The 57,671-nt window shown below is 49.0% G+C and carries 44 protein-coding genes, 1 rRNA gene and 2 riboswitches (1 of these 47 running past the window's edge); of the genes, 34 read left to right on the top strand and 11 right to left on the bottom strand.

From position 1 onward, the window contains the following. The 3 genes in view from gcvPB to gcvT are tightly spaced (each overlapping or abutting the next) and all read right to left on the bottom strand, a layout consistent with a single transcriptional unit that may run on beyond the window. Positions 1–790, bottom strand: partial view of an aminomethyl-transferring glycine dehydrogenase subunit GcvPB gene (gene gcvPB, locus C173_RS00220; protein WP_036721152.1) — the 5' portion only. The gene continues 671 nt to the left of window position 1, outside the view; the window shows 790 of its 1,461 coding nt (coding positions 1–790); its start codon is at positions 788–790; the stop codon falls past the left edge of the window. After that, a complete protein-coding gene (gcvPA, locus tag C173_RS00215) occupies positions 787–2,139 on the bottom strand; it encodes an aminomethyl-transferring glycine dehydrogenase subunit GcvPA (protein ID WP_036721151.1) in 1,353 nt (450 codons plus the stop codon). The genes gcvPB and gcvPA overlap by 4 nt, the downstream gene beginning before the upstream one ends. Further along, entirely contained in the window at positions 2,136–3,260 is a 1,125-nt protein-coding gene (gcvT, locus tag C173_RS00210) for a glycine cleavage system aminomethyltransferase GcvT (protein WP_036721150.1), read from the bottom strand. Before gcvT ends, gcvPA begins: the two co-directional genes overlap by 4 nt. Positions 3,261–3,341: 81 nt before the next feature. Continuing rightward, positions 3,342–3,442: riboswitch (glycine riboswitch) on the bottom strand. Between the two features lie 3 nt (positions 3,443–3,445). Continuing rightward, a riboswitch (glycine riboswitch) is annotated at positions 3,446–3,543 on the bottom strand. A gap of 184 nt (positions 3,544–3,727) precedes the next feature. Between gcvT and gcvH the strand changes: the two genes are divergently transcribed. Beyond that, positions 3,728–4,120, top strand: coding sequence for a glycine cleavage system protein GcvH (gene gcvH, locus C173_RS00205; protein ID WP_036721148.1), 393 nt, complete (start codon positions 3,728–3,730; stop codon positions 4,118–4,120). Between the two features lie 100 nt (positions 4,121–4,220). On the opposite strand, the gene C173_RS00200 is transcribed toward gcvH, so the two are convergent. Then, a complete protein-coding gene (locus tag C173_RS00200; protein ID WP_036721145.1) occupies positions 4,221–5,117 on the bottom strand; it encodes an OmpA/MotB family protein in 897 nt (298 codons plus the stop codon). Continuing rightward, positions 5,114–5,905 carry a flagellar motor protein gene (locus C173_RS00195; RefSeq protein ID WP_036721143.1) on the bottom strand — a complete coding sequence of 264 codons (792 nt, stop codon included), beginning with the start codon at positions 5,903–5,905 and terminating at the stop codon, positions 5,114–5,116. Before C173_RS00195 ends, C173_RS00200 begins: the two co-directional genes overlap by 4 nt. Before the next feature lie 181 nt (positions 5,906–6,086). On the opposite strand from C173_RS00195, the gene uvrB reads away from it, so the two are divergent. Together uvrB and uvrA are read left to right on the top strand one after the other, a co-directional pair. After that, positions 6,087–8,078 (top strand): excinuclease ABC subunit UvrB, encoded by a 1,992-nt coding sequence (gene uvrB / locus C173_RS00190; RefSeq protein ID WP_036721141.1) that lies wholly within the window; start codon positions 6,087–6,089, stop codon positions 8,076–8,078. 534 nt (positions 8,079–8,612) lie between these two features. Next, entirely contained in the window at positions 8,613–11,489 is a 2,877-nt protein-coding gene (gene uvrA, locus C173_RS00185) for an excinuclease ABC subunit UvrA (RefSeq protein WP_036721139.1), read from the top strand. A 445-nt stretch (positions 11,490–11,934) separates the two neighbouring features. On the opposite strand, the gene C173_RS00180 is transcribed toward uvrA, so the two are convergent. Then, positions 11,935–12,174 carry a DUF3977 family protein gene (locus tag C173_RS00180; protein ID WP_036721137.1) on the bottom strand — a complete coding sequence of 80 codons (240 nt, stop codon included), beginning with the start codon at positions 12,172–12,174 and terminating at the stop codon, positions 11,935–11,937. A gap of 152 nt (positions 12,175–12,326) precedes the next feature. On the opposite strand from C173_RS00180, the gene gmd reads away from it, so the two are divergent. From gmd to C173_RS00155, 6 genes are all read left to right on the top strand, one after another. Next, positions 12,327–13,316, top strand: a complete 990-nt coding sequence (gene gmd / locus C173_RS00175) for a GDP-mannose 4,6-dehydratase (protein WP_036721134.1) — start codon at positions 12,327–12,329, stop codon at positions 13,314–13,316. Between the two features lie 146 nt (positions 13,317–13,462). Further along, positions 13,463–13,621: a hypothetical protein gene (locus tag C173_RS34085; protein ID WP_155991150.1), complete on the top strand. Its 159-nt coding sequence runs from the start codon at positions 13,463–13,465 to the stop codon at positions 13,619–13,621. Positions 13,622–13,659: 38 nt separating this feature from the next. After that, on the top strand, positions 13,660–13,869 hold the full coding sequence (locus C173_RS00170) for a hypothetical protein (RefSeq protein WP_036721132.1): 210 nt from the start codon (positions 13,660–13,662) through the stop codon (positions 13,867–13,869). A gap of 220 nt (positions 13,870–14,089) precedes the next feature. Then, positions 14,090–15,271: a S1C family serine protease gene (locus C173_RS00165; RefSeq protein WP_235191711.1), complete on the top strand. Its 1,182-nt coding sequence runs from the start codon at positions 14,090–14,092 to the stop codon at positions 15,269–15,271. Further along, the gene (locus C173_RS00160) at positions 15,252–17,216 is read left to right on the top strand and encodes a stalk domain-containing protein (protein WP_051477712.1); all 1,965 of its coding nucleotides are present in this window, start codon (positions 15,252–15,254) and stop codon (positions 17,214–17,216) included. Before C173_RS00165 ends, C173_RS00160 begins: the two co-directional genes overlap by 20 nt. Positions 17,217–17,404: 188 nt before the next feature. Next, a complete protein-coding gene (locus tag C173_RS00155) occupies positions 17,405–19,975 on the top strand; it encodes a DUF3656 domain-containing U32 family peptidase (RefSeq protein WP_036721130.1) in 2,571 nt (856 codons plus the stop codon). Positions 19,976–20,166: 191 nt separating this feature from the next. Here C173_RS00155 and C173_RS00150 read toward each other — a convergent pair whose 3' ends face one another. Next, entirely contained in the window at positions 20,167–21,000 is an 834-nt protein-coding gene (locus C173_RS00150; RefSeq protein ID WP_036721128.1) for a hypothetical protein, read from the bottom strand. Between the two features lie 187 nt (positions 21,001–21,187). Here C173_RS00150 and galU point away from each other — a divergent pair, with 187 nt between their 5' ends. Next, positions 21,188–22,075, top strand: coding sequence for a UTP--glucose-1-phosphate uridylyltransferase GalU (gene galU, locus C173_RS00145; protein ID WP_036721126.1), 888 nt, complete (start codon positions 21,188–21,190; stop codon positions 22,073–22,075). A gap of 121 nt (positions 22,076–22,196) precedes the next feature. On the opposite strand, the gene C173_RS00140 is transcribed toward galU, so the two are convergent. Beyond that, on the bottom strand, positions 22,197–24,656 hold the full coding sequence (locus C173_RS00140) for an O-antigen ligase family protein (protein ID WP_036721124.1): 2,460 nt from the start codon (positions 24,654–24,656) through the stop codon (positions 22,197–22,199). 134 nt (positions 24,657–24,790) lie between these two features. Here C173_RS00140 and rfbA point away from each other — a divergent pair, with 134 nt between their 5' ends. From rfbA to ligA, 19 genes are all read left to right on the top strand, one after another. After that, on the top strand, positions 24,791–25,663 hold the full coding sequence (gene rfbA, locus C173_RS00135; RefSeq protein WP_036721120.1) for a glucose-1-phosphate thymidylyltransferase RfbA: 873 nt from the start codon (positions 24,791–24,793) through the stop codon (positions 25,661–25,663). Positions 25,664–25,715: 52 nt separating this feature from the next. Then, positions 25,716–26,267, top strand: a complete 552-nt coding sequence (gene rfbC / locus C173_RS00130; protein ID WP_036721118.1) for a dTDP-4-dehydrorhamnose 3,5-epimerase — start codon at positions 25,716–25,718, stop codon at positions 26,265–26,267. Between the two features lie 73 nt (positions 26,268–26,340). Beyond that, positions 26,341–27,378 carry a dTDP-glucose 4,6-dehydratase gene (rfbB, locus tag C173_RS00125; protein ID WP_051477723.1) on the top strand — a complete coding sequence of 346 codons (1,038 nt, stop codon included), beginning with the start codon at positions 26,341–26,343 and terminating at the stop codon, positions 27,376–27,378. Between the two features lie 66 nt (positions 27,379–27,444). Beyond that, the gene (gene rfbD, locus C173_RS00120) at positions 27,445–28,305 is read left to right on the top strand and encodes a dTDP-4-dehydrorhamnose reductase (RefSeq protein WP_036721116.1); all 861 of its coding nucleotides are present in this window, start codon (positions 27,445–27,447) and stop codon (positions 28,303–28,305) included. A 25-nt stretch (positions 28,306–28,330) separates the two neighbouring features. Next, entirely contained in the window at positions 28,331–29,104 is a 774-nt protein-coding gene (locus tag C173_RS00115) for an ABC transporter permease (protein WP_036721114.1), read from the top strand. 25 nt (positions 29,105–29,129) lie between these two features. Further along, complete coding sequence (locus C173_RS00110) at positions 29,130–29,858, top strand: ABC transporter ATP-binding protein (protein WP_036721111.1); 729 nt, start codon at positions 29,130–29,132, stop codon at positions 29,856–29,858. A gap of 40 nt (positions 29,859–29,898) precedes the next feature. Then, positions 29,899–30,747 carry an NAD-dependent epimerase/dehydratase family protein gene (locus C173_RS00105; RefSeq protein WP_036721108.1) on the top strand — a complete coding sequence of 283 codons (849 nt, stop codon included), beginning with the start codon at positions 29,899–29,901 and terminating at the stop codon, positions 30,745–30,747. A 43-nt stretch (positions 30,748–30,790) separates the two neighbouring features. Beyond that, on the top strand, positions 30,791–32,674 hold the full coding sequence (locus C173_RS00100) for a rhamnan synthesis F family protein (protein WP_036721106.1): 1,884 nt from the start codon (positions 30,791–30,793) through the stop codon (positions 32,672–32,674). Positions 32,675–32,720: 46 nt separating this feature from the next. After that, on the top strand, positions 32,721–34,136 hold the full coding sequence (locus C173_RS00095) for an MBOAT family O-acyltransferase (RefSeq protein WP_036721104.1): 1,416 nt from the start codon (positions 32,721–32,723) through the stop codon (positions 34,134–34,136). Between the two features lie 13 nt (positions 34,137–34,149). Next, on the top strand, positions 34,150–35,688 hold the full coding sequence (locus C173_RS00090) for a hypothetical protein (protein WP_036721102.1): 1,539 nt from the start codon (positions 34,150–34,152) through the stop codon (positions 35,686–35,688). A 1,605-nt stretch (positions 35,689–37,293) separates the two neighbouring features. Further along, a complete protein-coding gene (gene rfbB, locus C173_RS00080; protein ID WP_036721097.1) occupies positions 37,294–38,316 on the top strand; it encodes a dTDP-glucose 4,6-dehydratase in 1,023 nt (340 codons plus the stop codon). Between the two features lie 8 nt (positions 38,317–38,324). Further along, positions 38,325–39,185: a dTDP-4-dehydrorhamnose reductase gene (gene rfbD / locus C173_RS00075; RefSeq protein ID WP_036721276.1), complete on the top strand. Its 861-nt coding sequence runs from the start codon at positions 38,325–38,327 to the stop codon at positions 39,183–39,185. A 176-nt stretch (positions 39,186–39,361) separates the two neighbouring features. Continuing rightward, entirely contained in the window at positions 39,362–40,381 is a 1,020-nt protein-coding gene (locus tag C173_RS00070; RefSeq protein WP_036721094.1) for a glycosyltransferase family 2 protein, read from the top strand. Between the two features lie 111 nt (positions 40,382–40,492). Then, positions 40,493–41,446: a glycosyltransferase family 2 protein gene (locus C173_RS00065; protein WP_036721091.1), complete on the top strand. Its 954-nt coding sequence runs from the start codon at positions 40,493–40,495 to the stop codon at positions 41,444–41,446. Then, a complete protein-coding gene (locus C173_RS00060; RefSeq protein WP_036721088.1) occupies positions 41,443–42,843 on the top strand; it encodes an undecaprenyl-phosphate glucose phosphotransferase in 1,401 nt (466 codons plus the stop codon). Before C173_RS00065 ends, C173_RS00060 begins: the two co-directional genes overlap by 4 nt. 120 nt (positions 42,844–42,963) lie before the next feature. Next, entirely contained in the window at positions 42,964–43,830 is an 867-nt protein-coding gene (locus C173_RS00055) for a phosphatidylinositol-specific phospholipase C/glycerophosphodiester phosphodiesterase family protein (protein ID WP_036721085.1), read from the top strand. 167 nt (positions 43,831–43,997) lie between these two features. Then, entirely contained in the window at positions 43,998–44,705 is a 708-nt protein-coding gene (locus tag C173_RS00050) for a heptaprenylglyceryl phosphate synthase (protein WP_036721273.1), read from the top strand. Positions 44,706–44,755: 50 nt separating this feature from the next. After that, positions 44,756–47,125 (top strand): DNA helicase PcrA, encoded by a 2,370-nt coding sequence (pcrA, locus tag C173_RS00045; RefSeq protein ID WP_036721081.1) that lies wholly within the window; start codon positions 44,756–44,758, stop codon positions 47,123–47,125. Positions 47,126–47,202: 77 nt separating this feature from the next. After that, positions 47,203–49,215 carry an NAD-dependent DNA ligase LigA gene (gene ligA, locus C173_RS00040; protein ID WP_036721079.1) on the top strand — a complete coding sequence of 671 codons (2,013 nt, stop codon included), beginning with the start codon at positions 47,203–47,205 and terminating at the stop codon, positions 49,213–49,215. A 30-nt stretch (positions 49,216–49,245) separates the two neighbouring features. On the opposite strand, the gene C173_RS34080 is transcribed toward ligA, so the two are convergent. Then, positions 49,246–49,557, bottom strand: coding sequence for a hypothetical protein (locus tag C173_RS34080; protein ID WP_155991148.1), 312 nt, complete (start codon positions 49,555–49,557; stop codon positions 49,246–49,248). A 167-nt stretch (positions 49,558–49,724) separates the two neighbouring features. Between C173_RS34080 and C173_RS00035 the strand changes: the two genes are divergently transcribed. Genes C173_RS00035 through C173_RS33440 form a run of 4 tightly spaced genes read left to right on the top strand, consistent with a single transcriptional unit; the run spans position 49,725 to position 54,389 of the window. After that, positions 49,725–51,446, top strand: a complete 1,722-nt coding sequence (locus tag C173_RS00035; RefSeq protein WP_442792609.1) for an alkaline phosphatase — start codon at positions 49,725–49,727, stop codon at positions 51,444–51,446. A gap of 30 nt (positions 51,447–51,476) precedes the next feature. Next, on the top strand, positions 51,477–52,184 hold the full coding sequence (locus C173_RS00030) for an ABC transporter ATP-binding protein (RefSeq protein WP_235191710.1): 708 nt from the start codon (positions 51,477–51,479) through the stop codon (positions 52,182–52,184). After that, positions 52,181–53,455: an ABC transporter permease gene (locus tag C173_RS00025; RefSeq protein WP_036721073.1), complete on the top strand. Its 1,275-nt coding sequence runs from the start codon at positions 52,181–52,183 to the stop codon at positions 53,453–53,455. Before C173_RS00030 ends, C173_RS00025 begins: the two co-directional genes overlap by 4 nt. Before the next feature lie 13 nt (positions 53,456–53,468). After that, on the top strand, positions 53,469–54,389 hold the full coding sequence (locus C173_RS33440; RefSeq protein ID WP_235191709.1) for a hypothetical protein: 921 nt from the start codon (positions 53,469–53,471) through the stop codon (positions 54,387–54,389). An 81-nt stretch (positions 54,390–54,470) separates the two neighbouring features. Here the strand turns inward: C173_RS33440 and C173_RS00015 are convergent, their stop codons facing one another. Continuing rightward, complete coding sequence (locus C173_RS00015; protein WP_081750949.1) at positions 54,471–55,745, bottom strand: molybdopterin-dependent oxidoreductase; 1,275 nt, start codon at positions 55,743–55,745, stop codon at positions 54,471–54,473. Positions 55,746–55,859: 114 nt separating this feature from the next. After that, complete coding sequence (locus C173_RS00010; RefSeq protein WP_036721068.1) at positions 55,860–57,110, bottom strand: MFS transporter; 1,251 nt, start codon at positions 57,108–57,110, stop codon at positions 55,860–55,862. Positions 57,111–57,590: 480 nt separating this feature from the next. Here C173_RS00010 and C173_RS00005 point away from each other — a divergent pair. Then, a 16S ribosomal RNA gene (locus C173_RS00005) occupies positions 57,591–57,671 on the top strand; the annotation flags it as partial.

Here is a 57,671-nt window from a genome sequence, read left to right as displayed (position 1 = left end):
CGAAGCCCATATCGCCCGGGCGGGTAATGCCCATAATCGCGTTGGAGTTCGCTCCATCATAATAGAGCAGGCCGCCCGCTTCATGGACAATTGCGGCGATCTCGACGATCTGCGTCTCGAAGAGTCCAAGAGTACTCGGGTTCGTGAGCATCAGCGCGGCGGTGTCGCTGCCGACAGCTGCCTTCAGCGCTTCGAGATCGACCATTCCCTTGTCGTTGGAGGGGATGGTCACGGTGTCGAGTCCCGCTGCGGCGGCACTTGCTGGATTGGTGCCGTGCGAGGAATCGGGCACGATGACCTTGGAGCGGACCTCTCCGCGGCTCTCATGGTAGGCGCGGATCATCATCAGGCCGGTCCACTCGCCATGGGCTCCGGCAGCAGGCTGCAGGGATACGGCATCCATGCCGGTCAGGGCGGCGAGATCCTTTTGCAGCGTGTACATCAGTTCAAGCGCACCCTGGATGCTCTCCTCCGGCTGGTACGGATGGATCCTGGAGAGTCCCGGGAAGCGGGCGACATCCTCGTTGATCTTCGGGTTGTATTTCATAGTGCAGGAGCCGAGCGGATAGAAGCCGTTATCGACTCCGAAGTTGCGGCGGGACAGGGCGGTATAGTGGCGGATGACATCCACCTCGGATACCTCCGGCAGTACGACCGGCTCACTGCGCAGCAGCCCTTCGGGAAGGAGGGAGTCAATGCCTTCGTCCTGCGGCACATCACATTGAGGCAGGGAGTAGGCCGAGCGGCCGGGACGGCTTAATTCAAAAATCAGACTTTGTTCCGGTTTCATACACAGCCCTCCAGTGCGCTTGCGAATTCGTCAATTTCGGTCTTGCTTCGTTTCTCCGTTACGGCAACCAGCATATGTCCGGACAGCTCGGGATAATCCCGGCCTAAGTCATAACCGCCCAGATAGCCTTCCTTCAGCAGCTTGGAGTTCACTGCACTCACACTGCTGCCCTCCGGGAGCTTCAAGACAAATTCATTGAAGAACGGGGCCGTGAAGACGCGCTCAGCGCCGGTGATTTCAGCCAGCCGCCCAGCGGCATAGTGACTCTTGCGGATGTTCAGCTCACCCACCTCGCGCATGCCCTCCTTGCCCATCACGGACAGGTAGACGGAAGCGCACAGCGCCAAGAGCGCCTGGTTGGAGCAGATATTTGAGGTCGCCTTCTCCCGGCGGATATGCTGTTCGCGGGCTTGGAGCGTCAGCACGAAGCCGCGCTTGCCATTCCGGTCAACGGTCTGGCCGACGATCCGGCCCGGCATCCGGCGCATGAGCGGTTCGGCCACTGCGAAGAATCCGCAGGTGGGTCCACCCAGTGATGCGGCGATACCCAGCGGCTGCGCGTCGCCGACTACGATGTCTGCGCCAAGCCGTCCGGGGGACTCCAATACGCCAAGTGCAATGGGGTTCGCGCTGACCACGAGCAGTCCCTTGACCGCATGGATCAGCGGCTCGATCTGGCGCAGATCTTCAATACCGCCGAAGAAGTTGGGCGACTGAACCAGAACGGCAGCCGTATCGCTGTCGATGGCTTCAGCCAGCTTGGCGAGATCAGTTACCCCGTCAGCATAATCAATCTCTACAATTTGCAGGCCCCAGGCGTTGGCGGAGGTACGCAGCACCTGACGCGCTTCCGGGTGAACCGTACGGGAGACAATCAGCTTCTTGCGTTTGGTGGCACCTGCGGCCAGCACAGCCGCTTCGGACAGGGCCGTTGCACCGTCATACATACTGGCATTGGCGACCTTCATCCCGGTCAGTTCACAGATATAGGACTGGAATTCGAAGATCGCCTGTAGCTCACCCTGACTGATCTCCGGCTGATAAGGGGTATAGGCGGTATAGAATTCCGAACGGGAAATCACATGGTTGATGACGACCGGAACGTGGTGATCGTATAATCCGGCACCGAGGAAGCTGGCGTGGGTGTCGAAATCGGCATTCTTGTCGGCGAGCCCCTTCATATGGCGAAGCAGTGCGTACTCATCCAGGGCGCCGGACATCGGCAGGGTTCCCTGGTAACGGACAGACTGCGGAATATCGGCGAACAGCTCATCGATGGACTGTATGCCTACGGTCTCCATCATTTCTGCGCGGTCTTGCCCGGTCATAGGCAGATAGCGGTGCTTCATTGCGGCTTCACTCCTTGGCTTCTTTTGTAGAATGGGGCTTTGATGACGGCAGCCTTGAGCTGCTTGCCGCGGATCTCTACGTACACCTCTGTACCGATCTCCGTATAGGCAGTATCCAGCAGGGCGAGTCCGAGATTCCGCTTCAGGGTCGGGGACTGGGTGCCTGTCGTTACTTCACCGATCTTCACTCCATCCGCGTATACGGGATAGTGGGAGCGGGGAATGCCACGGTCGATCATCTCCAGGCCCACAAGACGACGGGGCAGACCGGCTTCCTTCTGCTTCAGCAGGGCGTCACGGCCGATGAAGTCGCCTGCATCCAACTTCACGAAGAACTGGACACCGGCTTCGAGTGGAGTGATATCCGCCGACAGCTCCTGGCCGTACAGCGGCAGTTTGGCCTCGAAGCGCAGCGTGTCGCGTGCGCCGAGTCCGGCAGGAGTCAGGCCATGCGGAGCGCCTGCTTCCAGCAGGCCCTTCCAGAGGGTAGCCGCCGTATCAGCAGGAGCGTACAGCTCGAAGCCATCCTCACCGGTATATCCGGAGCGGGAGAGCAGGACGCTGACGCCGCAGACCTCGGCGTGTTCGATGAAGTGAAAAGGCTTGAGTTCCGTTAGAGGAGCGTCCGTCACTTTGGCAAGGATGGTCTCAGCCAGCGGTCCCTGCAAGGCAAGCAGCAGGGTCTCATCCGAGACATTGTTCAGAGTGACCCCGCTGAACTCAGCGGTGAGATGCTCCTGCAGCCACTGGAAGTCCTTGTCGATATTCGACGCATTGACGACAAGCATGTAACGCTCCTCGCCCAGACGGTATACGAGCAGATCGTCCACCACTCCGCCGCTTGGATAGAGCATCAGCGTATACTGCGCCGCGCCGTCTTCCAAGCGGCTGACATCATTCGTGGTCATTCTCTGGAGGAAGGCTTCTGCGCCCTCTCCGGTAACCATGAATTCTCCCATGTGGGAGACATCGAACAGTCCGGCCTGATTGCGGACGGCTTCATGCTCCTTCACGATCCCTGTGAACTGAACCGGCAGCTCCCAGCCGCCAAAATCAATACATCTGGACTCCGCATACGCGGCATAGAGATCATAAAAAGGCGTTCTTCTCAAAGACTCCATCTCGTCACTCCCTTGGCTTTGATTACATACGAAAAAGGACAGGCGAAAGCCATTATGCACGTATGCATAAATGGACTTTCGCTCTGTCCTTGGTACCTGAGAGTTACCCTGCATTGCAGCGCAGGTTTCCCCGTTGGTGATCCGTGAAGCCTGCGGCGCAGGCATCCGGATGCTCTCCAGAGATGCGTCCGGCAAAGGTCCTTTTGCCTGAGAGATTCACCCATCCCGGGCTTACTCCTTCGGCGCTGTCTTCCTGTGAGACAGTCTCTCCCTATGCCATCATTCGCAAACCATATGTTTTTCTACTGACTCCATTAAACCGGGTAACCCTCCGCCCTGTCAATCAAAAAACGTCAAAAAGTTGACAAATTTAATTTTACTGTCAGTTATATTGACATTAGGCAAGCCGATAACTTAGGCTATAACTAAATTTAGAACTCCAATTACGGAAAAGAGGCGGCTTGGACATGAGTGAAGTGCTTGACAACCTGCTATACAGCGAAGAGCATGAGTGGGCGCAGCAGGGCGAGGGACGCGTAGTACGTGTAGGGATTACGGATCATGCGCAGCATCTGCTCGGCGATATCGTGTTTGTAGAATTCCCGGAAGTCGGCGCGGCAATCTCCGCTGGTGACAGCGTGGGCAGTATTGAGTCCGTGAAGACGGTATCGGAGCTATATTCACCCGTATCCGGTAAGGTGACCAAGATCAACGATGCGCTGGAGGCCAGCCCGGAGCTGATCAACGATCAGCCCTACGGAGACGGTTGGATTTTTGAGCTGGAGCTTGATGCTGAGTTCGCAGAGGCAGTAACCGGCCTGCTGGATGCGGCTGCGTACAAGGAACTGGTTGGGGAATAAAAGTTAGCTTATTTGCGGAAGCGGATGTTAATACGGCAGACCTCTCTTTATTACATTAGATGTTACTAATGTGAGAGGTCTGTCTTTTTGCGTCTGTATATTATTCCGTCTCCTGCAGCTGGCGCAGAACAATGAGTTCGACCCGGCGGTTCTTCTGTCTGCCTTCGGTGGTCGCATTATCATATGCAGGCCGGGTATCGGCATAACCCGCGTACTGGAAGGTATCGGGGCTCAGCCCCTCTTTGTCCAGAAAAAAGCGCAGGACCGACAGCGCCCGGGCGCCCGATAGCTCCCAGTTGTCTTTGTACACTGAGCCTGGCGTCACGGGAACATTGTCGGTGTGGCCTTCGATGCTGATGGTGGCGCCGATGCCGCGGAACAGGCCGGAGAGCTGGCGCAGTGCAGGGAGTGCAGGCGATTTCAGCTCAGCCTTACCCGCATCGAACAGGAAGCGGTCACTGAGCGTGATCGCAATGCCCTGCGGCTTATCGGCAACAAAAATCTGCTCACCCAGGTTATTCTCCTCCACGTATTGGGTGATAACGCCCATAAGCGCAGCCAGCTTCGCCTCCTGTTCACGAAAAGCAAGCTCGCGCGCAGACGGCTGGTGTCCAGCCCCATCTCCTTCTTGTCCGGCTGCAGGTGTATCTGCCCCGTGTCCATTGAGTCCGTTCGCATCCCCAGAGTCTGTGGCCGAAGGCGTGTCAGCGGTGCTGCCGTCTTCATTATGACCCTTCGAAACGTCAGTCCCTGTAATGCCCTGATTGCCCTCCAGAACGTCGCTTCCGCCTTCCAGTACTGTACTTCCGCTCTTGAAGGTATCCGATAAGGAGCCGCTGACAATGGCATATTTCTGCGAATCGAGACTGCTCATGGCATACAGAATCACGAAGAAAATAAGCAGAAGCGTGATCAGATCCGCATAGGTAATCATCCAGCGGTCCCGGCTCTCTTTCCCTGCGGCGGCGCGGTGCTGCCGGCGGTTTCTTTGTCTCATAACGGGTCTCCCGGACTGGTGCTGGTGCTGGCGCTGCGTTTAGGGGCGTCTGCCAGGAAAGGGGCCAGCTTTTGACGGACCAGATGCGGGTGATCCCCGTTCTGCAGGGACAGAATGCCGACGAGCAGCATCTCCATGGTGCCTAGCTCACTTTGGCTGCGGGATTTGATTTTGGAGGCAATGGGTAAAAAGATTAGATTGGCGCTGGCTACGCCATAGAGCGTTGCTGTAAAAGCTACGGCAATGGACGCGCCCAGATTCGAAGGGTCCGTTAAGTTGCTCAGAACCCGGATCAGGCCCATAACGGTACCGATAATGCCCATGGTCGGTGCATAGCCGCCGGCGGCTTCGAATATTTTGGCATAGCCTTCATATTTCAGTTCCTTGGCATCCATCCCAAGCTCCAGAATCTGCCGGACCTGATCCGGGTCATTGCCGTCGACAATCAGAAACAGGCCTTCACGGGTGAAGGGGTCGGGATGTTCCTCCGCTCGTTTCTCCAGGGCGAGAACACCGCCGCGCCGCGTTAGTGCAGCCATAGCAATCAATTCTTCGGCTTGTTCCCGGCTGGTATCCCGTTGTCTGCCAAAAGCCAGGCGGAGCGCCGCCGGAATGCTGCGGAGCTTGGACGCCGGGAAGCTGATGAGTACAGCCGCAAGGGTGCCGCCGAATACGATCAGGGCAGCATTGGGCTGCAGCAGGCCGGACAGGCTGCCGCCCTCCCACAGAAAACCGCCGATCATAGCGGCAATTCCGGCCAGCAGGCCGAGTATTGTAATGAAATCCATAAATTCAGGCTCCTTAAATTTCTATATATTATGGTTTGCAACAGTCTGGGCAACGCTGTATAATAAACGGGAACGTGCATTCCTATCTTCCATATTTTTCAGCTTGGTATGGATGAAGGATGATTAGGGTTAAAATTATAATATATTCATATATTCTAGACGATAGAGGGGAGACGGGCAAATGAGTGATATTGTCGTCAGTACGAAGACTTTTGCACTGGAGTCCGAGTATACACCCCAGGGCGATCAGCCTCATGCCATAGAAGAGTTATTGGACGGCATCCGGCAGGGCAAGAAGCACCAGACGCTGCTGGGAGCGACAGGTACAGGCAAGACCTTTACCATCGCACAAGTGATTTCCAAGTTGAACCGCCCCACGCTGGTTATTGCGCACAACAAGACGCTTGCTGCGCAGCTGGCGAGTGAGTTCAAAGAATTTTTTCCGAGCAATTCCGTGGATTACTTCGTCAGTTACTACGATTACTACCAGCCAGAGGCGTACATCCCTTCCTCCGATACCTACATTGAGAAAGACTCCAGCATAAATGAAGAAATCGACAAGCTCCGCCACTCGGCAACAAGCTCGCTGTTCGAACGCCGTGACGTCATTATCGTGGCGAGTGTGTCCTGTATTTATGGTCTAGGTTCGCCGCAGGAATACGGAAGCCTGCTGCTCTCGCTGCGTGTAGGGATGGAGAAGCCGCGCAATCAGATTCTGAGCCGGCTTGTAGATATCCAGTATCAGCGCAATGATATTAATTTCGTGCGCGGTACGTTCCGTGTGCGCGGAGATGTCGTTGAGATCTTCCCGGCATCCCAGGGCGAGCATGCGATCCGGGTGGAGCTATTCGGAGACGAGATCGAACGGATTACGGAGATTGATGTTCTGACAGGCGAGCTGATCGGCGAACGCGATCATATCGCGATTTTTCCGGCGTCTCACTTTGTTACCCAGGAAGAGACCATGCGTGTAGCGCTGGTCAATATTGAGCGTGAGCTGGAGGAGCGGCTGGCTGTGCTCCGTGAAGCAGGCAAGCTGCTGGAGGCCCAGCGGCTGGAGCAGCGGACCCGTTATGATATCGAGATGATGAAGGAAGTCGGCTTCTGTTCAGGGATCGAGAACTATTCCGGTCCGCTTACCTTCCGGGAGCCGGGAGCGACTCCTTATACATTGATGGACTATTTCCCGGATGACATGCTGATTGTGATTGACGAGTCTCATGTGACGCTGCCGCAGATCCGGGCGATGTATAACGGTGACCGTGCGCGTAAGACAGTCCTTGTAGAACACGGGTTCCGCCTGCCGTCTGCACTGGATAACCGTCCGCTGCAATTCGAGGAATTCGAAGACAAGGTGAGCCAGATTGTATACGTGTCCGCAACACCTGGACCTTATGAGATGGAGCATTGCGATACGATGGTCCAGCAGATTATCCGTCCTACCGGTCTGCTTGATCCGATCATTGAAGTGCGCCCTACCGAAGGGCAGATCGATGATCTGATCAATGAAATCCGTGACCGGGTAGAACGCGATGAGCGTGTTCTCGTCACCACCCTTACGAAGAAGATGTCTGAGGACCTGACGGACTACTTCAAGGAGATTGGCATCAAGGTACGTTATATGCACTCCGATATCAAGACACTGGAGCGGATGGCGATTCTGCGTGATCTCCGTCTAGGCACCTTCCATGTGTTGGTCGGTATTAACCTGCTCAGAGAAGGTCTTGACCTGCCCGAGGTGTCGCTGGTCGCGATTCTGGATGCTGACAAGGAAGGCTTCCTCCGTTCCGAGCGTTCGCTGATCCAGACGATCGGCCGTGCCGCCCGTAACTCGGAGGGCCGGGTTATTATGTACGGGGACCGCATTACGGACTCCATGGAGAAGGCGATGAGCGAGACCCAGCGCCGCCGTGAAATTCAGATCGCCCATAACGAGAAGCACGGGATTACCCCGACGACCATCAACAAGAAGGTGCGCGATATCATCGAGGCGACCAAGGTGGCCGAGTCTAAGGCTGATTACCTCACTGGTGTTGGCGGCAAGCTCAACAAGAAAGACAAGCAGAGCCTGATGCAGCGTCTGGAGGCCGAGATGAAGGATGCCGCCAAGAACCTGCAATTTGAGCGCGCCGCCGAGCTGCGTGATGCCTTGCTTGAGCTACGGGCAGAGTAACCCGGCCGAGAAGTTAACGATCCAGGGAACGGCGCTATTCAGGCCGTTCCTTTTGAAGATAGTATGGTTAAAGTTCTTTGCGCATTCCGCAGGAACAGCCCGCAATTAAGCTTTAGCGCGAATCCCGGAGGGACAGCGTGCACTCAGGGTCTTAGCGCGAATCCCGGAGGGACAGCGTGCACTCAGGGTCTTAGCGCGAATCCCGCAGGGACAGCGTGCACTCAAGCCCTAAGCACGTATCCCGCGGGGAGAGTGTGCAGTTAAGCCCTTAGCGCGTATCCCGAAGGGACAGCGTCTGCGGCAAGCGGAAGCGAGCCGTACCCTGCTCTGTAAGTATAGCGGCCCCGTAGGGGTTAGCGGGCCTAATGCCCCAGTAGTCGTCCATCCACCCGCCTAATTCCTTCCGCCAAGTTTGCGGGTGTCCAGAGGGTGCAACCCTTGGGGCCCTCCCTTGGAAGGGAGGGTTTGGGAGGGATCGAAAATATTTTTCCAAAATGTTTTGAATTTTAATTTTCTCTTAAAGGAGAGGTACCGTTGGCACATGAAAGTATAGTAATCAAGGGCGCGAGGGCCCATAACCTCAAGAACATCGACGTAACGATTCCGCGTGACCGCTTCGTCGTGCTGACGGGACTGAGCGGCTCGGGCAAATCCTCCCTGGCCTTCGATACCATCTACGCCGAGGGTCAACGCCGGTATGTCGAGTCGTTGTCTGCCTATGCGCGCCAGTTCCTGGGCCAGATGGAGAAGCCAGATGTAGATTCCATCGACGGACTCTCCCCGGCCATATCAATTGACCAGAAGACGACTAGCCGTAACCCGCGTTCCACGGTAGGGACGGTTACCGAAATCTATGACTATCTGCGGCTGCTCTTTGCCCGGATCGGCCATCCGCATTGTCCGGATCATGGCATAGAGATCACTTCGCAGACCGTTGAACAGATGGTGGACCGGATCATGCAATACCCGGAGAAGACCCGTCTGCAGATTCTGGCCCCGGTCATTTCCGGCCGTAAGGGTGAGCATAAGGGTCTGTTCACAGATATCTCGAAGCAAGGCTTCGTCCGTGTACGTGTGGATGGTGAGCTGCGCGAAGTGACGGAAGATATTGTACTGGAGAAGAATAAAAAGCATACGATTGAGGTTGTTGTTGACCGGATTGTAATTAAGGATGATATTGAGACCCGGCTTACCGATTCCCTGGAGACTGCGCTGAAGCTGTCCGGTGGTCAGATTCTCGTTGATGTGATGGGCCAGGAAGAGCTGCTGTTCAGTGCAAGCTTTGCTTGTCCGGTCTGCGGATTCAGCATAGAAGAGCTGGCGCCGCGTATGTTCTCCTTCAACAGTCCATTTGGAGCCTGTCCTGAATGTGATGGGCTGGGGATGAATATGGTTGTCGATCCCGATCTGCTGATCCCGGATACAGAGAAATCCATCGAAGAAGGAGCTTTCCTGGCCTGGACAGGCAGTACCTCGAACTACTATCCGCAGTTCCTGAAATCGGTGTGCGAGCATTTCAAGATTCCGCAGAATGTACCGGTAAGCAGCCTGTCGCCGGAGCATATGAACAAGCTGCTGCACGGAACAGGCAGCGAGAAGATCCGTTTCCGGTATGAGAATGACTTCGGCCAGCGCAAAGACGCCCTGGTTGCTTTTGAGGGCATTATTCCGAATCTGGAGCGCCGGTACCGCGATACAGCCTCCGAAGGAATCCGTGAGTTCATTGAAGGCTTCATGAGCGCTAAGCCTTGCCATTCCTGTAAGGGCAAGCGGCTCAAAAAAGAGATTCTGGCGGTGACCATCAATGAGCAGAATGTTGCGGATGTGACGGATCTTTCGATTGGAGATTGTCTGGACTTCTTCGCAGATCTCAAGCTTAGTGAGAAAGAAACAGCGATTGCCAATCTGATCCTCAAGGAAATCAGCAGCCGGCTCGGCTTCCTGGTGAATGTGGGGCTGAACTATCTAACCCTAAGCCGGGCAGCAGGCTCATTATCCGGCGGGGAAGCCCAGCGCATCAGGCTGGCTACCCAGATCGGCTCCAGTCTGATGGGTGTCCTCTATATTCTGGATGAGCCAAGTATCGGCCTGCATCAGCGGGACAATGACCGCCTGATTGCCACGCTTGCCCATATGCGCGACCTCGGTAATACGCTCATCGTCGTTGAGCATGATGAGGATACCATGATGGCAGCTGACTATATTATCGACATTGGACCGGGTGCCGGGAAACACGGCGGACAGGTCATTGCTCAGGGGACCCCGGAGGAGATTATGAAGGACCCGGGTTCCCTGACCGGTGAATACTTGAGCGGACGTAAGTTCATCCCGGTGACTTCCAAGCGGCGGCCAACCGATAATGAACGCTGGATCGAGATCCGTGGAGCGAAGGAGAATAACCTGAAGAATGTGAATGTAAAGATTCCGCTTGGTGTCTTCACAGCGGTAACCGGCGTATCCGGCTCCGGCAAGTCTTCGCTTATTAACGAGATTCTCTACAAGAGTCTGGCCCGCCAGTTGAACAAGGCGGTCAAGGTCCGTCCCGGCTTGCACAAAGAAATCCGCGGCCTGGAGAATCTGGACAAGGTCATCGAAATTGACCAGTCCCCGATCGGGCGTACACCGCGCTCTAATCCGGCTACGTATACAGGTGTGTTCGATGATATCCGTGATCTGTTCTCCAAGACGAACGAGGCCAAGGTGCGTGGCTTCCAGAAGGGGCGCTTCAGCTTCAATGTGAAGGGCGGCCGCTGTGAGGCGTGCCGTGGAGACGGCATTATCAAGATTGAGATGCACTTCCTGCCGGATGTATACGTTCCTTGTGAGGTCTGCAAAGGCAAACGGTATAACCGCGAGACGCTGGAAGTGAAATATAAAGGCAAGAATATCTCGGATGTGCTGGAGATGACGGTGGAGGATGCAACGGAGTTCTTCAAGAATATTCCGAAAATTCACCGCAAAATGCAGACCTTGCTGGATGTAGGCCTGGGCTATATCAACATCGGCCAACCGGGAACCACCCTGTCCGGCGGTGAGGCCCAGCGTGTGAAGCTGGCTTCCGAGCTGTACCGCCGCAGTACCGGCAAGACGCTCTATATCCTGGATGAGCCGACAACCGGCCTGCATGTGGACGACATCGGGCGTCTGCTTGAGGTACTGCACCGCCTGGTCGATTCCGGCGAATCGGTTCTGGTCATCGAGCATAATCTCGATGTCATCAAGACAGCCGACTACATCATTGATATGGGACCGGAAGGCGGCAGCGGCGGCGGTACCGTCCTTGCTACCGGGACGCCCGAGAAGCTGATCAGCGTTGAAGAATCCTACACTGGCCGCTACCTGAAGCCAGTCCTAATCCGTGATACGGAACGCACGAAGGCTATGGAACTGCAGCCTTCGGAGACGGTTTAAATGTAGGAAGAGCGGTATAAAACCTAATAACCTCATTAACCCGAATACCCCATGCCCCTTCTTACAAAGGGGACATGGGGTATTTTAATATTGCGGCAGGTTTCACAAGTTCTGATACGTTTTGGGGAGCCAGAATGCCCTCTATTGAGTCTCTAAGCTATAGAGCGGACGTAGTTGGAAATAAGGCACTTAATACTGCCGAAGCGGCGTGTTGGACTAACGTAGTTGGAAAAAGTACACTTCTCTCCATAGAACTCTGTATATTCACCAAAAATCGGGTTCAACAAGTGTTGTTTTTCCAACTATTTGATATAAATGCAACGGTTGCGCCAAACTAGATGTACTAATTCCACTAAATATCCCTCGCCCTCACACTAAGGCGGTAAGCAAAAACACACGCAACAGCAATGCTGCCCGATCAGTAATTTATAGTGTCTGCTCCCCGCTACAACTCACTGCTGATGCCCAGGATAATCTTAAAACGGCGGGTAGCTTTAGCTCCCCGTTTGAACCCTTCCCGTGAGTCTGCGATCCAGACGGTTCTTCCAATCCAGACTCGGATGTAACAGGAACGGAAGATAACTGGCCGGACAATCCCCTGTACTTCAACCTCTGTCCCATCCGGCTGTTCAATCTCTGTTCGCACCAGCCACGTGTTTCCGATTCCAAATTCGATGTATTTCAAGAAGGGGTCACCGTTCTTTCTAGATATGATTAACAATTGGGCTGCTTTCACTTTTATAATTGTACTGGACAAGAAAGCGCTTAGACATATTCTGCAGGCTTTGTTAATAGGTATCAGTAAGCCTTACTACCTATGAAAATGAGGGGATTTAAATGACAAAGCGTGCATTAATTACAGGGATTACAGGACAAGATGGATCTTATTTGGCAGAGCTTCTGTTGTCAAAAGGATATAAAGTATTTGGTTTGCGCCGCAGAACAAGTATACCAATTATGGATAACATCGGACATCTAAAGAATGAAATCGAATTTATTGAAGGAGATTTGCTGGATCTGGGGTCACTGATGAGAGCGGTGAGCATCTCAGATCCGGATGAAGTCTATAACCTGGCCGCGCAGTCTTTCGTAGCAACTTCCTGGGTTCAACCTGTTGCAACTGCTCAAGCTACTGGAATGGGTGTTACCAATTTGCTCGAGGCGGTGCGTTTGACTAAACCGGCAGCGAGATTTTATCAAGCCTCAAGCAGTGAAATGTTCGGTAAAGTATTAGCAACACCACAGAAAGAAACGACCCCATTTTATCCACGAAGTCCATATGGTGTAGCTAAAGTTTATGGTCACTGGATTACAGTTAATTATAGAGAAAGCTATAACATGTTTGCTTGCTCTGGGATCTTATTCAACCATGAATCGCCACGTCGTGGCATTGAATTTGTAACCCGCAAAGTATCTGATGCTGTGGCGAGAATAAAACTGGGTCTGCAAACGGAACTTCGGATGGGAAATCTGGATGCAAAAAGAGATTGGGGCTTTGCAGGGGATTATGTTAAAGCGATGTGGCTGATGCTTCAGCAGGATAAAGCGGATGATTTCGTAATCTCTACTGCGGAGACGCATACGATTGAAGAACTTGTAGATATCGCATTTACCCATGTAGGACTGGATTGGAAAGATTATGTTGTGGTTGATCAGAGGTTTGTTAGACCTGCTGAAGTGGATCTACTGCTTGGTGATTGCTCCAAGGCTAAAGAAAAGCTAGGCTGGGAACGGGAGGTTACATTTGAGCAATTGATCAAGATGATGGTGGATAGCGATTTAGCGCTTATCAATGAAGATTTAATTAAAGGTGATAAAGTATTGTAATCGTAGTATTGAGGTCCAGCCAGTCCACTCAGTCCACCAAGTCCAAACAGGCATATCTACAGCATGTCCGCCGTAAGATTCAATGAGAAGCTTTTACGTTGAATGGATAGCAGCAGCTGTAGGCTGGATTGAGGTGGATTGGCTCCTTGAAAATTGAAAAACAACAGCGGTCAATGATGAATATCGCCAATCCGAGGCGTGATTTAGCCATGAGGAATATTTTTTGTGACAAATACACCGTTTTTAAAATATTTCTATTGCGTGACGGAAATGGTAACGATAACATAGAAGGTGATATGGATTAGAGAAACTTGCTTGACAACACTCTCAGGGAGGGATTGCCATGCTGCTTGCAGAAGCTGCCGCGCAAGAACCGTCTAAATTTCATACCTTCGATGCGTTTATGATTGTATTCACGATCCTGATACTTATCGGTGTGGTCCGGCTGCTTAGAGCTCCGCAGAAGAACAAATTTGCCATCGGTTTTGCAGTGGTAAGCCTGCTGGTTTTTGTGGTATCCGATTATGCAATGATTATGAACTGGTTCAGCTAGAGTAAGACACACATAACCTCAGAGGCAAGCTCATCTTAAAGACACCTTTACCGCCAGCGGCGATCCTAAAGGCGTCTTTTTTTGAAGATAAGAATCTATATGCTTCGCGCTATAATTATTATTATCTTTCTCGCTGAAACGGTACGGTCCTTTAAAAAGGACGTCAATGCCGTTTCCACTTGGAAAATATTGTGCAGGGAAGAAGGGGAGAGCCATGGGAATGGGGAGGAACTGGACTGCCCGGAGTAGGGTAGTACTGCTGGGCACTATGCTGTTGGTGTTGTCGGGATTCGTAAGTCCAGCCGGTGTTGTTCATGGGGCGGTCTACAGCGGGATAGGAACATTAGAGGCTGAGAGAGGCGCGGCTGTCAACGTGATGAAGGCCGGACAAGCAGGTACGGTGCACAAGGAGAGCAAGGGGCAATGGAGCCAGCCCGCAACAGCAGACCCGGTTCCGCAAATCATAAGCAGAGTCTCGCCGTCTGTAGTCGGCATTATCGGCAAAGCGGGAGGAGAAACCGGCGGACCGGATGACCGTTACAATCTGACCCACGGCTCGGGGATTATCGTCAGAGCAGACGGATGGATCATTACCAATGCCCATGTGATGGCAGGGCTGGAGAAGGCGGTAGTGGTCACCTCAGACGGGACGAGCTATAACATCACAGATACATACTCGGATGAATTCAGCGATCTTGCACTGGTCAAAATCAAAGCCAAAGCCCTAAAGCCCGCAACCTTCGCAGGCAACGCCGCCAATCTTCAGGTTGGGGAGAAGGTTATAGCGATCGGGACGCCGATCTCTTTTTCCCTGAGAAATTCGGCAACGGTAGGCGTGATCAGCGGTCTTAACCGTTCGGTAGATGCGGCGTACCGGCTGATCCAGAGCGATACGGCCATCAATCCCGGCAACAGCGGAGGACCGCTGGTCAATATGAAGGGGGAGGTACTCGGGGTCAATAGTATGAAGTTCGCAGCCGTGGGTGTGGAAAATATGGGCTTCTCGATTCCCGTAGATACGGTGAAGTACATCATGAATCAGCTGCTCCAATATGGAGAGGTCCGGCGTCCGAGCCTCGGAATTGAGCTTGAGGAGAGCTGGCCCGTAATTGTCGGACTGCCGGGGCAGGAGCCCTTGACGGTGACGAAGGTGCTTACGGCGGAAGCGCGCAAAGCAGGAATCACGGCAGGAGATGCACTGTACGCCATAGACGGACGCCGGGTGACTTCACTTGTTGACGTTAATGAATTATTCAGACAATACAAGCCGGGGGCAGTGGTCAAGCTGCTGATGCAGAGTGACGGCGATATCGTAGCCAAAAGCCTTGTTCTTGGACAAGGCGACCCTCTGGTGAGTGCCGCTAAGACGGAGGGGGAGACCGATGATCAGACGACAGAGTGAGGAGGCGGCAGGTACAGCCGAGCCAGGCAGCAGAGCGGGACAACTACGGCGCGGGGTGTCTGTTATTGTAGTCCTATTGTTGCTGCTCAGCCTATTTCCCGTGGGAAGGGCCCAGGCGGCAGAGGGGGCATTGCTACAGCTTAGTCTTCAAGCGGGCAGTACTTCTGTAACGGTTAACGGGAAGCCGGTCACGATTCCGAAGCCTTTTGCTGAGAATGGAACGCTGCTGGTCCCGCTGGGGATTTTCAAAAAAGCCTTCGGCAGCACCGTCTCCCTCACAGGCGATGATGTGGTGAAGGTAATGTACGGGCCGCATACCGGTGCGATGACGATAGGCAGCACGATTGCCTGGAAGGATGGTGTCAAAATCAAGCTCGCCGCGCCGCCGCGTATGGTATCCGGTGTGCTGATGGTGCCGCTAAGGTTCGTGGCTGGAGTGCTTGGTGCACGGATAAATCCGGCGGAGGACGGAGGGGTACTGGTTACGCTAGCTCCTCCGGTAGCAGTGGTAGGCGTTGAAGCACAGACCGGGATTGACAGTGACGCCGGCAAAACCCGGATCGGCAACAGTTATCTGGAGTGGAGCATGAACTATCCGCCAGGGCTGGTGGTAGGCGACAGCGGAGGGAATGAGAGCGTAGCGACTTTTACGAGTGCAGAGAACGGGTACTATCTGGAGGTGCATGCTTCGCCGCTCGCCGTTCCTCTTGATCCCGAAGGGCTGCTGGAGAATCTGGTCCGATCCTCGGAGGAGGGCGGGGAGATTGTGCTGGACCGGGAGGCTGTGTCTAAGGCCAAGGTTCCTTACGCCCGGACTGTGAGCAAGGATTCGAGCGGCGCGCTCTGGGAGGGCAGGCAATATTATGCCGGAGGCAGGCTGTACGAGATCTATCTGACAGATGATAATGCAGCCAATTATAAGGACCTGGGCAAATATGCTGCGCTGCTGAATTCTTTTCAGACCTCTTTTGATACATCCGACGGAAAGCTCCGCGACCTCTCCACGATCCGTAACGGGCTGCGAGAAGGCTACAACGATGACTACGGGATTGCGCTCAAGGTCCCTGCCGACTGGAGTGCGGATGACCAGCAGCTCTACTATGCGGGCAAGCAGGGGAGTTATCTGCGTGTAAAAGTAAGCTCGGCCCCTGCGGGCTCTACGCTGGCAAGCTGGAATCAGGAACTGCTGTCTCAGCTCCGTGACACCTATGTGGCTGAGGCCTACACCTTGAAGGACAGCGTAGCGGGCAAGGTCTCCGGTGAACCGGTGCTGATTAACGAGATCAGGCTTAACCCGGGCAGCGGGTGGAGCACCGAATATCAGATTTTGCTGCTGAAGAACGGGTACCGTTATTATTTTGAATATGTTGCGGCTTCCGGGCCCGGGCAGAGTGGTGATCAGGCGCGCTTTACAGAGGTATTGAACTCGATCGATATTGATTTTGCCCAGACGAAGAGTAACTTCGGACGCCTGGCGTCAGAGGATTATACCCAGCTCAGCCAGAAGTCGGTCACCAAGATCTCCAAGACCTACGGCTACAAGCTCGAGATTCCGCGGCTGTGGAGCCCGGTTCAGGATCTTTTCGAGAGCCAGAGCGTGGAATACCGCTTCACCGGCGGCCGATTCCAGCTCTATGCCAGCCCTGAGGTCACGCCGGAATATGCCGTCAGCCAGCTGCAGAGCTATTACCAGAACACCAAGCAAGATCCCAAGGGCCCGCAGGTAAAAAGCGTCACAGAAACCACCTTTGCCGGTATGCCAGCCACCATACTCACAGTAGAGCAGACTAAGAACAGCATCCCGGCGAGCACGAAAATCATTGTGTTCAGCCGCAGCGATGTGGTCTATACGCTTACCATAACGCTGAACACCGCCAATGCTACGGCGAGCCAGCTGGCGGTGCTGGAGCGGGTGCTGGGGTCGTTTGGGTGGGTGGGGGAGTAGGAAGAAATACGAAGAATGCCTGAATTGCCATTTTTGGCAGGAGGCATTCTTTTTTTGTATGGTGCTAACGAAGGAAGTGTTCATATAATTCTTGCCATTTAGATGGCGCTGAGGGATGATATTTGATACAATTAATAAGTTAAAAAGCTGTAAATGACCCGCCGATCAGGCGGTTTGGGAGGATATAAATGAAAGAGCAAGGAATACGCAGAGAAGACGTAGAGCTGCTGGCTCCGGCGGGAGATTGGGACTGCATGCGTGCAGCGGTGGCGAACGGGGCGGATGCTGTCTTTTTTGGCGTAGAGAAATTTAATGCACGGGCCAGAGCGAACAACTTCCGGATGGACGAGCTGCCGGAGATTATGGCGTTTCTGCACAGCTATGGCGTGAAGGGGTTCCTGACCTTTAATATACTGGTGTTCGAGAATGAGCTGCCGGATGCCAAGGGACTGATTGATGCCTGTGTGGACGCTGGTGTAGATGCTGTAATCGTGCAAGACTTGGGGCTGGTGAAGATGATCCGCGAGATCTCTCCGGACTTCCCGATTCATGGTTCTACGCAGATGACGATCACCTCACCGGAAGCGGTGGAATTCACGAAGCCATGGGGGCTGGAACGTGTCGTACTCGGCCGTGAAAATAATCTGAAGCAGATCCGCACGATTGGCGAGCAAGCCCGCCTGCCGATGGAGGTCTTCGTGCACGGTGCGCTCTGTGTGTCTTATTCGGGCCAGTGTCTAACCTCTGAAATGTGGGGCGGACGCTCGGCGAACCGCGGGGAATGCGCTCAGGCCTGCCGTCTGCCGTATGATCTGATGATTGACGGTGAAGTGAAGCCGATGGGCGATGTGACTTATCTTCTGTCGCCGAAGGATCTTGCCGCCATTGACCTGATGCCGGAGCTGATTGAAGCCGGAGTGACTTCGTTCAAAATCGAGGGCCGGCTCAAAACCCCAGAGTATGTCGCTAATGTGGTCAGTAAGTACCGTAAGGCGATCGATAAGTATTTTGAAGGTAACTGGACGCCTACCTCGAAGGAGGATATGCGTGAGCTGCAGCAGAGCTTCTCGCGCGGGTTCACGAATGGTTTCCTTGAAGGCACCAATAATAAGAAATTAGTCGATGGCACCTTCCCGAAAAGCCGTGGTGTCTACCTGGGCACCGTGGAGCAGATCCTGCGCGATGGCGTGGTCTGCCGCATTCATGCTCCGCTTAAACGCGGAGACGGCATTGTGTTCGACGCCGGAGATCCGACGAAGAAGGAAGAAGGTGGCCGCGTCTACGACCTGCGCCGCAAAGGCGTCAAGCTGGAAGGTGAAGCCGGTGAGGGCTGGATCATTGATATCGTTCCCGGCCGCAGTGACGTAGACCTGCGCCGTCTGCATGTGGGGGACCGCATCTGGAAGACGAACGACCCGGCGCTCGACAAGGCGCTGCGCCAGTCCTACGAGACCGAGAAGCCGTACCGGGTATTCCCGGTTCATGTAAGAGTGCAGGGCTGCGTAGGCGAGAAGCTGACGACCTGGTGGACAGACGTTCAGAAGAATGTCACTGTCCGTGTGGATTCGGAGCTCGCGCTGGAGACAGCGCAGAAGCGTCCGATGGATACCGCGCTGCTGGAAGAACAATTCGGCCGCCTGGGCGGAACCCTGTTCCAGCTTGAAGGGCTGGAGTCGCATCTGCAAGGCGATGTGATCGTGCCTATGCGCGAGCTGAACAGCATCCGCCGCCAGGCGGTGGAGCTGCTTGCTGGCGAGCGCCCGAAGCCTCCCGTGTATGTGAAACGGGAGGTTGAGGTTTACGGCGGCGCTTCCCGCAGGGGCGCCGCAGCGGGCGCCATCGCCGCAGCGGGCGCCATCGCCGCAGGAGATTGCGCGGGGGCGGGCAGCGGTGAAGCTGAGCTCACCGCGCTGTGCCGCAGCCTGCCGCAGGTACAGGCTGCGCTCGAAGCCGGCGTGACGAATATATACGCCGATTTCGAGTTCATCAAGCAGTTCCCGGCGGCAGTAGACGCTGTGCGGGCTGCTGGGGCCAGCATCGCGCTGGCTACACCACGCATCCATATGCCGAACGAGAACGGCTACCATGCCAACATCCTGCGGCTTAAGCCGGATGCTGTGCTGGTCCGCAACACCGGTGCGTTGTATTATTACCTGCGCCACCGTATGGAGCACCCGGAGGCTGCGCCTCCTCGGCTGATCGGCGATTTCTCGCTGAATATCGCCAATCACAGAGCTGTGGATCTGTTCCTGGACGCCGGTTGTGACAGGGTGACACCGTCGTATGACCTGAACATCCAGCAGATGGTCGATCTGCTCGGGCACAGCGACACCTCGCGGATGGAGGTTGTTATCCACCAGCATCTGCCGATGTTCCATACAGAACACTGCGTTTACTGTACCTTCATGAGTGAAGGTACGGATTACACGAACTGTGGCCGTCCTTGTGAGGAGCAGCGGGCATCCTTACAGGACCGCATCGGCATGTCCCATCCCGTCCGTGTGGATGAAGGCTGCCGCAACACGGTTTATAATGCGGTAGAGCAGTCGGGCGCTGAATACCTCAATAACTTCCGTGAGCTAGGCGTCGCTTCTTTCCGTGTAGAGTTCCTGGAGGAGACTCCGGAGCAGGTAGCAGAGGTTATCAGCCTTTACAGCCGCGCACTGCGTGGTGAAATCTCCGGTACGCAGGTATGGAAGAGCCTGAAGGCCACTAACCAGCTTGGGGTTACGCGCGGACAACTGGTGAATGCGAAGTAAATGAATTAGACCCATTCCCCCAAGGGTGGACTTGTTTTCGCACGTTTCATGCACTCAATCAGCTATGGCCATAATAACAGGCCCGGCAGAAACCGAGGCCATCCAACTAGATGGCTCCCGATTCTTCCGGGCCTGTTTTTGTATCCTCCACACTATCCAGCCAACCAAACCTTTTACCCATCCACTCTTTCTTACAACGGGAACAGCTCTGGCCAGATGTCCAGAGCTTCACCACAGGCTGGACAGGACACATGACCGCAGAGATAGGGAAGTTGCTCCAGGAGTTGACCGTTCTTGATGGTATGAGCTGCTTGCCATAGGCGTGCTAACGGGCTGTCTTCCGGCCGGACACTGCCAATCTCGGAAGGCGTAACAGCTTGACCATTCTCCTTGCCGTTGAATACCGGGTCGTCAGAATAGGCGGTCATCCCGGGGCTGTTCTCATTCGGCCAAATATACATTTCCTCATAACAGCTCGGGCATCCGACCATGTATTCATCGCCTTCCGAATAGGTCAACAATATACCTGCTACTGCCCGATCTCCCCGGTAAGCAGCATCCGCTGCGAGAATGTAACGCTTCTCCTGGTCATCCTTATGAGCCGCTCTCGCATAGCGGAAGATCTCTTCTGACAGCTTGCCCAGATGATCCACAGCGGAGAGGTAGGCCGTATAAATCTCTTGAACAAGCTCCTCAGCAAGCGGCGGGTTCTGATGAGCAAATTCAGCAGGAAGATTTTCGCTGTTCACTGTCAGCTGATTCGTCAGGAAGATCCCGCAGTTCACGTAAACATCCAGTTTTACTTCGGGGTCATCCGACTGCCTGGCAAGCTGCGACAAGTAAGGAACTGCGGCAAAAGTGCAGCTGTAGATCGTGTCTTGATGGAACAGATGCTCCCAATACAGCTCGTCCTTAATTTCTTTGGTATAATCGTCTTGCAACTGCTGCAATAACCCGGGTACCGCTTCAGCCGTACCAAAAGGGCCGTGCAGCTGTTGCCATACCGGACTGGATAAGTCTAACATGGATATCCTCCTCTTCGAATGGAAGTGCTGTATAGTGCTGTTATATCAACATCCAATTGCACCGTCAATGCCGGGTGTTCACCCAGAGATCTTCGTTCCGGTTTGTCCCTGCCTTAGTATACTGCCCAAAATCAGCAGGAACTGTTATAATTGAGATTATGAGTATATCTGTTAAAGGAGCCATGAGATGAAGATCCGTAAAGCGATTATTCCCGCTGCCGGTCTGGGAACACGCTTCCTGCCTGCGACCAAAGCGATGCCCAAAGAAATGCTGCCCATCGTAGACAAACCAACGATTCAATATATTGTGGAAGAAGCAGTTGCTTCTGGGATTGAAGATATCATTATTGTGACGGGTAAAGGCAAGCGCGCAATCGAAGACCATTTCGATAATTCATTCGAATTGGAATTCAATTTGGCAGAGAAGCAGAAGTGGGAACTGCTGGAATCGGTACGCAAATCCTCCGAAATGGCTGACATTCACTACATCCGCCAAAAAGAACCGCGCGGCCTCGGACATGCCATCTGGTGCGCCAGGAAGTTCATCGGTAACGAGCCCTTCGCTGTCCTGCTGGGTGATGACATCGTGGAGTCGAACAAGCCCTGCCTGAAGCAGATGATCGAAGTGTACGAGCAGTACAGATCCTCCATCGTCGGCGTTCAACCCGTACCTTGGGAGGATGTTTCCCGTTACGGGGTGGTAGACGGATCTGAATTAGCAGAACGTGTCTATAAAGCCAACAGGCTTGTAGAAAAGCCTAAGCGTGAGGACGCTCCGTCCAACCTGGCGATCCTGGGACGTTATATACTGACTCCACGTATCTTTGATATGCTCGGTGAACAGCAGGTAGGTGTAGGTGGGGAAATTCAGCTTACGGATGCGATCTCCCGTCTAAGTGAAGTGGAGCGGATTATAGCTTATGACTTCGAAGGCAGACGGCATGATGTCGGCGAGAAGATGGGTTTTATCCAGACAAGCATTCATTACGCGCTTCAGCATGAGGAGCTTAAGGAAGGGCTGCTAGAGTATTTGAAGGAAGTTATTGAGAACGAGGAGAGACTGTTTAGCAGGTAATCAAACTATTACTTATATTCATACTTATTCTTATCTAGCCTTCCCTAAATCGTCATAAAAAAGCGGCCCACTGTACTCAGGCAGTAAGCCGCTTTTTTGTATATCTGTTTTGTTATTCCGATCAGTACTGCGTATTCACAACAGCCTCAATGGCTGCGGCCTCAGCCGGATCTGCGGCAACCAGCTTGTCATAGACTGGCTGATCGACTGCTGCTCCTGCTTTCTTCAGTGCCGCCAAATACCAGCGAGCTACTTCGCGGTTAGCGGTATCACTGTAATCGTCACTTAAACCAAGCTTCAACGTAGCAGCAGCCACATCATTTTGTCCTGAGATGACCTGTAGCTTACCCACATTTAGTGCAATGGCAGGGGTAACTGAGAAAGGACGGCCCTGCAGCTGCTCAGGAGGCAAGGTTTTTAAATGCTCTACGCCATCCACAACATGCTTATACGCATCCAGTCCAGCGGTGAGGTATTCCTGTTTCTTGGCCTCATCCTTCTGCTCACTAGCTGCTGTAGCAAGTGTCTGGGCGCGGGTAATCAATGATTCATACCACGTGATATCCCAGTTGAACTTGTAGGCATTGTCACTGTATACTGCCAATGCCATGTCAGGTTGGCCCTTCAGATCGTAATAGCTGGCCAATTGAGCCAATAGATTTTTGTTGTAAGGCTCATCTTTCAGAGCGCGCGTCAACACATTGGATGCTTCAGACAGATACTGCTCATCTTGAATTTGCTTGAATACCTGCATGTCAAGAGTGGACAAGTATAATGCTGCTTCCGGATGGTATGGACGGGCATCTAATGCTTTGACCAAAGGAGTTTTGATCTCCTCATAAGAAGTACTAACCGAAACTAAATTTTTACCCTTGAGAGCAGCATCGCTGGACCCGATGTAGTTGATCGACAGGAACAGCAGGAATATCGTCCCGATGGTCAGTACAGCCATGTATCCCATCCGAATTCCGGCTTTATTCCAGCTCTGGCGGAGCGGTTTGTTATCCATTACAGCGCCCATACCAGCTAAACCGATGAACACCATAATACCCATGAACGCATAACTCATGTTAAAGTCCAGTAGACTGTGTATTAGAATTGACAGTGCAATAATATAGAAAAAGAACCCGTTATGGAACTCATCCTTGTCACGCTTCAGGTAGGCACGGATGTATTTGTAGAAAATATATCCGATAAAGCCCATAAATACAATGAACCCGACAATCCCAACTTCGATCAAATACTGCAGGAAGAAGTTATGAACCTGACGGCTTACATAAGGGTTGTTCTGGTACTCTTCATATAAGGCAGACCAGCCGCCTCCGCCTGATCCGAGAATAGGATAATCCTTCACTACCTTCATGGCATCCTTGTAGAAAGTAAAACGTTCTAATACGCTATGCTGCTTGAAGTTGATGTTCTCCAGCCGCGTCTCGATGTTATCCGGCAAAATACTGCGGACGCTAGTCCCAATCAACAGGAAAGCAACGACAGCTACAGCCACGACTGAGCCGAGTGGAATCCATAGTCCTGTGAATTTGCGGGTTTCTGAGCCTCCCAGCTTCTCATGCAGCCAAGGTGCAACATAACGTTGAATCACCCAACCCAGAGCAGCAACGACCGCTGATGCACCGAGTAGATACGCCCAAGCCTTAAGTGCTGCGGATGAGGTGTAAGTAGTATTTAACTCTGTTCCAAGTGAAGTCAGAGGGTTAGTGACCAGCAGAGCCGCAAGGCCAGAAAGCGCAAGATGAATAATCCAGAGAATCTGCTGCGCAGGCTTCAGGAACAGCAGCAACAGAATGAATACTACAGGCAGCATGACAAGTCCGCCGCGAGACAAGGTCAGCAGGAGCGATACAATAATCGGTACCAGCATGAAGCTGTGCGTCAGCATGCCGTACCACTTTTTGGAGCGGACCAGTGCATACACCGCCACGAACAGGAAGGCCATGAGGAAGGCTGCATAAGTATTGGCATACTGGAAAATGGAGGTCAAACGCAGACCGTTAGAGTCCGTCATGACTGCATCCAAGTATTTACCATCACGCACCGTATTGGAGAACCAGCCTATCAGCCCCCCGGCAAATTTCCAGCTGCCAAGCCAGTTCAGCAGACCGAAACCGACGATGAAATAAGCGATCGCCAGAATGGCATTTTGAATGACAACATTTAGTTGCTTTTGCTGGAGCAAATATAACGCTATAATGAATATTGCGACATACATGCTCTGTACAAACAGCAGGTTCATCGCCATATAATGCGAAGCAGCGCCAATAAGCGACAACGCATAGGTAGCAGGCAACAGCAGCGAGGCCACAGCCAGCGCATCACGCTGTCCCTCCAGCTTGAACTTAGTGAAGTACAAGCCTACCCACACCAGCAGCAACAAGCTGCTCAGCAACGAAGACAGATAGATCGGCTTCTCGAAGTCAATCTGCTGCCCATTAAACAATCCCACTTGAAACGGGGCCCAGACCAAAAAAACAATAAACAGAATCGCAAGTCCCCATATGTAACTGGATATCTTTTCAACATTTCTCGACTGAACCGCATTTTTACCGTATACTGGTTTCGACACGTTTATAATCTCCTTTATCTGTAGGTACGAGGATATTTTAGCATATGCAGGCTCTTAGAGTTAGTAAAAAATGATTTTTACAGAATGAGGAAATACATAAAACTACTTGATTGTCGAAAGGGGTTTATTTTGTTATGAAGGGGATTATATTAGCTGGAGGTTCTGGAACAAGACTTTACCCTCTAACAATTGCCATATCTAAACAAATTATTCCGGTTTATGATAAACCTATGATTTATTATCCTATGTCAGTATTGATGCTTGCTGGAATTCAAGAGATTTTGATTATTTCAACTCCCAGAGATATAAAGGGTTTTAAAGAGTTGTTCGGAGATGGTGGTCATTTAGGATTACAAATTTCCTATGCTATACAAGATGAACCAAGGGGCTTAGCAGAAGCATTCATTATAGGTGAAGAATTTATTGGAGGGGAACCTGTCTCACTGATACTTGGAGATAATATTTTTTATGGACAGAGCTTTGGTAAATTTCTTAAAGAAGCTGCTGAAATACAAAGTGGTGCCACGATTTTTGGTTACTTTGTTAAGAACCCAGAGGCATACGGGGTAATTGAATCGGATGCGAATGGTAAAGTTTTATCAATAGAAGAAAAGCCGCTGAATCCTATGTCTAATTACGCAGTTCCTGGTCTGTATTTTTATGACAATCAGGTAGTAGAGATTGCAAAGGGGATTAAACCTTCAGCACGCGGAGAACTAGAAATTACTGAGATTAACAATGAATATTTGCGTAGAGGTATGCTGAACGTTAAACTGTTGGGAAGAGGTATGGCATGGATGGATACGGGTACTCATGATGCTATGCTGGAAGCAAGCAACTTTGTCGAAGCAATTCAAAAAAGACAGGGGCTTTATGTCGCCTGTTTAGAAGAGATAGCATTCAAGAAAAAATATATTTCAAAGGATCAGTTGCTAACTTTAGCGACACCACTTTTGAAAACCGAATACGGTAAATATTTAGTACAGGTTGCTGATGACTTCATCTGAGATTTTATATTCTCTACTATAAAATGAAAAATGTTATTTTTGGAGGGAACTTATGGGACATTTCAATTTTGTTAAAACGCATATTGAAGATTTAGTGGTTATTGAACCCCGGGTTTTTGGCGATGATAGAGGATACTTTATGGAAACTTATAATTATAATGATTTTAAGTCTGAAGGTTTAGATATGACTTTTGTTCAGGATAATCAGTCGAAATCAAAAAAAGGTGTTCTCCGGGGCTTGCACTTCCAGACCCAATATCCTCAGGGGAAATTAGTTAGAGTCTTATCCGGTGAAGTTTTTGATGTTGCTGTCGATTTACGGAAAGGATCCCCCACATATAAAGAATGGCTTGGTGTATTACTATCGGGTGATAATAAAAAGCAATTCTATGTACCTGAAGGTTTTGCACACGGATTTGTGGTCTTATCTGATGAAGCGGAATTTGTGTACAAGTGTACTAATTACTACCGTCCTGAATTTGAAAGTGGCATACTCTGGAATGATCCGGAATTGAACATCGATTGGCACTTAAATGATATTAAGGATGTACTTCTTTCTGAGAAAGATAAGGGACTAAAGACGTTGAAGGAATTAGGATTTTAATCTCTGCAGTTTTTAATGAGTGTCATATTTTAATATTAAGGGGAAGAATGAATTGGCTATTAACAAAAATCAGATGGTAGATAGTGAGCAAGAAAGTGGAGCTCCAAAGACTATATTGGTTACAGGTGGCGCAGGGTTTATCGGTAGTAATTTTGTATTACACATGGTTTCGAAATATCCACATTACAAAATAATTAACCTTGATTCTCTAACGTATGCAGGCAATTTGGATAACCTCAAGAGTATTGAAGGAAACGAGTCTCATGTATTTGTTAAGGGAGATATTTGCGATGCACAGTTGGTTAATGGCCTTTTTGATGAATACCAGCCTGATGGTGTAGTGAATTTTGCCGCTGAATCTCATGTGGATCGTAGTATTGTCAACCCTCAAGTTTTTCTGGAAACTAATATTCTTGGTACACAGACATTGCTGGATGCTGCAAAGAATCATTGGGCCTCTAATCCAGATGCTAGATTTGTTCAAGTATCCACTGATGAGGTTTATGGTTCATTGGGAGAAACCGGGTACTTTGAAGAAACAACTCCTCTTGCACCTAATAGCCCATACTCTGCAAGTAAGGCCTCAGCGGATATGTTTGTGAGAGCTTATCATGAGACTTTTGGATTAAACACTTCGATCACACGATGTTCAAATAATTATGGGCCTTATCAGTTCCCAGAGAAACTTATACCGCTTATGATCTCGAATGCTCTGGAAGATAAAACGCTTCCTGTTTATGGGGATGGATTAAATGTGAGAGATTGGCTTTATGTAGAGGATCATTGTATTGCGATTGATATTGTACTTCATTCCGGTAAGGCTGGAGAAGTTTACAATGTTGGCGGACATAATGAAAAAACAAATATTGATATAATTAAAATAATTTTAGATGAACTTGGGAAACCTAGTACTTTAATTCAATATGTTGAAGATAGATTGGGGCATGACAAAAGATACGCTATAAATCCAAATAAAATGAAAGATGAATTAAATTGGGAACCTACAGTTATGTTTGAAGAAGGTATCCGTAGGACAATAAGGTGGTATCTCGATAACCAGATTTGGCTGAATCGAGTGAAGAACGGTGAATATCAATTGGGAATTCTTTAGTGTAGAAAGCAACATTCAAACTTACGGTACTTTAAATATGCTGATATGCTTAGGAGTACAAATTATATGAGAGTTTTAGTGACCGGAGCAAAAGGACAACTTGGTTCAGATGTAATTCTTGAGTTGGAAAATGAAGGGTTTAATTACACGGGGCTGGATATAAACAAGTTGGATTTAACTGATTTTCAATCTACAAGGGATGTATTCTTGGAGTACATGCCAGATGTTGTGATTCATTCCGCCGCTTTTACGGATGTTGAAAAGGCAGAATTGGAAGTCGAGAAATGCAGATGTATAAACGTTGATGCCACAGGCAATATTGCAATGTTGTGCAACAGTATTAACGCAAAGCTTGTATATATAAGTACAGATTATGTTTTTTCCGGTGATAGTGCAGAACCATATGAGATTGATTCTAAACCAGGTCCCCTTTCAGTTTATGGTAGATCAAAATTAGACGGCGAGTTCGAAGTGATGAGAAAAACTGATAAGTTCTTCATAATAAGAACTTCATGGGCTTACGGAGTTAGCGGAAAAAATTTTGTTAGTACCATGTTACGAATTGGTAAGAAACAGGAGTCAGTCGATGTAGTATCTGATCAAGTGGGATCTCCAACGTATACTGCTGATCTTTCTAAATTAATAGTTAGCATGATAAAGACTGAAAAATATGGAGTTTATCATGCCACGAATGAAGGTTTTTGTAGCTGGGCTGAATTTGCAGTTGAGATATTTAGACTAGCTAATCTTCCAACAAAAGTGAATTTTATTACCACTGATATGTACCCGGTTAATGTGATACGCCCTAAAAATTCTACTATGTCAAAAAGGGCGTTGGATATTAATGGCTTCGTTCGCCTGCCGCACTGGATGATTTCCTTAGAATCCTACATGAAAAAAATTGCTTATGAATTTGATGATAAATAGAGATAAGAATAAGGAATGATTTCAATTGAGATATCTAAAAAATTTCTGGAAATATAAAGGGTTGTTGCGTGAGTTTGTAGCACGCGACTTAAAAGTTAAATATAGACGATCGTTTTTGGGTTATTTATGGAGTTTGCTTAGCCCATTACTGATGATGATTGTATTGACTGCTGTATTTTCTAGTTTCTTCAAGTTTGATATCCCTAACTATCCTGTATATTTGTTATCGGGACAGATTATATTTACATTTTTCTCTGAATCAACTTCAATGTCGATGACTTCAATATTGAGTGGAGGCTCCTTAATTAAAAAGGTGTACGTACCTAAGTACATTTTCCCTGTTTCCAGAGTGCTTTCATCATTTGTGACGCTTTTATTTTCTTTAGTAGCTATTTTTATAGTTATATTATTTACTGGAGTGAAAATAACCCCAGAGGTTCTTTTTTTTCCTTTTCCTCTTTTGTGTATTTTGATTTTTTCAATTGGTATGGGGCTAATTATGTCTGTTTTAGCAGTGTATTTTCGAGATATGCTACACCTCTATACCATATTATTATCGGCTTGGACATATCTCACTCCTATTTTTTATCCCATTAGCATTGTTCCTGATTATGTAAAAACAATAATTTATAGTAATCCACTGTATTATTATGTTGAAGCATTCCGTGATGTCGTGTTATATAATCAGCTTCCTGATTTTCACACAAACTTTATGTGTATTCTGTTTTCTTTGATCTCACTAGGGCTTGGTTTAACGATTTTTTATAAGAATCAGAAAAATTTTGTTCTTCACATTTGAAACCAATGAAAGGAATTGGACTACATTGGACTATGCAATTGAAGTAACTGATGTTTCAATGAAATTTAATTTGGAAAAAGAGAAAATAAATAGTCTTAAGGAATATTTTATAAAATTACTGAAACGTGATGTCAATCATGATGAATTCTATGCCCTGAAAAATGTATCATTTAAGGTTGAAAAAGGTGATTCATTTGCCATAGTAGGAAGCAATGGGTCTGGAAAAAGCACGATTTTGAAGATTATATCTGGAATTTTCCGTCCTACTACCGGTAAAGTTTCTGTTATAGGGTCGGTTGCTCCTTTAATCGAGTTGGGAGCGGGATTCGATATGGAATTAACAGCAAGAGAGAACATATTTCTTAATGGTGCACTGTTGGGTTATTCTAAAAAGTTCTTGATAGAACGATATGAGGATATTATAGAATTTTCAGAATTACACGACTTTGTAGATGTTCCATTGAAGAATTTTTCATCTGGGATGATTGCCAGACTGGGTTTTTCTATTGCTACAATAGTTGATCCAGATGTACTTATTGTTGATGAAATTTTGGCAGTAGGCGATGCTGCATTCCAGGAAAAATGTGAAGAAAGAATGGATAAAATGACTTCAGCGGGAGCCACTCTAATATTAGTGTCACATTCATTTGAGCAAGTGAAAAAGGTTTGCAGGAATGCCATTTGGCTAGATAAAGGAGAAATTAAGGCGGTAGGAACAGTTGATGAAGTATTTGAGGCTTACCAAAATGCTTGAGTAATTAAATATACACTATTATTTAGTTGGGAGTGCGGAAATGTATAAAAATAAAACAATATTAGTTACTGGTGCGGGAGGGTATATAGGTAGGTTTGTTGTAAAGTACTTACTGAATCTTGGTGTTCAAGTATCTGCGGTTGATTATAATACAGAGTTTATTGATGAAAGAGCAAAGAAATTTGAATTTAATATTTTTGCAGACTATGACAATATTTATGAAGAATTAGGCAAACCCGATGTCTGCCTACATTTAGCCTGGAGGGATGGGTTCGTTCATAATTCAGAGTCGCATTTGCAAAACCTATACTCCCACTATAAATTCATACGCAGCATGGTTGATGGTGGGTTGCAACATGTTGCTGTTATGGGCACAATGCATGAGATTGGATATTTTGAAGGTGAGATAAATGAGGATACCCCAACTAATCCTCATTCATTGTATGGAATTGCTAAAAATAGTCTGCGTCAATCCTTAAGTCTACTATTACAGGATAAGGCTGTTGTATTCCAATGGTTGAGGGCGTTCTATATTTATGGCGATGATGCTAAAAGCAAATCTGTGTTCTCTAAAATTATTCAAGCAGAAGAGGAAGGGAAAGAAGTATTTCCGTTCACTACTGGTGAAAATAAATACGATTTCATTACCATAGAGGAACTGGCCGAACAAATTTCTTTGGCTGCAATGCAAACAAAAGTCAAAGGGATCATCAACTGTTGTTCTGGTATTCCGATTAGCTTAAAGGACAAAGTAGAAGAGTTTTTAAAGATTAATAATTTTTCAATACGCCTTGAATACGGAGCCTTTCCCGAGAGAGCGTATGATTCACCTGGGATATGGGGAGATAGTAAAAAAATAGAAGATATCCTAAGTGACTATAAACAGTAATATAGTTAGGAATCAATCAATTAGGAATGAGGGGGATTTAGTTTTGCTGGTTCATGACAATAATCGTTTAGGTGTATTTTTCTTTTATGATGAAGATGGGATTGTAGATGAATACGTAATAAAATTACTTTCAGATATTAAAAAAAGTTTAAAGGACTTACTAGTAGTTTGTAACGGGAAACTAACTGTTGAAGGAAGAGCCAAATTACTACTTTTAACAGATAAAGTTTTAGTTAGGGATAACAAAGGATTTGATGTGTGGGCATATAAAGAAGGAATGGAATATATAGGAGATGAAGTTCTTCAAAATTATAGTGAACTTGTTCTATTTAACTCTACTATCTTTGGTCCAGTATATCCTTTTAAGGAAATGTTTGATGAGATGGATAAGAGAGACTTGGATTTTTGGGGAATAACAAAATACCACAAAATGAGCCATGACCCATTTGGAACTATTAAATATGGATATACGCCAGAACATATACAATCTCATTTTATTGTTGTTCGTAATACTATGCTGAAAAGTTATGAGTTTAAGCGATATTGGAACGAAATGAAAATGATTAACTCTTATGAAGAAGCAATCGGTTTCCATGAAGCGATTTTCACAAAAACTTTTAGTGATAAAGGATTCAAATGGGATGTTTATGTAAATACAAATGATTTGGAAAAACATGTATTTCATCCTATGCTTATGAGCCCTTTAGAATTGGTTAAAAATAGAAAGTGCCCAATATTTAAACGCAGAAGCTTTTTTCATCAAATTGCTGATTTTATTAACAATACAACCGGTGAACAAACCTTAGAGCTTTATGAATTTATAAAAAACAAAACTGATTATGATGTTAATCTAATTTGGGATAATATATTACGAACGAATAATCAAACTGATATCAAGAATGCTATGAATTTAAACTACATCTTGTCAACTTCTTCATCTAAAAACGAAAATCAAGGTTCAAGTAAGAAAAAAATTGCATTAGTAATGCATATATATTTTGAGGATTTAATAGATTATTGTCTTCACTATGCTCAAGCAATGCCTCCAGAAACGGACGTTTATATAACTACTAATACAGAAGCTAAAAAAAGATTGATCGAAACTGTGTTTGAGCAAATGAATGTTGCAAAAGTAGAAGTTATTTTGATTGGAAATAGAGGTAGAGATATAAGTGCATTATTAGTTGGTTGTAAAGATTTTTTGCTTGACTATGATTATGTTTGTTTTGCACACGATAAGAAAACAAAACAATTAGAGCCATATATTAAAGGTGAATCTTTTGCCTATAAGTGTTTTGAAAATGTATTGAAAAACAGTCACTTTGTTAATAACATCATTAACACATTCGAAGAAAATCCGAGATTGGGCATTATGTCTCCGCCTCCGCCTAATCATGCTGATTTTTATCCTACTATTGGGTGCGAGTGGAGTAATAACTTTAATACCACAGTGCAGTTAGCGGATAAATTAAAGCTGAAAGTAAACATGGATCCTAATAAGGAACCAATTGCTCCTCTGGGAACAATGTTCTGGTTTAGACCAAAGGCGCTCGCCACATTAATAAATTATGAATGGAAATACGAAGATTTTCCTAAAGAACCTAATAATAATGATGGTACAATTCTACATGCCATTGAGAGAATTTATCCTTTTGTTGCGCAACACGAGGGTTATTATCCAGCTTGGTTGATGGCGGACTCATACGCGAGAATTGAGGTAACTAATCTTTATTATATGCTTAGAACAATTAATATTGAATACTTCAGAATGCGTGGTGGGAATGCCCATTACGGCGTCTTATCTGATTTGCGGAAGCGACCGATTGTTAAAAAGTCTATTAAAAATAAACTAAAGATGGCAATGAAAAAGTATTTACCATCTTCTGTGATTAACAGACTTAAAAGAATAAAAAGCTTAGTATCTTAAGCTTAAAAAGGTTAGCAACAAAACTTGTGGAAAGAGGTAATACCTGATGGTTTTCAGTTCCTCTATTTTTTTGTTTTGCTTTCTTCCTGTTTTGCTACTTGTTTACTATCTAATAAAGGAAAGCTATAGAAATGGACTTTTATTAATAGCAAGCTTAGCTTTTTATGCTTGGGGAGAACCGAAATTTGTATTCGTAATAATCTTGTCCATCTTGATTAACTACGGATTTGGATTACTTCTTCATTTATCTAAGAAAAAGGGTAATCGAGCTAGTAGATTTATAATGCTTATGGGTGTAGCAGCAAACTGCGGATTGCTATTTTATTTTAAATATTTCGATTTCTTCCTTTCTAGTTTTAATAGTATTTCTGGTTTTGAAATACCATTGAAAAACATTATTTTACCAATCGGCATCTCATTTTTTACGTTCCAAGGACTATCCTATGTAATTGATTTATATTTAAATAAAGTAGAGGTTCAAAAGAATTTATTGAAATTTGCATTGTTTAAAGCATTTTTCCCCCAACTAATTGCTGGTCCAATTGTTAGATATGTAGATGTTCATGACCAAATAGACTCACGATTAACAACTGTAGATGATTTTGCTTATGGTGTTAGGCGATTTATTATGGGGCTTGGCAAAAAAGTTATTATAGCTAATACGTTAGGACAAGTAGCTGATAATATATTTTCCTTATCCGCAGATCAAAACACTTCAGCTATTGCATGGGTAGGAGCAATATGTTATACATTCCAAATTTACTTTGATTTTTCTGGTTACTCCGATATGGCCATCGGATTAGCTAGAATGTTCGGGTTTAAATTTAAGGAAAATTTTGACTTTCCATATGTATCGAAGTCAGTGACTGAGTTTTGGAGAAGATGGCATATTTCACTATCTTCCTGGTTTAGAGATTATCTCTATATTCCTCTGGGAGGTAATAGAAGAGGTAATGTTTACTTTAACTTATTGATTGTTTTTTTTGTAACCGGACTTTGGCATGGAGCTGCTTGGAATTTTGTTATATGGGGATTATGGCACGGACTATTTCTTATTGTAGAACGTATTTTGAAAAATAAGGGTTTTGACATCCGTTCGCTTAAGATAGCTTCTTGGTTTTATACAACTCTAATTGTAATCATAGGATGGGTATTGTTTAGAGCCAGTAATTTAACGCAGGCAATCAATTATTTGAAGGTGATGTTTGGATTTAGTAATTCTACTAATGCTGCTTTTAGCGTTGGATATTATTTGAGCCCAACGGTTATTACTACACTTGTATTAGCCGTAATCGCCTCTATTCCAATATCGAAGTATTTCAAAAATACTATTGGGGATTTTGGAGATCATAGTATATTTAGTATGATCATTCAAAATATGTATGCTATTATAATTTTGATAATAAGCATGATGTTTTTAGCAACTTCTACCTATAATCCTTTTATATATTTCCGTTTTTGAAGGGGAAATTGATATGAAATCTTCTAGAAATTTAAACATTTTGATGGTTTTGATGTTTATTGCAGTAATATCTGTGCCTTTAATTTTTGTGAATAAAACGAGTGGGAAAGTGTCAACCGCTGAAAACCGAGTATTAGCCAGTTTTCCTGCATTTAAATCACCTAACGGAGATATAAATCTTCACTTTATAAAAGACTTTGAAACTTGGTTTAATGATAATATGGGGCTAAGGGATAGATTAGTAATGACTAATACCAAGCTGCAATATGTTATTTTTGGAGAATTAACAAAAAAAGACACAATTATTGGGGAAAACAACTGGTTGTATTATGTGACTCCGGACATAATTAAAGACTTTCAGCACTTGAATTTGCCTAGTAATGCCGATCTTAAAGCTTGGGGAGATTCGCTAGAAAAAATAAATGGATATCTAATCAATAAAAAAATACCATTTTTAACTATGTTTAACTTGGATAAAAAAACAATATACCCTGAAAATTATCCCAAAACAATTAAGAAAGTGGGCAACGTTAGCAGAACAAATATGTTGAAACAATACATCGAAGGTAATACTTCGTTGGATTTTTTCACTCCCGAGAAAGCATTGATTGCTGCAAAATCAAAGGCAACTGTATATTCACCACGTTATGATAATGCACACTGGAATAAATACGGTGCTTTTATTGGCTATTTAGAACTTATGGATAGGGTAAAAAAATACTTACCTACGGTTAATGTTTTATCATGGAATGACTTTACTATTGAGAAATATTATCGTGAAACCAAGGTTTATAATTCAGTACCATTTTCTGAAGAAGATTATGATCTGAAATATAATAAAGTTCCTACTGCAATCCAGACTAATAATGATATTTTTGATGAGTTGAATTTAGGAAATTCGATAGTAACGTATTCCTATAAAAACTTGAATAAGAATTTACCTAAAGCACTTATTCTTGGAGATAGCTATTTTTATGGTTTCTTAATTCCGGAACTGGCAGAAAGTTTTTCAGAACTTACTTTTATTCACGCGGATAATTTAGATAAAATTCAAAATTTGGTGGAATTAGTGAATCCTGATGTTGTTATTTTTGAGAATGTTGAGAGAATGTGGGACCACAGTATGTATATATTGCAAAATAGTAAAGAAAGCCTGGTTGATTATAGTGAATATAAGAATTTGCCTAAAGTTGAGAATCCTACGGGATGGATAGATTATATTAATAATCAGCCTATCAAAGAGCAAGGAAAAGCAAATCTGAGTGAAGATAGCAAAATAACAAATATTGTTGGTTGGGCACTAGATAAAACTAATGAAACTGTTGCGGGTGGCATCTATTTGAAAGTTGGAGAGAAATACTACTCTGGTAATTATGGTATTGCACGTGAGAGTGTATCATCAGCATATAATAATATTAACTTGACAAATAGTGGGTACTCCTTTAATGTTCCGACTGAAGAACTGAAAAAGGCAGGGGAATTTAGTTTAATAGTAATTTCAAATGATAAAACTTATCAATATTCTCCTATGAATGTGTCAATTGAAAATTAGTTTGCAATGTTTATAGGTTATTCATTTTTTTAAAAGATTATTGATACCAAAGGCACATCATTAAACATAAAACATACAGGTGAAATGATGGAGTTCTGTCACTGTATGGGGAGCATTACTTTAAATACTAAATCGTAGATTTAGCGCAAGGCTGTCGACGAAGTCCCGACAGTCTTCTTTATGTGATTTTGATTTCACACGGCACCGCGTTAATTCTTTATTATACAGAAAACTATTTTTGACGGTAAACCCGAAGGCGTTTTTTGGACCACCGGACCAGGATGAAATACAATCTTAATAACGGATGAATATGTTACGCCCTGAAATGTCTATTATTTCTTGACATATTTGTTGAGTGTTGTTTGCCAGTAGGGGATTTTTGGATTTTGAATGGGGATCATTGCGCTAGATTCAAGGTATTTAACAACACCGACTTGTTGTGGTCTGCAAAGCCGAAAAATTTTTGCCGCTATTACTCACCGGAGATTCCATTCCAATCAAGGGCTGTTCCCAAAATGGAAGTTTAATTTTGATGGAGCGAGAGGTGTACGTCTGTCTGGCCGGTCAAGAACTTAAGTGCCGTACGACAGACCGCAAAAGCTACCAGTAGTAAGCGTCAGATCCAGAGTATTGTAAAAGTTGTCCGACTTTAAACCAGTGCGTGCTGCAGTTTTATGTCGTCCATTAGAAAATTTATTTATTAATAAATATGAATCATTTCTGAGGTGATGGCGTAGAGTGAATTATATACCCAAATTAGAAGCGTGATCATGCGAGAAAATGCTAAATAGTTTCGGGATCGCGAAGTCCACCAAGTCTACGAAGAAAGCAATCTTACTCAGTGACGGTGAGCAATTTTACTGCTACCGTACTTGAGATAACCTGGATTGGGCATTTCCTTCACGTGCGAGGAACAGTGTGGCGAGGTACCATTTTGCAATGGGCATTGACGAAAATAGACAATATCAAATTTCTGTGTTATTTGTTGGTGGTCAAAGGTTCAAACGGCTGTCGTAGGTTTTAAAAGATCTATATAACTTTGAAATCAATGAGGTGCAGAAAAGTTTTGTTTAGCGAGTTGCCATTGGATGCTACCGTTAAAGAGGATACACGCAGGTGATTGTAAAGTATTGTGTCGTATATCAAGTATGGGCCATATTATCGGAATCTGAATCAAGCATAAGGTTCAAGACTGTGTTTAATATGGCCAAAGACAAGTGGATAAATATGGATTTAGTAGATAAAATCGTATATCGTCAAGCGTTAGACTGCAATGAAAGTTATAGCATTAGGTATTTTCTGGATTAAGTGTGGGCACTGTTAAAAAATTGCTGAATGAGCTATTTGAAGAAGATACCCTTCTCGGCCTATATCAGGTGAGAAGAATCGGAGAAAGACAGCTCCACCCACTATATACCTCTAGTGGGTACTTTTTAAGACTGTTTGATGCTACTTACTATCATTCATATTTTCTGTAATATTAATGTTTTTGTGTAATAGCTAAAAATGCTTCAAGGATTTTTAATCACCATATACCTGTTTAAGAATATTATACATTAGTACCTTTAGGGTCAATTTATATTCATTGAATGGATAGGGTGAAAAATGATAATAATTGTCACCGGCGGAGCCGGCTTTATCGGTAGCAACTTCATGAACTATATGCTGGAGCAACACCCAGAATATAAGGTTATTAACGTAGACGCTTTGACATACGCAGGCAATCTGGAAAATCTAAAATTCATTGAGAGTCATCCAAACTATAAGTTGGCTAAAGTGGACATTACGGATGTACAGGGGATAGATAAGCTATTTAGTCAAGGAGTTGATGTTGTGGTCAACTTTGCAGCTGAATCACACGTAGACCGGAGCATTTTGGAGCCGGATGTTTTTGTTAAGACAAATGTACTAGGCACACAGGTACTGCTTAACGCGGCGAAAAAATACAGACTAACTAAATTCGTACAGGTGTCTACAGACGAAGTATATGGAACACTTGGCACAACAGGCCTATTTACGGAAGAAACTCCGCTGGCACCCAACAGCCCGTATTCCGCAAGCAAAGCGGGCGGGGATTTGCTGGTTCGTGCTTATCATGAAACATTCGGATTGCCGGTTAATATTACGCGTTGCTCCAATAACTACGGTCCTTATCAGTTCCCGGAGAAGCTGATTCCGCTGATGATCTCCCGTGCGCTGACTGATCAGACGCTGCCTGTGTATGGTGACGGAATGAACATCCGTGACTGGTTGTATGTTGAGGATCACTGTAGTGCGATTGATCTGGTAATTCATGAAGGTGTTAATGGCGAAGTGTACAACATCGGCGGCAACAATGAGCGGACGAATGTGCATATCGTAAATACGGTACTTCAGGAGCTGGGCAAACCAGATTCGTTAATTTCTTATGTTCAGGACCGTCCTGGACATGACCGCCGTTACGGTATAGATCCGACTAAGATTACGAACCAGCTGGGATGGAAGCCCAAGCATACGTTCGAAACTGGCATTAAGGAAACCATTCAGTGGTATTTGAATAACAAAGAATGGTGGACCCGCATTCAATCTGGTGAATACCAGAAATATGCCGCTCTCCAGTACGGTAATCGTCTGGGGGACTCCCTGTAATGACGAAGATGAAGGTTTTTGTCACAGGCTCTGGCGGGCAACTGGGGCAGGATCTTATGCTTTTGCTTCAAGGGCAGGGGTATGAGGTTCTGGGCTGTGACCGTCAGGAGATGGATATTACTGATCTGGACCATTGCCAGAAGGTCATCGGCGCTTTCGCTCCTAATGCTGTTATTCACTGTGCGGCCCATACCGCGGTTGATGATGCAGAGTCTGATGTTGACGCAGCGTACCTGATTAATGCTACCGGAAGCCGGAATGTGGCGCTTGCTGCAGAGAAGGTGGGTGCCAAGCTGGTCTATATCAGCACTGATTATGTGTTCGATGGCATGGGTGTCCAGCCTTACCATGAATATGACAATACCGATCCTAAGAGTATTTATGGAAAATCCAAACGTGCTGGTGAGAATTTGGTTCAAACCTTATCATCGAAATTCTTTATCGTCCGTACTTCTTGGGTGTATGGCAAGTATGGTAATAATTTTGTGAAAACGATACTGAAGCTGGGACAGGAAAAACCATTGCTACAGGTAGTGGATGACCAGAAGGGTTCACCTACGTATACAGTAGATTTAGCACGCTTTTTGCTTGAGCTTATTCAGACCGAGAAATACGGTGTGTACCATGCTTCGAACAGCGAGGCTTGCACCTGGTATGAATTCACTCAGGCCATCTTCGTGGAAGCTCAGGATATTCTGGGGATGAAGTTTACAGCCAAGCTTGAGCCTTGTGCTACGGAGCAATTTCCCCGTCCGGCGCCGCGCCCGCGTAACTCTGTGATGGAGCATCTGGCGATCCGTACCAACGGGTTCCAGGATATCCGTCCATGGCGTGAAGGGCTGAGAGACTTTTTGCTGGAGCTGAAGTAGTTACAGGATATATTGAAGAACCCCCTAGTCCATCTTAATGGATAGGGGGTTCTTATTGTAATTCGATAGTCTTGATGAGAGCGGTTCAACAACCTTCCATAGCCCGGCCCCTCTCTTTTCGTTATAATGGGGAGTAACAGGTTCGAACAATGAATATATGGAATTCGAGGTACCCCATGAAACTTAAAACGGTCAGTGTGCATATTGTTACTTATAACAGCGCAGATGATATTGCGGAATGCTTGTCGGCTGTGCTCAGTCAGGATTATCCGGTCAAAAAGATTGTGGTGGTGGATAATGCGTCCTCGGATGGTTCGGCGGAGAAGGTGCGGGCGTTCTACCATGAACGAACAGCAGAGACTCGTCCCGGGGCCTATGTAAATAGCACATCCAGCCCAACCCTAGTCCTTCTGGAAAATGAACATAACACCGGCTTCGCCCCCGCTCACAATCAGGCGATTGCCGGGACTACGACCGACTATGTACTGGTGCTGAACCCGGACCTTACGCTGGCCCCGGATTATATATCTAAGCTGATCGCCAGGATGGAAGCCGATTCCCGGATCGGGAGTGCCACAGGCAAACTGCTGCTGAAGGCGGATCATTCGTTGGTGGATAGTACCGGACTGCGTATGAATAAGGCGCGGCGGGCGTTTGACCGTGGAGCGGGAGAGCCTGCTGACCAGTGGAATGAGTCTGGCGAAGTATTCGGTGTCTCCGGTGCAGCGGCGATGTACTCGCGGCGGATGATTGAGGATATCAGCGTGGAGGGGGAGTTTTTCGACGCGGACTTTTTTGCCTATAAGGAAGATGTGGATGTGGCTTGGCGTGCGGAATTGTTCGGCTGGAAGGCCTACTATGATGCGGAAGCGATAGGCTACCATGAGCGGGGCTGGAAGACATCGGGGCGGAGCGGTAAAGCGATGTTCATCAAGCGAATCTCCTATATTAATCGGTATAAAATGATATACAAGAACGAGCCCTCACGTACGCTGCTGCTCACTCTGCTAAATTCTCTTCCTTATGAGATTGCCGCACATGGCTACTCCCTATTGAAGGAGCCTAAGCTGCTGGGAGCCTGGACTTCCTTTTTCGCACAGAGAGCTGTCCTTAAGCGCAAGCGCCGGTATATTCAAGAGAAGGCCAAACGCCAAGGCAGAGAGCCGAACAAAGAGTACTCACGGGTAGATTCTTGAAACGGCTGATAGCCTTGTAAAAACCTCCCTGAATAGGCGCTGCCTATCAGCGGGGTTTTTGTGTTATAATAATTGTCGATAGATTACTAAATTTGTCAGGAGAGTATAGCAGTGAATGTAGATGTTAGTATATTGATTCTAAATTACAACACATGCCGCCTGACGATGGATTGTCTGAGGTCGGTGTATGATTCGGAGACAAGGTATTCCTATGAAATTATTCTAGTAGATAATAACTCCCAGGATGACTCGGTGGAGATGATAAGCAAGGAGTTCCCGGAGGTGCTGTTAATTGCCAATTCGGAGAATGTAGGCTTTGCCAAGGGGAATAACCAGGGGATGGAGGTAGCCTCCGGGCGTTATGTGCTGCTGCTCAATTCAGATACCGTGATCCGTAAGGATACGCTGGAGACGATGCTTGCGTTCATGGACAGCCGCCTTGATCTTGGCGCGTCCGGTTGTAAGGTGATTCTGCCGGATGGGTCGCTCGATAAGGCCTGCCGGAGAGGGTTCCCGACCCCGTCCGCTTCGTTCTATTATGCCTTTGGCTTCAGTAAGCTGTTTCCGGACCGTCCGAAGTTCAACGGCTATCAGCTGGGCTATCTGGACCCGGATGACGAATATCCGGTAGATTGTCTGGTTGGAGCGTTCATGCTGTTGCGCCGGGAGACGATTGAGCAGGTGGGCGGGCTGGATGAGACGTTTTTTATGTATGGAGAGGATCTGGATTGGTGTTACCGGATCAAGGAAGCGGGCTGGGGGATCTATTATTATCCGCAGACGTCCATCGTACATCTGAAGGGTGGCAGCGCGCGCCGCAGACCATTCAAGATTGTGTATGAGTTTCACCGGGCCATGATTTTATTTCATAAGAAGCATTATAGCAGCCGCTACAACAGTATGATAAATGGAGCGGTCTATGCGGGCGTCGGCGTTAAGTTCACTCTTTCGCTGCTGCGCAACGCATTAATCACCCCGCGTAAGGTACCTACACCCGCACAGAGTCTGAATGTTCCCGGGGAAGCTGGTATCCGCAATGAATCGAAGGCTGAGGTGAGATTATGATTCGCCGGAATCAAAAGTTTTTGACCCAACTATATATGGTAGCCGACTTTATCGTGATCCAGTTGTCCTTCCTTGCGGCCTGGTGGCTGAAGTTCAAGAGCGGCTTGCTGGAATCCTACCGGACGCTGCCTATAGAATCCTATGGGTACTGGAGTATTATCTATGGGGCCATAGCCGTACTGATCGGTATTGTAGTGTCTCTATACTTGCCTAAGCGGAAGAAGCGGTTCATTGATGAATTCATCAAGATTTTTCAGGTTCATGCCATGGGGATCTTTATCCTGCTGGGCCTGATGTTCTTCCTGAGGGAGATTGATATCTCCCGGCAATACCTGGCGATCTATATGGGCTTCAATATTCTATCCATTATGCTGTACCGTTATGTGCTGAAGAAGATGCTGAAGTCACTGCGTGAAAAAGGCTTCAACCGCCAGTTCGTCCTGATTCTTGGAGCAGGCACATTGGGTAAAAGATTCTATAACAACCTGGAGCAGTATCCGGAGCTGGGCTATGAGGCCATCGGGTTCCTGGATGACTTCCATCAATGGGATGGCATTGAGGAGCAGCGGTATAAGCCGATTCTGGGTACAGTGGATCAGTTGGAGGCTATGCTGGAGATGCTTCCTGTCGATGAGGTGATTCTGGCGCTGCCGCTGGATGCCCACTCGAAATACCCGGCTATTATTGCAACTTGTGAGAAAGCCGGGATGCGGACGCTGATTATCCCTGACTTCTTCGATTACCTGCCGGCCCGTCCGTATTTCGATAACTTTGCCGGGATGCCGATGATTAATGTGCGCGATATTCCGCTGGATATGGCTGGGAACAAAATGGCAAAGCGTGCGTTTGATATTGTGTTCGCCTTGTTCGCCATTCTTATGCTGTCTCCGGTGATGCTGATTGTTGCGCTCGGAGTGCGCCTGACTTCACCGGGACCGGTGATTTTCAAGCAGGAGCGGGTGGGGCTGAACCGCCGTAATTTCATGATGTACAAGTTCCGTTCCATGAAAATGCAGACGGACGGTGAAGTGGACACAGGCTGGAGCACGAAGGAAGATCCGCGCCGGACCCGCTTTGGTACGTTTATCCGCCGAACGAGTCTGGATGAGCTGCCGCAATTCTTTAATGTACTGTTCGGGCAGATGAGTGTGGTTGGTCCGCGGCCGGAGCGCCCTTATTTTGTAGAGCAGTTCCGCGGCGAGATTCCGAAGTATATGGTTAAGCATCATGTGCGGCCGGGGATTACCGGCTGGGCTCAGAGTAACGGTCTGCGCGGGGATACCTCGATTGAGGACCGGATCAAGCATGATATTTTCTATATCGAGAACTGGTCTTTGCTGTTTGACATCCGGATTATTGCCAAGACTATTCGTAATGGCTTCAAGAACGCTTATTAATACACGGTCTTATCTATATTCTATTCTCCGCTAAAAAACGGTTGCTGCCCCTTGAGGATGACACAGCCGTTTTTGCTTTTTTCAGCCGACTCTCTACTACTTGCAAAGGAGACTGCCATCATGAAGAGAACAAAGCTAATTGCTTCTATTACTATGATCGGGGCTGTTACACTTTTGCTTGTATTGATGCTTGGAGGAAAAGAAAAACAGCCAGCTACAGGCTTCGCGGCCCACAGGGTCATTGCCCATGCCATGGGCGGAATCAATGACAAGGCGTATACCAATACCAAGGACGCTTTTATTGCGAACTATGAGCAGGGGACCCGGATCTTTGAGGCGGACCTGCTGCTTACCAGTGATGAACAGCTCGTGGCCCGTCATGAATGGACTACAGGTATGAGTAAGAAACTGGGTCAACAGGAGGTTCTTCCTCCTGACAAGCAGGGAGAGGTGCTGACTCACGATGAAGTGATGAACAGCCCGGTGCTGGAGCTCTACTCTCCGCTGGATATTGAAAAAATCGTCAATCTGATGGAGATCTACCCGGACACGTATATTGTAACGGACACGAAGGAGCTGGAGCCGCAGCAGGTAACGAAGCAATTTCAGCTCATTGTAGAAGCCGCCCGGAAGAAGGACCCAGCGCTGCTGGAGCGGATTGTTCCGCAGATTTACAGCCGGGAGATGCTGGAGGTTGTGAAGCAGGTGTACGCTTTTCCGGAAATCATATATACTCTATACCAGACTGAGGACAGCGACGAGGTGGTCATTGAATTCGTCAAGCAGACTGGCGTGGACATCACGATGCCGACAACCAGGGCTACCAAGAGCTTCGTGCGTAACTTGAAAAAAGCGGGCGCCAGAGTCTACGTGCATACCGTGAACGATGAGCAGGAAATTGTGGAGCTGTCCCGGCTGGGCGTACACGGGTTCTACACTGATTTTGTCCCGGAAAATGATTTGAACCGGATTAAGGGTCTCCGCTAATCGAGGAGAAGGATAAGGCAAATATGCGAAAAAATGTTCGCATTTTGTTCTCTTTTAAATTGACACCCCCCTTCGTGCTGACTTAGACTAGAGATACGGATTTTTGCGAGCGCAGGAGTGTGTATATTCACTTAGATGAACAATGAGGATGGACAAAGATGAACGAGATGCGGCAAATGATCAGGCCATGGCGGCATGTATTCAAGCTGGACCCGGACCGTGTGCTTGGTGACAAGGAACTGGCCGCTGTGTGCCAGTCGGGAACCGATGCGATTATCGTAGGCGGCTCTACTGGCGTGACTTATGAGAATACAGTGAGTCTGCTTGCGAGAATCCGGCAGTATGACCTGCCTTGCGCGCTGGAAATCTCGGATCTGGAGGCCGCTGTGCCCGGTTTTGATCTGTATATGATTCCCATGGTGCTCAACACTGACGATACTTCATGGATTCTCGGCCATCACCGCCGGGCGATTGAACGCTTCGGCAGTCTGATCCCATGGGAATTGCTGCTGACAGAGGGCTATATTGTGCTGAACAGTGATTCCTCGGTAGCGCGCCTGACCGGTGCCGACTGCTCGCTGGATGCGGCTGGTGCGGGAGCCTATGCGCAGATTGCAGACAAGCTGATGAACCTCCCGGTGGTCTACCTTGAATATAGCGGACGTTATGGAGATCTGGAGATTGTGCGCGAGGTCAGGGAAGTGGTTGAGCACAGCCAGCTTTTCTATGGAGGCGGAATTACAGGTCCAGAGGAAGCCATGCATGTAGCCGCGCTATGTGATACAGTAGTGGTCGGCAATATTATTTATAGCAATGTGGAACAAGCGCTGTTGACGGTCCAGGCTGTGCGGGATACCCCGCAGATGGACTGGTAGAGTTTATAGATACTAAGTGTAACTTATATTCAGAAAGGAGCATGTAACACATGCAACTTGTTAACATACAGGACGCCGTAAGCCGTCTGAATCCCCCGCAGCGTCAGGCTGTAGAAGCAACTGAAGGACCCTTGCTCATCATGGCTGGCGCGGGCAGCGGCAAGACCCGCGTGCTGACCCACAGGATTGCCTGGCTGATCGCGAACCGTAAGGCACCGCCTTGGGCGATTCTGGCGATTACGTTTACGAATAAAGCTGCCCGGGAGATGCAGGATCGTGTCTCCAAGCTGGTAGGGCCGGAGGGCCGGGATATTTGGGTATCCACTTTTCACTCGATGTGTGTGCGGATTCTGCGGAAGGATATCGATCAGATTGGTTTCACCTCGAATTTCTCCATTCTGGATTCGACAGATCAGCTGTCCGTCATCCGCAATTGTATGAAGGATCTCGACATCGACACTAAGAAGTTCGAGCCGAAGGCCGTCCAGGCCGTCATCAGCACGAACAAGAATGAGCTGATTACACCGGCGCAGTATGAGCAGAAGGTTGGCGATTATTTTGAAGGCCTGGTGGCTAAGGTGTATTCTAAATACCAGCACCGGCTGAGAAGCAATAACTCTCTCGATTTCGATGACCTGATTATGAAGACGATCGAGCTGTTCAAGGAGAAGCCGGATGTACTGGATTTCTATCAGAAGAAGTTCAAGTATATTCATGTTGATGAGTACCAGGATACGAACCGTGCGCAGTACATGCTCTGCCGGATGCTGGCTGAAGGCCATCACCGGATCTGCGTGGTCGGGGACAGTGACCAGTCGATCTACCGCTGGCGCGGGGCGGATATCTCGAACATTCTGAACTTCGAAGAGGATTACCCCGAAGCCCAGACGATTCTGCTGGAGCAGAATTACCGTTCCACCTCGAACATTCTGAATGCCGCCAACGGCGTAATTGCCCTCAATACGGGCCGCAAGCCGAAGAAGCTGTGGACGGACTCCGATGAAGGCGCGAAGATCAAGGTGTTCCGTGGCGACACTGAGCATGACGAAGGATATTTTGTCACCGGGGAGATCAGCAAGAATGTGAAGCAGGGGCAGGCTTACCAGAACCATGCGATTCTGTACCGTACGAATGCCCAGTCCCGTGTAATAGAAGAAATTCTGATCAAATCAGATATTCCGTACCAGATCGTCGGGGGGATCAAGTTCTACGACCGTAAAGAAATCAAGGATCTGCTGGCGTATCTCCGCCTGCTGTCCAATCCTGATGATGATATCAGCCTGACGCGGATTATCAATGTTCCTAAGCGCGGACTTGGGGATACAACCGTTGGTAAGCTTGCGGCAGCGGCTGCGGCCCAGGGCGTCTCGATTTTTCGGGCGCTGCAGACGGTGGATGATCTCGGGTTCGCTGGACGCACCCGCAACACGCTGGTGGAATTCTACGATATGATCGAAGCCCTGCACCGGATGGTGGAATTCCTCTCGGTAACAGAGCTGACTGAGAAGATTCTCGAGCTGTCGCAGTACCGCCTTGAATTGCAGAATGAGAATACGCTGGAGTCCCGTTCACGCCTGGAGAACATTGACGAGTTCCTGTCCGTTACGATGGAATTCGAGAAGAACAATGAAGACAAGTCGCTGGTCTCCTTCCTGACCGATCTGGCGCTGATTGCGGATATCGACAGCGTGAATGATGAAGAAGAACGCAGTGATGCGGTGGTGCTGATGACGATGCACAGCGCGAAGGGGCTGGAGTTCCCGACCGTCTTCATCATCGGGATGGAGGAAGGGGTATTCCCGCACAGCCGTGCCTTCCAGGACAATGATGAACTGGAAGAAGAACGCCGGCTGGCGTATGTGGGCATTACCCGTGCGGAGAAGCAGCTGTTCCTCAGCTGCGCACGGATGCGCACGTTGTTCGGGCGGACGAACGCGAATGCGCCGTCCCGCTTCCTGGAGGAGATTCCGGAGGAGCTGAAGGAAGATACCGTCCGTGAATCGGACCGCTTCCGGCGCGGAGGCGCGGAGGCAGGCGGTGCCTATGGCGGCCGGGGCTTCGGCGGAAGCGGAGGCAGCCGGGGGAACTTCGGCAGCCGCACCGCTGCTGCCGGGAACGCGCCGGGAGGCGGCGGGTCCGCCAGCTTCGGCAGCGGCAGCTCGGCAAGCGCGGTGCCAGGCGCGGGCCGTGTGGTGGTGACGACCGGAGGCGCGCAGCGCACGACGGGCGGGGCCGGGGCGGCTGCGGAGGCCGGAGGCTTCAAAGCGGGCGACAAGGTCGCCCACGGCAAATGGGGCACCGGCACCATTGTGGCCGTGAAGGGCAGCGGCAACGATACGGAGCTGCAGATTGCCTTCCCGGCGCCGGTAGGCGTTAAGCGGCTGCTGGCCGGCTTTGCGCCGATCACCAAAGTTGAATAAATCAAGCTTGCGATTAACGGCAGTGCTTTTGGATCACGCTAACCGTAGGAAACCTATTTGACGGAGGGATATGCCGGATGGATATGATGTTCACGATGGAAGAGCTTGTAGCCGAGCTGAATCAATACAATTATCACTACTATACGCTGGATGCTCCGCAGATCAGCGACAAGGAATACGATGTGCTCTACGACAAGCTGGTAGCGCTGGAAGCGGAGAGCGGAATTGTATTGCCGCATTCCCCAACCCAGCGGGTAGGCGGGGAGCTGCTGAAGGGCTTCACACCGCACCGCCATCTGGCACCGCTGTGGAGTCTGGACAAGGCGCAGAATATTGAACAGCTCCGTACTTGGAACACCCGTGTGCTGAAGCTGGTGAATGATTATAATACCAAGAACCCGGAGAATCCGCTGCCGGAGCCGTGTTATGCCGTAGAGCTGAAGTTCGATGGCCTGACGCTGAACCTGACCTATCGTGATGGGGCGCTCGTACAAGCAGCTACCCGTGGCAACGGGGTGACAGGTGAGGGGATTCTGGCTCAGGTGAAGACGATCAAGTCCGTTCCGCTGAATATTCCGTTCAAGGAAGGCGTTATTGAAGTGCAGGGCGAGGGGATTATGAACCTGTCAGTACTGGCGGATTATAATACCCGCGCAGCAGAGCCGCTGAAGAATGCACGCAATGGTGCGGCGGGAGCGCTGCGCAACCTGAATCCCAAGATGACTGCCGACCGCAGGCTGAATGCTTTCTTTTATAATGTGGGGTATGCAGAAGGCGCACAGTTCGCCGATCATCAGGAGATGATGGATTTCCTGCGCAGCAACCGGTTCAAGGTTAACCCTTACCTCAACTACTTCAGCAATTTCGATGATGTAACCGAGCAACTGGCAGAGATTGAAGAGAGCCGTTCCGGTCTGGATTATCTGATTGACGGGGCAGTTATTAAGGTCACAGATTTCCGCATCCGTGAGGCGCTGGGTTATACCGACAAGTTCCCGCGCTGGGCCGTAGCCTATAAATTCGAGGCGGAAGAGACCACAACTATTCTGGAGTCGGTCAGCTGGAATGTCGGACGCACGGGCAAGGTCACGCCGCTCGCGCGGGTGGAGGCTGTAGAACTAGCCGGGGTTACGGTGCAGAACTGCACCCTTAACAACGTGGGCGATATTGAGCGCAAGAATCTGAAGTTTGCCTTGGGCACACGGGTGTTCATCCGCCGCTCCAATGATGTCATCCCCGAGATTCTGGGTAAGGTGACAGAAGAGAGTGACGGCGGGGAGATTATCTTCCCCGAAGAGTGTCCGGCCTGCGGGTTCCCGCTGGAGATGCGCGGTGCTCATCTGTTCTGCAATAACAAGCTTGACTGCAAGCCGCAGATTGTCAGCCGGATTACCCATTTTGCCTCCAGAGATGCCATGGATATCGAGACGTTCAGTGAGAAGACAGCGGCTCAGCTGCATGAGGAGCTTAGTGTACGGGAGCCTGCGGATCTGTATGAGCTAACCTTCGACCAGCTGGTGAAGCTGGAGCGGTTCGGAGAGAAGAAGGCGGCGAATCTGCTGAAGGCACTCGAAGACAGCAAAGGCAGAGATCTGGCATCCTTCCTCTATGCACTTGGTATTCCTAATACCGGCAAAGCCACGACAAGAATGCTGGCCGACCATTACCGCAGCCTGGAAGCCGTCATGTCTGCTACAGCGGAGGAACTGGCCGGGTTGCCGGATATCGGGGGAATTGTGGCGGAGAGCATCGTGAATTATTTTGCCGATCCGTTCGTAGTGGTTAGTATCGACCGTATGCGGGCGCTGGGGGTAGAGGCCAAGGCTCCTGAAGCTCCGCGTGTAGTTAATACCAATACCTATTTCAGCGGCAAAACAGTCGTCCTCACCGGTTCCCTGCAAAAAATGACCCGCGAGGAAGCCGCCGAACGTCTGGAGGCTCTGGGGGCGAAGGTATCCGGCAGCGTCTCCAAGAAGACGGATCTGGTTATCGCCGGGGAGAAGGCGGGCAGCAAGCTGGCCAAAGCCCAGCAGCTCGGCATTCAAGTCATTGAGGATGAAGACGAGCTGATCCGGCTGCTAGAGATGTAAGAGAATATATAGGTCCTGTGTTTCCTTTGCTTATGAGCGGAGGGGCGCAGGGCTTTTTTTTGATGTATAGGAAATCGAAAAACCGACCACATTGCGGCAAGCGAGGGTGAACGGGCCGGATGTAATCGAAAAACCGACCACATTGCGCCAAGTGAGGGTGAACGGGCCGGATGTAATCGAAAAACCGACCACATTGCGCCAAGAGAGGGTGAATGGGCGGAATGTAATCGAAAAACCGACCACATTGCGCCAAGCGAGGGTGAACGGGCCGGATGTAATCGAAAAACTGACCACATTGCGGCAAGCGAGGGTGAACGGGCCGGATGTACGGGGATAAGGCACCAGTAGTTGTCACCTGGTAGGGTGATTTTGTTGTGCAGACGGCTACCCTTCCGCTTTCATGTGAACATTTGATAATTTAATACAACTCCATACTTATTTTGACAGTTAGTTAATCTTTCCAGGGTAAGCTTGGGATTAGAACCGTCACAATGAGGAAGGGGTATATGATGAACAAGTTAATGAGGGGCATGATTTTTGGAGGATTGGCGGCAGCCTTAGTCTCAGGAGCAACCCTTGCAGGGGCGGCCAAGAGCCCGGCTAATTCCGGGGGCGCTGCCAAGGCCCAGTCTAAGAATCTTATCGTTCTGATCGGCGACGGCATGGGCCCGGCCCAAGTGTCTGCGGCAAGATATTTTCAGCAATATACCAAGGGAGTCAAGCACCTGAACCTCGATCCATACTACGTGGGACAAGCTACTACATATGCAGACCGGGGAGAGGACAGCGGTAAAATCGTATCCGGGATCGTTACAGACTCCGCCTCTGCCGGTACTGCATTTGCTACAGGCCATAAAACCTATAACGCAGGCATCAGCGTCTCTAATGAGGATGTCTCGAGGCCCTTTGCTTCCATTATCGAAGCTGCTGAGAGCGCGGGCAAGGCCACTGGTCTGGTGACCACTGCCCGTATCACCCATGCCACACCTGCCGTGTACGCTTCCCATGTCCGTAACCGTGACAATGAATCGGCGATTGCCTCACAGTACCTGGAGAGCGGCGTGGATGTGCTGATGGGCGGCGGGAAGCAGTTCTTCCTGACCAAGGATGAGAAGGGCAAACGTACGGATAAGAACCTGCTGCCTGACTTCAAAGCCAAAGGTTATACGGTCGTTGAGAATACCACAGCCTTAAATACACTCACTTCCAAGAATACCAAGGTGTTAGGCTTGTTCGGCAACTCCCATGTGGCTTATACACCAGACCGCACTCCGGAAATTCCGAGCCTGGCAGCGATGACCTCCAAGGCACTGAATATTCTGTCCGCCGATAAAGACGGCTTCGTCATGATGATTGAAGGCGGGCGTATCGACCATGCCGGTCATGCCAACGATCTGCCGACCCTCGTGCAGGAAGCGCTCGACTTCGACGCAGCCTTCAAGACAGCGGTTGAATTTGCGAAGAAAAACGGCAATACCTCCGTGGTGGTTACTGCTGACCATGAGACAGGCGGTCTCTCACTCTCGCGTGACAATATCTATGAGATCAACATCGATCTGTGGAACAAGCAGAAGCACTCCTCTGAGAGTCTGGCAGCCGATCTTGAAGCAGCGCAGACACCGGAAGAGATCCGCAAAATCGTAACGGCAAACACTTGGATTACAGATCTGACGGATGAGGAAGTTACCCAGATTATGAACGGTGACGGTTCTTCGTACAAACGGGAAGGCGCTTATAATGCAGTGATTTCCAAGCGCCTGCTGGTCGGCTGGTCGGGTCACGGCCACTCTGCGGTGGATGTTGGGGTGTGGGCGTATGGCCCGATTGCTGATAAGGTGAAGGGGCAGATTGACAATACGCAGATCGCAACTATGGGAGCGGGAATACTGGGACTGGATCTGAACAAGCGTTCCGCAGAGCTGCAGTCGAAATATGTCTATCCGAAATTCAAAATCAGCCGCGACAATGAAGTGCTCTATCCGGCTCAGGCTCTGGTGAAGGCGCTTGGAGGAACCTATACAGGGAGCACTTCTGCTGCCAAGCTTACTATTGGAAAGAATACGATTGAAGTCGACCTGACCGGTAAAACAGCGAAGCTGAACAGTAAAGCGGCCGCATACACGGTGGATGTGGATAACAACGTACTCTACCTTCCGCTTAGTGCGTTCAACCAGTTGAAGGGCACGACCTTAACCTGGGATGCGCTGTCCGAACGCATTGTGCTCAGATAGGAGTGGCTCTTATTGCTCCAGATTCAGAATTTGACCAAACAATTCAAAGTGGACGGCAGAGCTGTGCCGATCCTCGATATCCCCCGGTGGAATGTTGAAAAAGGAGAGCGTGTAGCCATTACCGGACCCAGCGGGTCCGGTAAAAGCACGCTTTTGCATCTGATCAGCGGCATTATGAGTGCAGACAGCGGCAGAATTACCGTAGATGGGCAGCTGCTTCACGAGTTAACTGAGGCGAAGCGCGATGCCTTCCGTGCTTCTGCTATAGGCTATGTGCTTCAAGACTTCCATCTGATTCCTTCGCTGACCGCTCGGCAGAATGTCGAGATTGCCATGACGGCCCGGCTTCCGCAAAAGGAGAGACGGCGCATAGTGGACGGCTGGCTGGAGCAGGTGGGCCTGGGGGGCCGCGGAAGGCATCTGCCATCCCAGCTCTCACGCGGGCAGCAGCAGCGCGTTGCTATTGTAAGGGCCATGATCAATCACCCGCCGCTTCTGCTGGCAGATGAACCGACAGGCAGCTTGGACTGGGAGACGGCCGATGAGATATCCTCTCTGCTCCTGGAGCTTAGCAAGGCCCATGGACACACCTTAATCGTGGTAACCCATGACCTCAATATGGCTGAACGGTTTCCACGCCGCTTGAACATTCAAGATATCAATGAAGTACGCCGGGAGGTATTAGCCCGGCAGCGGTCTTCGTTCAGCGGGATAGACAGGGAGGGGATTTCACTATGAGCCTGTTCCGGCTCACCCTCCGCAATGTGCTGCACCGGCGGTTCCTGTCTCTGCTTACCGTGTGTGCTGTGTCGGTTACAGTTGCCTTTATTGTTTTACTTGTTCTATCCCGTCAGAGTGTTGAGCAGGGGGCTAAGAAAGGCTATGGCCCCTTTGATCTTGTCATAGGCGCAGCGGGCAGTGAGACACAACTGGTGCTCAATACTTTTTATCATATCGGTGCACCAACCGGGAATATCCCGCTCGCTGTACTGGATGAGGCCCGGCGTGACCCGTCTGTGGAAGCTGCCTTTGCGATGACTACGGGCGACAACTACAAGGGCTATCCGATTGTCGGGATAGATTCCGGGTATTTCTTCACCCGTTACGGTGGCAGCCGGCTACAGGAAGGCAAGATGTATGCCGATACTGGTGATACGATTGTAGGCTCATACGTGGCCCGGTCCCTGGGACTGAAGGTAGGCGATACCTTTGCGGGGGCGCATGGACTTGTGCAGGGAGAAGACCACGAATCCGCAGCGGCTGAGCATGAAGGGGATCATGAGGCCGAAGAAGCAGGAGGACATGCGGCAGCCGAAGATGAGGGGACGGGAGAGCAAGCCGGGCATGCTCATGAGGATTTTCGATACAGAGTAGCGGGTATTCTTCCAGAACTCCATACTCCAGATGACCGAGCGGTCTTTACGACAGTTGACTATGCCTGGGCTGTACACGGGCTGTCTCCTGAGGAACGGGAGATTACGGCGGTGCTGGTTAAGCCGGCCAGTCTGCTGGGGGCCCATGATTTGAAGCAGGCGTTCGATGGCAGCAATGGTGTCCAGGCGGCGTATACCAGCAAGGCCGTGTCCGAGGTGTTGAATGCAGTGGATCAGGGCTCCCGGCTGCTGGGGATGCTGACCGCCATTTGTGTACTTCTTGCAGGTATTGCGATTCTATTATCTCTCGTTGCAGCAGCCTCGGAGCGGACCAAGGATGTCGGAATACTGCGTCTTCTCGGAAAATCACGGGCCTACGTATGGCTCTCCCTAACCACAGAAGGCCTGCTGGTAACAGCAACCGGACTCATCGCGGGGCTTGTGATCGGTCATCTCTGTGCCTTTCTGCTCAAGGACATACTGTTCTCGCAGGCGGGCATTCAAATCGAGCCCTACCATTGGACACCGGAGCATTGGTTTATTGTGCTTGGGGCGTTGGCTATAGGTCTGCTGTCCTCGCTTGGACCGGCCTTCCGGATGTACCGGATGCATCCGCTCGCCTTGTTCAAATCATAGGAGGTACGTTCAATTGATACGACTACAAGGAAGAATGCTTCTGCTGTCGGGAGCTGTGACAGGTATGCTGCTGCTTCAGGCATGTGGCCAGAATACTGCTGCTAATGGGAACGGGGAGTCCTTTGCGGTGGTGGTGGAAGCTCCGCAGAGCACTGAGGAAGTCACGGCGGAGGGTGAGTCGTCCGCATCCCCTTCCCCGCAGGACACTGCTCCAGCAGCCAAAGACGGAGTTGCTGCATCCGCTGCTCCATCCAAAGGTACGGATACCGGGACCAAGGTGACGGTTACGTTCAAGCCGTCTCCATCGCCTACTGCTGCACCTGTTGGAACGGCTACCTGGAAGCCCTCCAGGAAGAATGTAACCATTACGCCGAGTCCGGCCGCCTCTTCTTCTGTACAAAGCCCACGCCCAGCGGCAGCGTCTAAGGGTACCAGGGTGAGCAGCGCTGGAGCAGCGCCCGTTAAGGCTGGATCTGCTCCGGTATTGAGCATGTCACCGTCACCGTCTCCGTCTGCGGCAGCAGCGGCAGAGGCAGAGGCTGTCGTGGCTACCGGGGGTGCTGTCTCCACAGGGAATACGGCCATAGACTGGAACGGTTTTTTTGACGGAGACGATCAGACCCGGCCCTCAGAGCACTTCTGGGATCTTAGCGGACAGCAGGTTACCATTAAGGGATTCATGGGTGAGGTCCTTTCTTTTGAGAAAAACTGGTTCCTGCTTATTCCCGAACCGGGTGCAGAGTGTCCGTTCGATAATGGGGATGAGACCTACTGGAACAAGATTATGATCGTGTTTGTTCCTGAAGGCAGTAAGCTCCGCTACACCTCTGGTCCGCTTGAAATATCGGGGCGCCTGGATGTTGGAATCAAGATTGACGAGTCCGGCTACAAAACCATGTTCCGCCTGTACGATGCTTCCTTCAAAAGCCTGTGATCCATGAAGCAAGAACAAAAACCTCCAAATCCCTAATTGGGAAAGGAGGTTTTTATTCTGAAATAGAGGACAGAAGCAACATTAAACCCGCTTCGCACCCGGCAGCCAGGCATCTTTATCGTATCCCCGCTGTTCCCAGTACCCGACATAATCTTCATTGATTAACTCAATCCGGTTCAGCCATTTGACTGATTTATAGGCATACATTTGCGGAGTAACGAGACGAACCGGCCCGCCGAGCTGATTGGGGATAGGTTTGCCATCGTGCATCACGGCCACCATGATATCGTCCATCCTCGCCTGATCCAGAGTGAGTGAGTCCGTATAGACACCGTCTCCCGAGTAGAGCTTGACCATGACGGCCCCAGGCTGCACACCGGCCATATCGAGCAGCTTCGAGAGGGGGAGGCCCTCCCATGTATTTTTGTACACAGACCAGCCGGTCACGCAGTGAAAATCACTGACCTGCACCTCGCGCTGCAGCTTGACGAACTCTTCCCAGTTCCAGCTCAGCTTCTTATCCACCAGGCCATCAATGGTAAAAGACCAGTTGGAGTTGTCGAACGCGGGAATGGCCGTGACCGTATATACGCGAAAGCTGCCCTCGGCTCCCCCGCCGATAGGAGGTGCAGATTCCGCCAGCGGAACAGGGTCAGGAATCAATGCATTGGCATTGGTTGCCACATAGTCGGCTGTACCCGGGAACTGCAGGGATTTACCGATCCAGCGGACAAAAGTGGGACCGAGGGTGACAGCAAGCCCTGCGCCTACCGCAACCTTAATGAAACCACGGCGTGAATACATAGGCTGGGCTTCAGAAGGAGTCGCGCGCCGAGCCCGTCCTGCGGGAGAAAAGGTCTCTTTTACAGGTACAGCTTCTGCCACAATCGTGCGCTTCTTGGGCTCCTTCAGCCACTTCACCCGTGTAATGGAGTGATAGATGATGACTGGCAGGCCGACCCAGGTCAGCAGATCATGAATGAATAACGCAGTATTCGCTGCTCTCGGCCCGGCAAGCCTGAACTGCCAGAGCACAACCCCTGAGATCAGCCAGCCGATCAAAAGCGTCAGCACGAAGAGGACGTTGGCTTTTTGCGCAGGTTTACCCTTGAGCCGCTTCCAGTGCTTCGCCGCCAGGAGCAGATAGTAGACCACAGGGATCAACAGCGCCAGACCGAACACGATATGGCCCCATTTCAGCCACACTCTGCCCTCACCCAGCAGCTCTCTCCAGAAGCCGCCTACCAGCATCAGACCGCTAAGGGCAAGAATTAAGACCAGCCAGGCATTCCACAAGTGAATCGAGACGAGCTTCTTTCCGTATCCTTTGCGAAGGGTTGTAAGTAAGTTTTTCAAGCGTTTAGCCTCCTCTGGTGCCTCCACCTTAGAGTGATTAATTCAAGTTTTAACTAATTGTACCGCAAAAAGTGTCCCTTGAATAATTCTCTGCCGTTATCCAGATTCAGCGGATTATTCCGCTGCCCATTCCTCCAGCTTCTTGTCGCCGGGCAGCAGCAGGGCCAGCAGACCGAGCAGCGGCAGGAAGCCGCAGGCCACGAACACCGTGGCTATTCCGATCGTGTCGATCAGATGCCCAATTACGACAGAGCCAATTCCGCCAAGCCCGAAGGCAAGGCCGGTAATAAGACCCGAGACCGTACCGATATTGCCTGGATACAGCATCTGCGCGTAGATCACAGTGACGGAGAAGCTGGATAATAGAATGAACCCGGAGATGATCAGCAGCACGGCCGCCCAGAACTGGTTCACAAAAGGCAGGGCCAGCGCAAAAGGCACCGTCCCGATCATCGACACCAGAATAAGATTGCGGCGGCCGAAGCGGTCTGCCAGCGGGCCCCCGAAGAAGGTGCCGACAGCGCCGGCAGCGAGATAGATGAAGATATAGATCTGAGCCTTATCCAGCGTCATCCCGTATTTGTCCATTAAATAGAAGGCATAATACCCGCCGATGGAGGCGCCGTACCAGGATCGCACGAATACGATGAAGACCAGAATAACCGTTGTAATCAGAATACGTTTGCTGCGGGCAGGGTCGATAGAGCGTGACGCTGACTTTTTGCGGAAGGTGTATCCGGCATCCAGCATCTCTCGGTACCAGCGGGCCACATAGGCCTGGATGGCGACTCCGGCAGCGGCGATAACGGTGAAGCCGAGAGCACCCATCTGACCGAAGGGAATGAATACCCACTTCATTAATAGAGGACCCAAGGCCTGGCCGGCGTTGCCGCCCACCTGAAATATGGATTGCGACAGCCCCTTGCGCTGACCGGCAGCCATATGAGCCACACGCATCCCTTCCGGATGGAACGCAGCTGATCCGAAGCCCACAAGCATTACGGATACAATCACTAATACATAATTACCTGCAAAAGCGAGCAGGAACACCCCGGCAAAGGTACAGCACATCCCTAGCGGGAGCAGGATCGGACGCGGCTTCCGGTCAGCGGCGAAGCCGATAATAGGCTGAATCACCGAAGAGGTGAGATTCAGCGCGAACGCTATCCAGCCGATCTGGGCATAGGAGAGTACCAGATTATCCTTTAGTACAGGGAACATCGCCGGAATCAGTGCCTGAATGGAATCATTGAATAAATGAACAAAGCTGACAGCAAGCAAAATACGGTAGATGGTAGCCTGCTGCAGATTTCGTGATTCCCCCAGAGGGCCGGGTGGAGCTTGAGGCAGGGTCTTGTTGGACATTTGAACTCCTTTCAGGAACATTTAATAAATAAGTTATCTATGGACACGAAGATAAATTCTATTGTAGCGACAAATGAAGTATTATGGGAATCAATTTGTGCAGGGCTGCGGTGAACTATTCATTATTAACTCAAAAAAAGCAGTGCTTAATCCTATTATAAAAAAAGACTTGCAAACGCTTGGAGCGCGTGATATATTATCTCTTGTGCTTATGAGACATCGACGCTGAATTGAGCGGCGGAAGAAAAATAAGTTGACAACAAACGTAATAAAATGATATGATATAATTCCTGTGCAAGAGACATAACGTTGAAATGCCGGGAGCAAGTTCTTTGAAAACTGAACAAATGGAACGCTTTAATTTTTACAAGATTCATTCAATGAATCGTCAGTTTCAAAATGAGCAATCGCTCTTTTCGATAGTTTTCGGATGGTTATTTCCTCAAAGTGATTTGGGTGAAGCAGCCGCTCGGAAAAACCTAATTGGAGAGTTTGATCCTGGCTCAGGACGAACGCTGGCGGCATGCCTAATACATGCAAGTCGAGCGGAGTTTGAGAGGA

Source organism: Paenibacillus sp. FSL R7-277 (assembly GCF_000517965.1).
Taxonomy (GTDB): domain Bacteria; phylum Bacillota; class Bacilli; order Paenibacillales; family Paenibacillaceae; genus Paenibacillus_AQ; species Paenibacillus_AQ silagei.
This window is presented reverse-complemented; position numbering and strand designations above follow the sequence as displayed.

Bases quoted from the DNA above. Each gene is read 5' to 3' on its own strand.
- gcvPA (WP_036721151.1), bottom strand. From the start codon at position 2,139: ATGAAGCACCGCTATCTGCCTATGACCGGGCAAGACCGCGCAGAAATG.
- gcvT (WP_036721150.1), bottom strand. From the start codon at position 3,260: ATGGAGTCTTTGAGAAGAACGCCTTTTTATGATCTCTATGCCGCGTAT.
- gcvH (WP_036721148.1), top strand. From the start codon at position 3,728: ATGAGTGAAGTGCTTGACAACCTGCTATACAGCGAAGAGCATGAGTGG.
- C173_RS00200 (WP_036721145.1), bottom strand. From the start codon at position 5,117: ATGAGACAAAGAAACCGCCGGCAGCACCGCGCCGCCGCAGGGAAAGAG.
- C173_RS00195 (WP_036721143.1), bottom strand. From the start codon at position 5,905: ATGGATTTCATTACAATACTCGGCCTGCTGGCCGGAATTGCCGCTATG.
- uvrB (WP_036721141.1), top strand. From the start codon at position 6,087: ATGAGTGATATTGTCGTCAGTACGAAGACTTTTGCACTGGAGTCCGAG.
- gmd (WP_036721134.1), top strand. From the start codon at position 12,327: ATGACAAAGCGTGCATTAATTACAGGGATTACAGGACAAGATGGATCT.
- C173_RS00170 (WP_036721132.1), top strand. From the start codon at position 13,660: ATGCTGCTTGCAGAAGCTGCCGCGCAAGAACCGTCTAAATTTCATACC.
- C173_RS00165 (WP_235191711.1), top strand. From the start codon at position 14,090: ATGGGGAGGAACTGGACTGCCCGGAGTAGGGTAGTACTGCTGGGCACT.
- C173_RS00160 (WP_051477712.1), top strand. From the start codon at position 15,252: ATGATCAGACGACAGAGTGAGGAGGCGGCAGGTACAGCCGAGCCAGGC.
- C173_RS00155 (WP_036721130.1), top strand. From the start codon at position 17,405: ATGAAAGAGCAAGGAATACGCAGAGAAGACGTAGAGCTGCTGGCTCCG.
- C173_RS00150 (WP_036721128.1), bottom strand. From the start codon at position 21,000: ATGTTAGACTTATCCAGTCCGGTATGGCAACAGCTGCACGGCCCTTTT.
- galU (WP_036721126.1), top strand. From the start codon at position 21,188: ATGAAGATCCGTAAAGCGATTATTCCCGCTGCCGGTCTGGGAACACGC.
- rfbA (WP_036721120.1), top strand. From the start codon at position 24,791: ATGAAGGGGATTATATTAGCTGGAGGTTCTGGAACAAGACTTTACCCT.
- rfbC (WP_036721118.1), top strand. From the start codon at position 25,716: ATGGGACATTTCAATTTTGTTAAAACGCATATTGAAGATTTAGTGGTT.
- rfbB (WP_051477723.1), top strand. From the start codon at position 26,341: ATGGTAGATAGTGAGCAAGAAAGTGGAGCTCCAAAGACTATATTGGTT.
- rfbD (WP_036721116.1), top strand. From the start codon at position 27,445: ATGAGAGTTTTAGTGACCGGAGCAAAAGGACAACTTGGTTCAGATGTA.
- C173_RS00105 (WP_036721108.1), top strand. From the start codon at position 29,899: ATGTATAAAAATAAAACAATATTAGTTACTGGTGCGGGAGGGTATATA.
- C173_RS00095 (WP_036721104.1), top strand. From the start codon at position 32,721: ATGGTTTTCAGTTCCTCTATTTTTTTGTTTTGCTTTCTTCCTGTTTTG.
- C173_RS00090 (WP_036721102.1), top strand. From the start codon at position 34,150: ATGAAATCTTCTAGAAATTTAAACATTTTGATGGTTTTGATGTTTATT.
- rfbB (WP_036721097.1), top strand. From the start codon at position 37,294: ATGATAATAATTGTCACCGGCGGAGCCGGCTTTATCGGTAGCAACTTC.
- rfbD (WP_036721276.1), top strand. From the start codon at position 38,325: ATGAAGGTTTTTGTCACAGGCTCTGGCGGGCAACTGGGGCAGGATCTT.
- C173_RS00070 (WP_036721094.1), top strand. From the start codon at position 39,362: ATGAAACTTAAAACGGTCAGTGTGCATATTGTTACTTATAACAGCGCA.
- C173_RS00060 (WP_036721088.1), top strand. From the start codon at position 41,443: ATGATTCGCCGGAATCAAAAGTTTTTGACCCAACTATATATGGTAGCC.
- C173_RS00055 (WP_036721085.1), top strand. From the start codon at position 42,964: ATGAAGAGAACAAAGCTAATTGCTTCTATTACTATGATCGGGGCTGTT.
- C173_RS00050 (WP_036721273.1), top strand. From the start codon at position 43,998: ATGCGGCAAATGATCAGGCCATGGCGGCATGTATTCAAGCTGGACCCG.
- pcrA (WP_036721081.1), top strand. From the start codon at position 44,756: ATGCAACTTGTTAACATACAGGACGCCGTAAGCCGTCTGAATCCCCCG.
- ligA (WP_036721079.1), top strand. From the start codon at position 47,203: ATGGATATGATGTTCACGATGGAAGAGCTTGTAGCCGAGCTGAATCAA.
- C173_RS00035 (WP_442792609.1), top strand. From the start codon at position 49,725: ATGAACAAGTTAATGAGGGGCATGATTTTTGGAGGATTGGCGGCAGCC.
- C173_RS00025 (WP_036721073.1), top strand. From the start codon at position 52,181: ATGAGCCTGTTCCGGCTCACCCTCCGCAATGTGCTGCACCGGCGGTTC.
- C173_RS00010 (WP_036721068.1), bottom strand. From the start codon at position 57,110: ATGTCCAACAAGACCCTGCCTCAAGCTCCACCCGGCCCTCTGGGGGAA.